The organism is Methanohalophilus profundi (genome assembly GCF_004137855.1).
Taxonomy (GTDB): domain Archaea; phylum Halobacteriota; class Methanosarcinia; order Methanosarcinales; family Methanosarcinaceae; genus Methanohalophilus; species Methanohalophilus profundi.
Genome location: NZ_QBKB01000002.1, coordinates 1,153,316 through 1,201,357, shown reverse-complemented (window position 1 = coordinate 1,201,357; position 48,042 = coordinate 1,153,316). Strand labels below are relative to the sequence as shown.

The 48,042-nt window shown below is 45.5% G+C and carries 45 protein-coding genes, 4 pseudogenes and 3 other annotated features; of the genes and pseudogenes, 24 read left to right on the top strand and 25 right to left on the bottom strand.

What is annotated here, in order from left to right; translation table 11 throughout:
- Positions 1-29: 29 nt before the first annotated feature.
- Positions 30-218 (bottom strand) — a sequence feature (16S ribosomal RNA rRNA prediction is too short).
- A 20-nt stretch (positions 219-238) separates the two neighbouring features.
- Positions 239-728 (bottom strand) — a sequence feature (16S ribosomal RNA rRNA prediction is too short).
- 479 nt (positions 729-1,207) lie between these two features.
- The 5 genes and pseudogenes from C9889_RS06295 (at position 1,208) to C9889_RS06275 (ending at position 7,629) form a co-directional block, all read left to right on the top strand.
- Positions 1,208-2,725, top strand: coding sequence for a 2-isopropylmalate synthase (locus C9889_RS06295; RefSeq protein ID WP_449405484.1), 1,518 nt, complete (start codon positions 1,208-1,210; stop codon positions 2,723-2,725).
- Between the two features lie 5 nt (positions 2,726-2,730).
- Positions 2,731-3,488: pseudogene (locus C9889_RS11480) on the top strand (TatD family hydrolase).
- Positions 3,439-4,134, top strand: a pseudogene (locus tag C9889_RS06285) (MBL fold metallo-hydrolase). Before C9889_RS11480 ends, C9889_RS06285 begins: the two co-directional pseudogenes overlap by 50 nt.
- A gap of 9 nt (positions 4,135-4,143) precedes the next feature.
- Complete coding sequence (locus C9889_RS06280) at positions 4,144-5,982, top strand: YgiQ family radical SAM protein (protein ID WP_129598049.1); 1,839 nt, start codon at positions 4,144-4,146, stop codon at positions 5,980-5,982.
- Positions 5,983-6,057: 75 nt separating this feature from the next.
- Positions 6,058-7,629, top strand: coding sequence for a hybrid sensor histidine kinase/response regulator (locus C9889_RS06275; RefSeq protein WP_129598047.1), 1,572 nt, complete (start codon positions 6,058-6,060; stop codon positions 7,627-7,629).
- On the opposite strand, the gene C9889_RS10460 is transcribed toward C9889_RS06275, so the two are convergent.
- From C9889_RS10460 to C9889_RS06265, 3 genes and pseudogenes are all read right to left on the bottom strand, one after another.
- Positions 7,525-7,845, bottom strand: a complete 321-nt coding sequence (locus tag C9889_RS10460) for a heterodisulfide reductase-related iron-sulfur binding cluster (RefSeq protein WP_318531592.1) — start codon at positions 7,843-7,845, stop codon at positions 7,525-7,527. The genes C9889_RS06275 and C9889_RS10460 overlap by 105 nt on opposite strands.
- Positions 7,846-7,950: 105 nt before the next feature.
- A pseudogene (locus C9889_RS10455) lies at positions 7,951-8,586 on the bottom strand ((Fe-S)-binding protein); the annotation flags it as partial.
- Positions 8,583-9,959 (bottom strand): FAD-binding oxidoreductase, encoded by a 1,377-nt coding sequence (locus C9889_RS06265; protein ID WP_129598045.1) that lies wholly within the window; start codon positions 9,957-9,959, stop codon positions 8,583-8,585. The pseudogene C9889_RS10455 and the gene C9889_RS06265, both read right to left, overlap by 4 nt.
- Before the next feature lie 82 nt (positions 9,960-10,041).
- Here C9889_RS06265 and arcS point away from each other — a divergent pair, with 82 nt between their 5' ends.
- Both arcS and rimI read left to right on the top strand, forming a co-directional pair.
- Complete coding sequence (arcS, locus tag C9889_RS06260) at positions 10,042-11,874, top strand: archaeosine synthase subunit alpha (RefSeq protein ID WP_129598044.1); 1,833 nt, start codon at positions 10,042-10,044, stop codon at positions 11,872-11,874.
- A gap of 19 nt (positions 11,875-11,893) precedes the next feature.
- A complete protein-coding gene (rimI, locus tag C9889_RS06255) occupies positions 11,894-12,379 on the top strand; it encodes a ribosomal protein S18-alanine N-acetyltransferase (RefSeq protein WP_129598042.1) in 486 nt (161 codons plus the stop codon).
- A gap of 7 nt (positions 12,380-12,386) precedes the next feature.
- Here the strand turns inward: rimI and C9889_RS06250 are convergent, their stop codons facing one another.
- Together C9889_RS06250 and C9889_RS06245 are read right to left on the bottom strand one after the other, a co-directional pair.
- On the bottom strand, positions 12,387-12,671 hold the full coding sequence (locus C9889_RS06250; protein ID WP_129598040.1) for a UPF0058 family protein: 285 nt from the start codon (positions 12,669-12,671) through the stop codon (positions 12,387-12,389).
- Positions 12,672-12,890: 219 nt separating this feature from the next.
- On the bottom strand, positions 12,891-13,484 hold the full coding sequence (locus tag C9889_RS06245; protein ID WP_129598038.1) for a diacylglycerol/polyprenol kinase family protein: 594 nt from the start codon (positions 13,482-13,484) through the stop codon (positions 12,891-12,893).
- Between the two features lie 205 nt (positions 13,485-13,689).
- Between C9889_RS06245 and C9889_RS06240 the strand changes: the two genes are divergently transcribed.
- Both C9889_RS06240 and C9889_RS06235 read left to right on the top strand, forming a co-directional pair.
- Complete coding sequence (locus tag C9889_RS06240; protein WP_072561160.1) at positions 13,690-14,172, top strand: 3-isopropylmalate dehydratase small subunit; 483 nt, start codon at positions 13,690-13,692, stop codon at positions 14,170-14,172.
- A gap of 27 nt (positions 14,173-14,199) precedes the next feature.
- Entirely contained in the window at positions 14,200-15,327 is a 1,128-nt protein-coding gene (locus tag C9889_RS06235; RefSeq protein WP_129598036.1) for an isocitrate/isopropylmalate dehydrogenase family protein, read from the top strand.
- Positions 15,328-15,483: 156 nt separating this feature from the next.
- On the opposite strand, the gene C9889_RS11215 is transcribed toward C9889_RS06235, so the two are convergent.
- The 11 genes from C9889_RS11215 to C9889_RS06185 all read right to left on the bottom strand — a co-directional run bounded on the left by C9889_RS11215 (position 15,484) and on the right by C9889_RS06185 (position 25,661).
- Entirely contained in the window at positions 15,484-16,065 is a 582-nt protein-coding gene (locus C9889_RS11215) for a DUF128 domain-containing protein (protein WP_318531540.1), read from the bottom strand.
- Positions 16,065-16,448 (bottom strand): winged-helix domain-containing protein, encoded by a 384-nt coding sequence (locus C9889_RS11210; protein ID WP_318531539.1) that lies wholly within the window; start codon positions 16,446-16,448, stop codon positions 16,065-16,067. Before C9889_RS11210 ends, C9889_RS11215 begins: the two co-directional genes overlap by 1 nt.
- Before the next feature lie 61 nt (positions 16,449-16,509).
- The gene (locus tag C9889_RS06225) at positions 16,510-18,159 is read right to left on the bottom strand and encodes an ABC1 kinase family protein (RefSeq protein WP_225420014.1); all 1,650 of its coding nucleotides are present in this window, start codon (positions 18,157-18,159) and stop codon (positions 16,510-16,512) included.
- Between the two features lie 63 nt (positions 18,160-18,222).
- Positions 18,223-18,570: a phasin family protein gene (locus C9889_RS06220; RefSeq protein ID WP_225420013.1), complete on the bottom strand. Its 348-nt coding sequence runs from the start codon at positions 18,568-18,570 to the stop codon at positions 18,223-18,225.
- 92 nt (positions 18,571-18,662) lie between these two features.
- Positions 18,663-20,381: an ABC transporter ATP-binding protein gene (locus C9889_RS06215; RefSeq protein WP_129598030.1), complete on the bottom strand. Its 1,719-nt coding sequence runs from the start codon at positions 20,379-20,381 to the stop codon at positions 18,663-18,665.
- Between the two features lie 28 nt (positions 20,382-20,409).
- Positions 20,410-21,153: a geranylgeranylglyceryl/heptaprenylglyceryl phosphate synthase gene (locus tag C9889_RS06210; RefSeq protein WP_129598028.1), complete on the bottom strand. Its 744-nt coding sequence runs from the start codon at positions 21,151-21,153 to the stop codon at positions 20,410-20,412.
- A gap of 8 nt (positions 21,154-21,161) precedes the next feature.
- Positions 21,162-21,311, bottom strand: coding sequence for a 50S ribosomal protein L40e (locus C9889_RS06205; RefSeq protein WP_013038400.1), 150 nt, complete (start codon positions 21,309-21,311; stop codon positions 21,162-21,164).
- An 88-nt stretch (positions 21,312-21,399) separates the two neighbouring features.
- The gene (gene gatB, locus C9889_RS06200; protein ID WP_129598026.1) at positions 21,400-22,830 is read right to left on the bottom strand and encodes an Asp-tRNA(Asn)/Glu-tRNA(Gln) amidotransferase subunit GatB; all 1,431 of its coding nucleotides are present in this window, start codon (positions 22,828-22,830) and stop codon (positions 21,400-21,402) included.
- Positions 22,831-24,252, bottom strand: coding sequence for an Asp-tRNA(Asn)/Glu-tRNA(Gln) amidotransferase subunit GatA (gene gatA, locus C9889_RS06195; protein ID WP_129598024.1), 1,422 nt, complete (start codon positions 24,250-24,252; stop codon positions 22,831-22,833).
- A gap of 9 nt (positions 24,253-24,261) precedes the next feature.
- Positions 24,262-24,543, bottom strand: a complete 282-nt coding sequence (gene gatC, locus C9889_RS06190; RefSeq protein WP_129598022.1) for an Asp-tRNA(Asn)/Glu-tRNA(Gln) amidotransferase subunit GatC — start codon at positions 24,541-24,543, stop codon at positions 24,262-24,264.
- Between the two features lie 71 nt (positions 24,544-24,614).
- A complete protein-coding gene (locus tag C9889_RS06185; protein WP_129598020.1) occupies positions 24,615-25,661 on the bottom strand; it encodes a Coenzyme F420 hydrogenase/dehydrogenase, beta subunit C-terminal domain in 1,047 nt (348 codons plus the stop codon).
- 214 nt (positions 25,662-25,875) lie between these two features.
- On the opposite strand from C9889_RS06185, the gene C9889_RS06180 reads away from it, so the two are divergent.
- Together C9889_RS06180 and C9889_RS06175 are read left to right on the top strand one after the other, a co-directional pair.
- The gene (locus C9889_RS06180) at positions 25,876-26,853 is read left to right on the top strand and encodes a radical SAM protein (RefSeq protein ID WP_129598018.1); all 978 of its coding nucleotides are present in this window, start codon (positions 25,876-25,878) and stop codon (positions 26,851-26,853) included.
- Positions 26,854-26,947: 94 nt separating this feature from the next.
- Positions 26,948-27,160 (top strand): hypothetical protein, encoded by a 213-nt coding sequence (locus C9889_RS06175; RefSeq protein ID WP_129598017.1) that lies wholly within the window; start codon positions 26,948-26,950, stop codon positions 27,158-27,160.
- A 3-nt stretch (positions 27,161-27,163) separates the two neighbouring features.
- Here the strand turns inward: C9889_RS06175 and C9889_RS06170 are convergent, their stop codons facing one another.
- A complete protein-coding gene (locus C9889_RS06170) occupies positions 27,164-28,144 on the bottom strand; it encodes a restriction endonuclease (protein WP_225420111.1) in 981 nt (326 codons plus the stop codon).
- Positions 28,145-28,460: 316 nt separating this feature from the next.
- On the opposite strand from C9889_RS06170, the gene trxA reads away from it, so the two are divergent.
- Both trxA and C9889_RS06160 read left to right on the top strand, forming a co-directional pair.
- Positions 28,461-28,853 (top strand): thioredoxin, encoded by a 393-nt coding sequence (gene trxA / locus C9889_RS06165; RefSeq protein WP_129598013.1) that lies wholly within the window; start codon positions 28,461-28,463, stop codon positions 28,851-28,853.
- Between the two features lie 12 nt (positions 28,854-28,865).
- Positions 28,866-30,302 (top strand): methanogenesis marker 14 protein, encoded by a 1,437-nt coding sequence (locus C9889_RS06160; RefSeq protein WP_129598011.1) that lies wholly within the window; start codon positions 28,866-28,868, stop codon positions 30,300-30,302.
- Between the two features lie 2 nt (positions 30,303-30,304).
- On the opposite strand, the gene C9889_RS06155 is transcribed toward C9889_RS06160, so the two are convergent.
- Entirely contained in the window at positions 30,305-30,973 is a 669-nt protein-coding gene (locus tag C9889_RS06155) for a DUF166 domain-containing protein (RefSeq protein WP_129598009.1), read from the bottom strand.
- A 61-nt stretch (positions 30,974-31,034) separates the two neighbouring features.
- Here C9889_RS06155 and C9889_RS10790 point away from each other — a divergent pair, with 61 nt between their 5' ends.
- Together C9889_RS10790 and tmk are read left to right on the top strand one after the other, a co-directional pair.
- Positions 31,035-31,163 (top strand): hypothetical protein, encoded by a 129-nt coding sequence (locus tag C9889_RS10790; RefSeq protein WP_263853985.1) that lies wholly within the window; start codon positions 31,035-31,037, stop codon positions 31,161-31,163.
- 9 nt (positions 31,164-31,172) lie between these two features.
- A complete protein-coding gene (gene tmk, locus C9889_RS06150) occupies positions 31,173-31,772 on the top strand; it encodes a dTMP kinase (protein ID WP_129598008.1) in 600 nt (199 codons plus the stop codon).
- Here the strand turns inward: tmk and C9889_RS06145 are convergent, their stop codons facing one another.
- Both C9889_RS06145 and C9889_RS06140 read right to left on the bottom strand, forming a co-directional pair.
- Positions 31,773-32,003 carry a hypothetical protein gene (locus tag C9889_RS06145; RefSeq protein WP_129598006.1) on the bottom strand — a complete coding sequence of 77 codons (231 nt, stop codon included), beginning with the start codon at positions 32,001-32,003 and terminating at the stop codon, positions 31,773-31,775.
- Between the two features lie 18 nt (positions 32,004-32,021).
- Positions 32,022-32,729, bottom strand: a complete 708-nt coding sequence (locus tag C9889_RS06140; RefSeq protein WP_129598004.1) for a HisA/HisF-related TIM barrel protein — start codon at positions 32,727-32,729, stop codon at positions 32,022-32,024.
- Positions 32,730-32,775: 46 nt separating this feature from the next.
- Between C9889_RS06140 and C9889_RS06135 the strand changes: the two genes are divergently transcribed.
- Both C9889_RS06135 and C9889_RS06130 read left to right on the top strand, forming a co-directional pair.
- Positions 32,776-33,477 (top strand): (5-formylfuran-3-yl)methyl phosphate synthase, encoded by a 702-nt coding sequence (locus C9889_RS06135; protein ID WP_129598002.1) that lies wholly within the window; start codon positions 32,776-32,778, stop codon positions 33,475-33,477.
- A 96-nt stretch (positions 33,478-33,573) separates the two neighbouring features.
- A complete protein-coding gene (locus C9889_RS06130; RefSeq protein ID WP_129598000.1) occupies positions 33,574-34,251 on the top strand; it encodes an RNA ligase partner protein in 678 nt (225 codons plus the stop codon).
- On the opposite strand, the gene C9889_RS06125 is transcribed toward C9889_RS06130, so the two are convergent.
- The 3 genes from C9889_RS06125 to C9889_RS06115 form a co-directional block, all read right to left on the bottom strand.
- Positions 34,248-35,099 carry a geranylgeranylglycerol-phosphate geranylgeranyltransferase gene (locus C9889_RS06125; RefSeq protein WP_394342251.1) on the bottom strand — a complete coding sequence of 284 codons (852 nt, stop codon included), beginning with the start codon at positions 35,097-35,099 and terminating at the stop codon, positions 34,248-34,250. The two genes, C9889_RS06130 and C9889_RS06125, sit on opposite strands and share 4 nt — an antisense overlap.
- 3 nt (positions 35,100-35,102) lie before the next feature.
- Complete coding sequence (gene nadA, locus C9889_RS06120; protein ID WP_129597995.1) at positions 35,103-36,020, bottom strand: quinolinate synthase NadA; 918 nt, start codon at positions 36,018-36,020, stop codon at positions 35,103-35,105.
- Between the two features lie 74 nt (positions 36,021-36,094).
- The gene (locus tag C9889_RS06115; RefSeq protein WP_129597993.1) at positions 36,095-36,910 is read right to left on the bottom strand and encodes an aspartate dehydrogenase; all 816 of its coding nucleotides are present in this window, start codon (positions 36,908-36,910) and stop codon (positions 36,095-36,097) included.
- A gap of 101 nt (positions 36,911-37,011) precedes the next feature.
- Here C9889_RS06115 and nadC point away from each other — a divergent pair, with 101 nt between their 5' ends.
- The 5 genes from nadC to C9889_RS06090 all read left to right on the top strand — a co-directional run bounded on the left by nadC (position 37,012) and on the right by C9889_RS06090 (position 41,469).
- Positions 37,012-37,848 carry a carboxylating nicotinate-nucleotide diphosphorylase gene (nadC, locus tag C9889_RS06110; protein WP_129599462.1) on the top strand — a complete coding sequence of 279 codons (837 nt, stop codon included), beginning with the start codon at positions 37,012-37,014 and terminating at the stop codon, positions 37,846-37,848.
- Between the two features lie 77 nt (positions 37,849-37,925).
- Positions 37,926-39,173: a COG1361 S-layer family protein gene (locus tag C9889_RS06105; protein WP_129597991.1), complete on the top strand. Its 1,248-nt coding sequence runs from the start codon at positions 37,926-37,928 to the stop codon at positions 39,171-39,173.
- Between the two features lie 20 nt (positions 39,174-39,193).
- On the top strand, positions 39,194-40,300 hold the full coding sequence (locus tag C9889_RS06100) for an FtsZ/tubulin family protein (protein WP_129597989.1): 1,107 nt from the start codon (positions 39,194-39,196) through the stop codon (positions 40,298-40,300).
- A gap of 29 nt (positions 40,301-40,329) precedes the next feature.
- Positions 40,330-41,010 carry an ABC transporter ATP-binding protein gene (locus tag C9889_RS06095; protein WP_129599461.1) on the top strand — a complete coding sequence of 227 codons (681 nt, stop codon included), beginning with the start codon at positions 40,330-40,332 and terminating at the stop codon, positions 41,008-41,010.
- A 9-nt stretch (positions 41,011-41,019) separates the two neighbouring features.
- A complete protein-coding gene (locus C9889_RS06090) occupies positions 41,020-41,469 on the top strand; it encodes a PPC domain-containing DNA-binding protein (protein ID WP_129597987.1) in 450 nt (149 codons plus the stop codon).
- Here the strand turns inward: C9889_RS06090 and C9889_RS06085 are convergent.
- Positions 41,466-41,843 (bottom strand): transcriptional regulator, encoded by a 378-nt coding sequence (locus C9889_RS06085; RefSeq protein WP_129597985.1) that lies wholly within the window; start codon positions 41,841-41,843, stop codon positions 41,466-41,468. The two genes, C9889_RS06090 and C9889_RS06085, sit on opposite strands and share 4 nt — an antisense overlap.
- 151 nt (positions 41,844-41,994) lie before the next feature.
- Here C9889_RS06085 and eno point away from each other — a divergent pair, with 151 nt between their 5' ends.
- A complete protein-coding gene (eno, locus tag C9889_RS06080; RefSeq protein ID WP_129597983.1) occupies positions 41,995-43,272 on the top strand; it encodes a phosphopyruvate hydratase in 1,278 nt (425 codons plus the stop codon).
- A 6-nt stretch (positions 43,273-43,278) separates the two neighbouring features.
- Positions 43,279-44,448, top strand: a complete 1,170-nt coding sequence (locus tag C9889_RS06075; protein ID WP_129597981.1) for an ABC transporter permease — start codon at positions 43,279-43,281, stop codon at positions 44,446-44,448.
- A 1-nt stretch (position 44,449) separates the two neighbouring features.
- Here the strand turns inward: C9889_RS06075 and C9889_RS06070 are convergent.
- Positions 44,450-46,866: pseudogene (locus tag C9889_RS06070) on the bottom strand (DNA-directed DNA polymerase).
- A gap of 1,087 nt (positions 46,867-47,953) precedes the next feature.
- Positions 47,954-48,042: a sequence feature (5S ribosomal RNA rRNA prediction is too short), on the bottom strand.

Here is a 48,042-nt window from a genome sequence, read left to right as displayed (position 1 = left end):
ATCTAATCCGGTTCGTGCCCCCAGCTTTCGTCCCTCACCGTCGGACCCGTTCTGGTAAGACGCCTTCGCCACTGGTGGTCCCACAGGGATTACAAGATTTCACTCCTACCCCTGTAGTACCTCTTACCTCTCCCGGTCCCAAGTCTAACAGTATCCCCCGGAAGCCTAACAGTTGAGCTGTCAGATTTCCCGGAAGACTGATTAAACCGGCTACGGACCCTTTAGACCCAATAATAGTGATTACCACTCGGGCCGCCGGTGTTACCGCGGCGGCTGGCACCGGTCTTGCCCGGCCCTTGCTATCACATGCTATTTACACATGTGGACAGCCAGCATTGTATGCTGGCACTCGGTGTCCCCTTATCGCGGTTTCCCGCAGTGTAAAGGTTTCGCGCCTGCTGCGCCCCGTAGGGCCTGGATTAATGTCTCAGAATCCATCTCCGGGCTCTTGCTCTCACAACCCGTACCCGTCGTCGGCTAGTAGGTACTCTAGACCCACTACAACCTGATAGGCCGCAGACCCATCCTTGGGCGACGGATCTTTAAATCACAAAGCATTCCAGCATATGTGATCTATTCAGAATTATCCCCAGTTTCCCGGGGTTATGCTGAACCCAAGGGCAGATTGTCCACGTGTTACTGAGCAGTCCGCTATGTTCACGAAGAACATTTAACTGGCATGGCTTAGTCGAACACCGATAGCAGTAACCTCTGGCAGGATCAACCAGAATTTTAATTATTTCTAGCACACCTTTTGAAGGTTAAAGGAAATTGTTGGCAGGGTACCTGTTAAACAACATGATGCTGATTAAAGGCCCTGCACAGTGAATTCTTAATACTAACGATCAGAATTCACCGAACTGCCATTGCGTGAGTCAGACAGAATTGTTATCTCCTGTCTCCATTGATATGAAGGTGATTATGTTTCCACACACGTATTGTGCGGGAACACATGAATATCGCTTTTGGTATATAAACCTTCTGATCCGGCAAAGCCGGAACAATTCACACGACAAACCAGCAAGGTTCGCGCATGAATCAGGTCATCGAAAGCAGCCCTAAGATACCACCATAATATATATAGATTTCGTGACAAGGCCCTCACATGGATTCCCTGAATCCAAACATAAATAACACGCAAATATAAATAGTAGAAAAGCAAAGTAATTTGCGGGATTTATTATGTATGCGAAGAATCAACTGAGGGATCGCTTTTTACAGCGCTGAATCGATTAGAAATAAAGAAATAACCATTTTTGATACTACTCTTCGCGACGGGGAACAAACCCCTGGTGTATCCCTAACCCCAAAACAGAAGCTCAGTATTGCAACTCAGCTTGATAAGCTTGGGGTAGATACGATTGAAGCAGGTTTTCCAATAGCATCCGAAGGAGACAAGGAGTCGGTTAAATCCATAGCCGATGCAGGCCTAACTTCAGAGGTCTGTGGCCTTGCCCGGGTGCTCACAAAGGATATCGACGCCTGTATAGACGCAGGAGTGGACATGGTGCACACCTTCGTCTCCACATCGGACATCCAGAGGGAACACACCATACGCAAAAGTCGTGAGGAAGTGCAACAAATGGCCACCGAGGCCGTGGGATATGTAAAAGACCATGGACTCAGATGCATGTTTTCTGCCATGGATGCCACCCGGACCGATATCGACTACCTTGTAGCAATCTACAGGGCAGCAGAGGAAGCCGGTTGTGACATCATCAATGTGCCGGACACCGTGGGCGTCATGTCCCCATCGGGCATGTACAATATGATAAGTGATCTTCGCCAGCAGATCAGTATACCAATCGATACACACTGCCACAACGACTTCGGGCTTGCTGTGGCAAACAGTCTGATGGCAATTGAAGCGGGCGCCAACCAGGCACAGGTGACGATAAATGGCCTTGGTGAAAGAGCTGGCAATGCAGACCTGGCGGAAACGGTCATGAGCCTCAAATCCATATACGGCGCCAACCTGAATATCAATACAGAATATATCGTTGAAACCGCACGAATGGTCGAACGTTATACAACCGTTCCTATTACAGCCCATCGTCCGGTTGTTGGCGAGAATGCATTTGCGCATGAATCAGGAATCCATACCCATGGTGTCCTTGAGAATTCTGATACCTTTGAACCGGGCATAATGACCCCAAAGATGGTGGGCCACACGCGCCGTATCGTGCTGGGCAAACATGCCGGCAAACATGCAGTACGCAGATCCCTTGAAGCTGCCAACCTTAACCCCAATGATGAACAACTCAATCACATCATAGAGAAGGTTAAAACAATAGCAGACAAGGGCAAACGCCTGACAGATGCCGACCTGTACGCAATTGCCTGTGCAGTAATGCACAAACCAATGGGCAAGCCTGCAATAGACCTCAAAGAGCTATCTGTAATGACGGGTAATGTCACAACACCTACAGCAGTTGTGAAAGCACTGGTTAACGATGAAGAAAAGATTCTTTCAAACATCGGAATCGGACCCGTTGATGCAGCACTCAAGGCAGTAACCGGTATAATCGGGGAACACGCCACCATAAGCATCCATGACTTCCGCATTGAAGCGGTAACCGGAGGTTCGGATGCCGTTGCAGAAGTGATAGTCGGCGTACAGGATGAAAACGGACGGATAGTATCCGCACGTTCGGCAAGTGCAGATATTGTATATGCATCCGTTGAAGCACTCGTAACCGCTATTAACATGCTCCTCCAGAAGTGAGGAACATGTTACCTTATTTTATTGATTCACACTGTCATCTTGATATTTCCAAGTTCAACCGCGACAGGGAAGAGGTTATCCTCCATGCACAGGAAGCTGGGGTAAAGGAAATGATCAACTCGGGTGTTGACCTGAAAACCAACTTTTCAACCCTTGAACTGGCCAAAACCCATGACTGCATCCACCCAACAATAGGGTTAAGCCCCATGCTCGCCACCAACCCCGATAAAGACAGGGTACTGGAAGTCCTTTCCCAGCTTGATGAGTATGCCCCCACAGTCATAGGAATCGGAGAAGCAGGGATGGACTATTACCACTGCACCGATGAACCTTTACGCAAAAACAGAGAGAAGTATTTAAACAGGTCATCAGGATTGCAGAGAACCATGCAAAACCGCTGGTTATCCATGGCAGGGACGCCGAGGAAGAAGCGCTTGCAATGGCAGGCCATCTGGACAGGGTGATCTTTCACTGTTATGGAGGATCCCTTGAAACAATGAAAAAAATAACTGATGCCGGCCACTATATATCCATACCTACCCTGGTTTGCTTCTCCAGCCATCACAAAGAAATCGCTGCCACAGTATCTGAAGAACTCATGCTGATAGAAACAGACAGCCCTTATCTTTCACCGCGCAAAGGACGTAATGAACCCACATTCCTGGTCGATTCGATAAATACAATCGCAGAAATAAAGGACATGGAACCTGCCGATGTGGCAGAAATCACACGGAAAAATACCTATACCGCATTCAAAATCTAAAGGGATTTACATGAAAGTCATACAATGCAATGCCACCACCAATGATGCAAACTCCTACCTTATAAATGACAGTATCCTCATCGATACCGGGCTGAACGGAGAAAGACTTGCCCGGGAAATTGAAAGTCATATAGACCTCAGTAAACTGGAACTGATAATCCTGACTCACTGCCACTATGATCATACAGCTGCTGTGCCTCTGCTTGTGGAGCTCAGTGGGGCAAAGGTCGGTGTCCACAGGGCAGATGAGCCCATGCTTGCGGATGATATGGGAAGCGTATCAACATTCTTCGGCCAGAAAGCGCCTGCTATTGAGCCGGATATTCTCTATGAAGATGGGGATATGATCAAATTAGACGAAATCGAAGCCCTTTAGATAATCCACACACCCGGCCACACTCCCGGAGGCATATGTCTCTACGAACCTTTTTCCAAAAGCCTGTTCTCGGGCGACACAGTCTTTGCATCCGGCGGATTTGGGCGCACGGATTTTGAAGGAGGCTCAGCCAGACAACTCACAGAATCCATAGAAAAGCTGGCAGAAATAGATGTAGAAACCCTCTATCCCGGCCATGGCCCGGTGGTAAAAAGTGATGCCAACCGCCAGATCCAGCTTTCAATGCGCACATCCCGGACCATATGGTGATCCATAACAATGAAACACGATAAGAAAACATCAAAGCCCCTCCCCATGTCAAAAAAAGAAATGCATCAGAGGGGATGGGACACCCTTGACATAATCATAGTTACAGGCGATGCATACGTTGATCACCCTTCCTTCGGGGCCGCCCTGATAGGCCGCCTCCTTGAAGCCAGAGGGTTTAGAGTAGGAATAATAGCCCAGCCTGCCCACGATAAACCGGAAGAGTTTAAGAAACTTGGAAAACCGGAACTTTTCTTTGCTGCAACCGCCGGCAACATGGACTCAATGGTATCCAACTATACACCATCCCTCAAGCCACGTAAACGTGATATGTATTCTCCGGGAGGCAGCCCTGGTATGCGACCGGACAGGGCTACCATTGTATATTCCAATCGCATACATCAGGCATATCCGGATGCCCCTATTGTGATTGCGGGCGTAGAAGCCTCCCTGCGCAGACTGGCACAATATGATTTCCAGTCAGGAAAAGTAAGGAAATCAATTCTTGCAGATGCCCCGGCAGACCTTCTGATATATGGGATGGGCGAAACCCAGACAGAAGAAATCGCACGCAGATTGCAGGCAGGAGAAGATATCAAACAAATAAAGGACATTCCCGGTACAGTCTGGAAAACCCCGGTGAAGACCTGGAAAGAAGAACTTAAAGGCATGGATTATATCGAACTGGAATCCTACACTACGGTTTCAGAAGAAAAGGAAGCCTTTGCCAGAAATTACAAAACCCTCTGGCAGCAGCAAAATCCGGGAAATGGGAAAATACTGGTCCAGCCCCACCCCAAAACTATCATTGTCCAGAATCCTCCGGCAAAACCTCTTGAAACCCAAAAACTGGATGAAGTTTATGAGTTACCTTACACAAGACAAAAACACCCCGCTTACAAAGAAGACATCCCTGCTATTGAGCCGGTGCGCTTCTCCCTCACTACCCACAGGGGTTGCTTTGGTGCCTGTTCCTTCTGCGCCATCGCCCATCATCAGGGCCGCATGGTTAATTCCAGGAGTATTGAATCACTCTTAAGAGAGGCAAAAAGCCTCACCAAAATGAAAGATTTCAAGGGAAATATCAATGGAGTGGGCGGGCCCACCGCAAATATGTATTCAATGGAATGTTCCCGTTGGAAAGACAAAGGAGTGTGTACCGACAAGTTCTGCCTCTACCCCGAGGTCTGCCCGTCAATGAATACTGACCACAGCAAAAACATGGAACTACTAAACCGCCTGGAACAAATTCCCGGGGTGAAAAAAGTTTTCATAACTTACGGTGTGCGCTACGACCTTGCCCTGACCCAACCTGAGTATCTGGAAATGATATGTAAAAAGCATGTCAGTGGAAGACTTGCTGTGGCACCGGAGCATTATTCAAAAAAAGTCACCGACAGTATGAGGAAACCGGGCAGAGATGTTTTTGAAAAGTTTGTGGAAATGTATTCAGCAATCAACAAGAAACTGGGCAAAGAGCAATACCTCCAGACATATCTCATGTCCGGCCATCCGGGTTGCGGGCTAAAAGAGATGATCGAAACTGCCGAATACATACGCGATAATAAATTGTATAGTGAGCAGGTGCAGGATTTCACACCAACCCCCATGACAGCATCCACCTGCATGTATCATACCGGCATTGACCCCTTCACGGGGGAAAATATAGAAGTTGCCACGTCACGAAGAGACAAGAAGATCCAGCGCACAATCCTCCATTACAGGGATAAACGAAATCGCAAATATATTCTTGAAGCTCTAAAAAAGGCAGACCGGATGGATCTTGTGGGTAACAGCTGGAAATGTCTGATTTCCGGCAAAAGCGGCATGTGGGAACCCAAAAAGAAATGAACTTTTTTAAAGAAATTTTATATAACTATATGTATATATACTCTGCATATATATGTGCTGTGTAGGAGATAGTTCATGCTTCAAAAGAAGCAATTAGAAATACTGATAGCAGATGACAAGCCTGAAGACATAGATATTATCGAGAAGATGCTGCAGGCAGAGTATACCATAACAAAGGCAAAATCAGGAATTGGCAGCCTGGGAATCATAGAAAAAACAAATCCTGATGTGATATTGCTGGATATTAACCTGAATGATATCAGTGGCCATGAAATATGCAGAATCATAAAGCAACGCCAGGATACACGTGCCATACCTCTGATCATCGTAACAGCCATAAACAATAGGAAAGAAAAAATCAGGGCCTTCAATAATGGTGCGGATGATTTTGTCCTGAAACCGGTTGATGAGTTCATACTTAAGAGCCGTATTGAGACCCTGCTAAAAATAAAAGGGTTGCAGGAGCAGATCCGCCAGGAAAGGGACCTGGCCCTCAAGTACATAGACACGGCAGGTTCCATAATGATAATCCTGGACAGGCATATGAATATCAAGCTTGCGAACCAAAAAACTGCAAAGGTGCTGGGATATGAGACCTCCGTACTAAAGGAAAAAAACTGGATAGACAGTTTTGTTCCTGCAGAGGAAAAAATAAAGGTCAAGAAGCAATTCAAAAGACTACTCAATGAAGAAAAGGGCATACCCGAATACCTGGAAAATCATATTATAAACCGCAAAGGGGAAAAAAGATTAATTCGCTGGCGCCAGACTGTTTTGAGGGATGATTTGGGAGAAGTTGGAGAAATAGTAGTTGCCGGCGAAGATGTTACTGCCCAAAAAGAAACTGAAGAGCAACTCAAAAAGGCCCATGAAGAACTAAAAACTATTGATCAGGTCAAAAAAGAATTCATTGCCAATACCAGTCATGAACTTCGCACTCCCATGATATCCCTCAAAGGCTTCAGTGACCTGCTCAACAAAGAAAGGCTCGGAGAACTTGGTCCAGAACAGAAAAAAGCCATGGAATCCATCTCTCGCAATTCAATATTTCTTCACAGACTCGTAGAATCATTGTTTTATGCAAATGATACAGCCAGAAAGAACATACGATATTCCTTTAGCCCCCTGGATATAAACAAATTTTTAAAAGAAATACTACAGGACATTTCCATTCAAATCAGGGAAAAGGGGATTACTGTAGATACCTGCTTTGATGAACACGTCTGTGAAATTTCTGGCAGCTATAATTACCTCAGAAGAGTATTCCTCCACCTGATGGATAATGCCATCAGGTTTTGCCCGGCAGATTCCACGATATCCATCACAACCCTGAAAGGGGGCGAAAATATCGATATCTGTATAGAATATGTGCCTGAATTACCAGACAAAGTCGAACACAACCCATCTCCTCTTGAAGGAAGACATGGACGATGCAGGAATACGTATTTGCAGGGAAATAATCGGCACACACAAAGGAGAACTGGAAATAACAGAAAGCGAAAGCCTCACACAAATTTTCGTGAAACTCCCGTCACTTCAAAATTAACAGATGGCCTTTTCAAGCAGCTCAATAAGGTCTATGAGCTCACGGTCTTCTGCAGCCATCTCAAGATTGGAACGGCACAGGGGACAGGAAGTTACGAGTAATTCGGCCTTTTCTGGAATCTCATCCAGTCTTTTGGAGGCAAGGGAGCGGGAAAGATCTGAGAAACTTCTCCTCACACCACCTCCGCCACCACAGCAGCGCGCATTTTCATGGTGGGTGTCCATCTCCTCAAGATTGCATATACGCCTGATAACATTGCGAGGTGCTTCGTATATACCATGCGCCCTGCCTATATGACAGGGGTCGTGATAGGACACGGAAATATCAAGTTTGTGGATATCAAGTTCATCGAGTTTTTGTTCTAAAAACTCGGATAAATGAAGTACCTCAAACTCATCGGGATAATCCTTTTTCAGGGTAGTGTAGCAACCAGCACATCCTGTGATTATGGTTTTTGCCCCGCTCTTTTTTATCTGCTCCATGTTGTGCTAGATCAATTCGGAGGCATCAGAGCCTGTGCGAAGCAGAGGGGAACCACAGCATACCTCGTCCTGCAAAACACCCACCCCGAATTTCCTGAGGATGTCAAAGGTCTTGCGTGCAACTTCCGGATATCTGTATGCAGTCATACAGCCTGCAAAATAAACATATTCGCATTTATCAGGTAGTTCTTCCCTCTCTGTCGGTTCTAGCCAGTGCAGGCGTTGCCGGGATTCGCGCAGGGTATTGCCCCATTCAACAGTGTCCTTTTTGAGTTTTTCCTGAGCCTTGCTGGCTCCGGCCTTGCGTACAACAGCTGCACGTGCATTTTCAACTATATCCGGAGGTGTTGCCCCTGAAGGGCACATTTGCTCACATATCCCGCAGGTTGTACATGTATCCAGGGAAAAACGGAAACTGTCATCAATATCCGAATCATCATCGATTTGCTGGGCAATGAGCATCCGGCCCCGTGCATTGGTGGATTCCCAGCCATATTCATTGAATACCGGGCAATAAGCCCTGCAGGTTCCACAGTGCACACATTTCAGGATTGACCTGCGATCTTCATCATTCATTTATCCACCCCCAATTTTCCGGGATTGAGGATTCCTTTGGGATCAAGGGCTTTCTTGATAAGGGACATTACCGGCAGGGATGTAGGATGCTCAAGTTCCATATATTCCGAGCGTGCACCACCAATTCCGTGTTCTGCGGAGACCGTACCCCCCAGTTCTATTGCCTTTCGATAGATAAGGTCAGCAGCCCTGTGGAGCTTGTCCCATTCTTCCTCACTGAGCATATCTATACTCATGCCGGTATGCAGATTGCCATCTCCTATATGACCATATATCATGATAGGAATTCCTACTTCATCGGATATCCTGTGTACATTCACGATCATCTCAGGTATCTTTTTTATTGGCACACCGACATCCTCCCCTACATAAACCCGATTGCGCAGGGGATCCAGGCGACTTATTGCCGCCCCCACGATACGCCGACCGGCCCAGATGCGATCACTTTCCTGTTCATCCCTTGCCGCACGTATGTCATCTGCAATCCCTTCACATACCTTTTTCACCATTTCTGAAGCCTCGGAGACCGCACCTTCTGAACCGTCCACCTCAACCATAAGAATCGCACCTGCATCAGGGATATCAAGAGTAGGATCATAGGATTTCAGGGCACGTATAGTGGTACTGTCAAGTATTTCACAGGCGGAGGGGATTGTACCTGAGGAAAGGATACGCACAACTGCGCCTCCCGCTTTTTCCGCACTATCAAAGGAGAGGAGAATTACCAGCCTGGCACGGGGCAGGGGATGAATCTTCAAAACCGCCTCAGTAATTATGCCCAGGGTTCCTTCAGAACCTACCATCAGGGCTGTCAGATCATAACCTGAAGCCGTTTTTAGTGTTCTTGAACCGGTCCTTATAATGCTGCCGTCCGCAAGAACTACTTCAAGGTCCAGCACATAACGTTTCGTAGTCCCATATTTCACGGAACGCATTCCGCTGCCATTGTTCGCTATAAGGCCCGCCAGAGTACACATAGCAGTACTGCCCGGGTCGGGAGGGAAGAAGAAACCATAGGGTTTCAGGGTTTCGTTTAGCCTGGAATGCACGACCCCGGGTCCGATAGTTACCTGCAGATTATCAATGTCTATATCGATAATCTCATCCATACCGCTCATATCCAGCACAATTCCACCACGGACCGGTACTGCGCCACCTGCAAGCCCACTGGCAGCACCCCGAGCCACCACAGGCATTTCATTTTCAGAAGCAAGTTTTACTATCTTGCTTACCTGTTCTGAATTATGCGGGCGTACCACATATTCAGGACGACCCTTTACCTGGGAGGCATCCGAAGAATAGCAACAAATGTCCGAGGCCGAATTACTTACGTTTTTATCGCCGACTATCTCCTTCAGCCTGTTAAGAAGCATATGCGTTCAACCTGTAATGTATTGATCAATATTATGTGATTGAGTAGAAAACGTTTACATCTATATAGTTCTATTCTATGCCATGACCAGATACTTTGAAGTCCACCAGAGAGATGGGGCTGCAAGAACGGGAAGCCTCTATCTTAACAACACAATGCCTACACCAACGGTAATTGACACTTCTTCCCTCAAACCAGAGACAGAAGCAGATATAATATATCCAGGCAACCAATGGCATTTCGGTAGTGGAAAAGCAGCAACACAAGCCACCCTGAGGTTAAGAGAAAATGTGGGAAAAAATAAACTCATAATCATGCCTTCCTGCACATATTCGCCCATGGTAGCAGGAGATGTTACCTGTGAAAAGATTGATGTGCCAGCTGACGAGGGACCCACGGGTATAGCCTATTCTGAAAGAGACCCGGAAACTACCCGGGACCTCTATGTGGCAGACGGCATCGGCTGCCATGAAGGCAATCCTCGCAGGCTGCTGGCCAATCTCATGGAGACCAGGGAGAACATTGCACCTGATTCGGCCCTTTATGCACCGAATATCGCCCTGCCGGAAAATGTTGCCATGCTGATTTATCTGGGAGTGGACATCCTGGATACGACAAGGGCAACGATCGCGGCCTTTGAAGATAAATACATGACAACAGCCGGTATCATCCATCTGGACAGGCTTGCAGAATTACCCTGCTGCTGTGCCCATTGCAGCGGCATGAGTGCAAAAGAATTAAAGGATATGGATAAAAAGCAACGCGCCCGCCTACTTGAAAAACATAACATCGCCACCCTTGAGGCAGAAGTCGCCCTTGTCAGACAACGGATACACAGTGCCTCTCTCAGGGAATACGTGGAAGGAAGATGCCGTCATGACCCAGCCCTTGTGGCAATGCTGCGCCTGAGTGATGCAGAATACGATTTCCTCGAAGAAAGAACAGCCCTATTCAAACCCGCACCCCTGCTTGCAACAACCTCTGAATCCCTGACAAGGCCTGAAGTTGTACGCTTTGCCCGACGAGTACAGCAGAGATACACACCACCAGAAAAAGATGTCCTGCTACTTTTACCCTGTTCGGCCCGCAAACCTTATTCTATTTCTATGACCCATTCCAGATTCCGCAAGGCACTTGGAAAGAATCTTAAACTTGTGCAGGAAGTCATAATTACCTCACCTCTGGGAATAGTACCCCGGGAACTGGAAGTCACATATCCTGCAGCACATTATGACACCACAGTAACGGGCTACTGGGATGCGGAGGAACACAGTTGGGTCGAGAAATGTCTGGAGGACTTCCTGCGCAAACATCCTTACAAACATATTGTAGCACATGTGGAAGATGAATATCGCAGTATATGTGAGAACGTGTCCAAAAAACTCGGATTGGAAATAACTTACACCTCCGACGGAAATGTGACCTCCCCAAACTCCCTGCACAAACTGGAAGATACATTAAAAGAATTATGTAGCGGGCTCAGCTACAGGGGAGATTACAGACGGGACATGCTAAAAGCCATTGCAGATTACCAGTTTGGTGCAGGTTCCGGTGAAAAACTATTACCCCCTGATTCAAAAATAAAAGCCCCTTTCCCCCGCTACCAGGCATTTCTGGATAAGGAACAACTCATAACCCTGATACCCGAAAATGGTACGATAGCCCTGACCATCGAAGGGGCTAAGAGGATTATTGAAACAGGAGATTATGTTGTAAATATCGATGATTTCGTGCCACGCGGTTCAATACTGGCACCGGGAGTCATCAATGCCGATGAACGGATTCGCCCCAATGATGAAGTGTTCATATGCGGAGATAAAGCATTCTGTGTTGGACGTGCTGCAATGAGCGGCCCTGAGATGATATGTTCAAACCGGGGCATTGCCGTGGATGTAAGGCACGTCAAAAAATTATAAAGGCCCGGGAGGGGCTACATTGCTGTTTAGAAAATTCGAAGGAAGGGACTTTGCCGAGGTGCTGCAGATTGAAATGGAGGCGTTCGAGGACCATGACCCCTACACCTACATGGATTTCTATGAAATGAATCCGGAAGGTTTTCTTGTCGCTGAAAGCGGGAAGACCATTACAGGTTTTGTAATGGGATACCGCAGTAGTGAACAGGAGGGGAGGATATTTTCCCTTGCCGTTAAAAAAGAATTCCGGAGAAGGGGAATCGGTCAGGCATTATTGCAGGTAATACAGAGACATTTTCGCAACCGGAATGTAAAATATATGCGCCTGGAAGTACGTGCCAGCAATAAAAAAGCCAGGAGTCTTTATAGTCGCATGGGGTTTGTCGACTGCTGGTATGAACCGGGTTATTATATCGATGGGGGATGTGGAATAATTATGAAGAAATATCTATATCCCGTAGGTTTGCATGAAGACTTAATGGCAGATGATTGGTCTGCCATATCTTAAGTTCCGTTCAATTACGATGTGAAACCCCATGTCCCGATCTCTCGGCAAATTCCTGCATCCTGACAGAGGTCCTGCTCACACTGGATATCTCGTCTTCTGAAATGATGGATGCCAGGTGATTACCGAGGATAAAGATTGCATGCTTGTGTTCTGCTTTGCTTCGATGGATGTGAACCGGACTTATGGAGAGAGAATTATAATCCTCAAAATCATGTTCTACACCCTGATCTTCCAGATACCTTTTGATTTGGGCCATCAAAGTATGCAACTGGATCAGTTCATCTTTGTGCATTGTAACAACCTGTTTTATATCAATTTAAAGCAGCATAGATTCAGAAATAGAATCTAAATGAGTTAGATAAAATCATTCCCTATGGAAACCCCCTTCCGTGTTGTGCTATATATTTTTTCCTATTTAATTTCAACTAATAATAATTAACAATCCTACATACAAGAATGCAGATTCCAATTTAATGAGAGAAAGTGTATAAAATTATTTTACATATTAATTTTAAAAAAGTATATTCCCTAAAAGCATTGCCACAAGTGCAGCAAATGGTATAAAAAGGTTGTCATGGCGGGAAATTGAACATTCCGTGACCATACCGGCCACACTACCAACAACGGCCAGCACTCCAACAAAATAAAATCCTACTATAGAAGACAGGATTACTCCTCCGATGGTGCCCTCCACCGTCTTACATGAACCGGGCAGGCGCAAACTTCCCAGACGACCGATCAGCGGTGCTACTCCATCACCCAGAGCCAGGACTACCATGGAAGCATAACATATACCTGCATTTACAAAATAACTCAGACCCAGAAGGACAAAGAAAGATAGAATGTAAAGCAAAGGGTCCAGTGCGAACACTTCCTTCTCCCTGTTCCTCCATAAAAGACCATACACATACCTTTTCTTTTCAGACGCTTTGATAGCTTCCGTTATGAGAAAAATAAGTGTTGCACCTGCAAGTGCCAGTGCGGCATATTCCCTGCCATAAATATCCGCTATAAAGGGAACCGCCACTCCCGACATATGAACAATTTTGCGTAAAGGAAGCGCCTTTTCGCCACACAATGGATCATTATTATAAGCTGCCATCATCTGGAATCTGGCAGATAAATGGATATATTTTGTTATTGGAAACCCGATATAACCATACATGATGCTACAAATTATTATTTCAGATGAAATGTGGGAAAAATATACCATTCAAGGATGAGATTATTATATGATTATTTTGTATTATTAGCACAATTCTGGATACAAGATGCCATCTCATCCAGTGATTTGATTTGCCGGTGATAGAATGGAAGGAAAAGTTTGGAAATTCGGAGATGACGTGGATACTGACGCGGTTATCCCGGGAAGATTTCTGGTCCTAAACACCCCTGAAGAACTTGCAGCACATGCATTCGAAGGAGTGAGACCAGATTTTGCAGAAAATGTAAAGGAAAATGACATAATCGTTGCTGGAAGCAATTTTGGCTGCGGATCATCCAGAGAACATGCACCCCTGGCATTAAAAGGGACAAAGGTTGGATGCGTTATTGCAAAATCCTTTGCAAGAATTTTTTTCAGAAACGCAATCAACATCGGTGTACCATTACTGGAATGTGCTGATACCGACAGTATAGATGAGAACGATAAACTTAAAGTGGATATTTCCACCGGTGTAATCGAGAACCTGTCCAAAGGAGAAAAGTATCAGGCAACCCCCTTACCTGATTTTGTAAGGGAGATTGTAAACGCCGGTGGACTGATAGAGTACACACGAAAGATAATCGATTAATCTTAATAATAACGGAGATAATTAACAATGACCCAGTATAAAGTGCCTGTAATTCCCGGAGATGGCATCGGCCCGGAAATTGTAGCAGAAGGAATGAAAGTTATAGATGCCGCAGGAGAAAAATTCGGATTCGATGTGGACTGGATTGATTATCCGCACGGTGCTGACCATTACCTTGAAACCGGGGAACTGATGAGCGAGGACACACTCAAAGAACTGTCCGACTATTCAGCCATATACCTGGGTTCTATAGGAGACCCCAGGATTGCCCCGGGTGTACTCGAGAAAGGCATCCTGCTTGCTGCACGTTTTTATTTTGATCAGTACATTAACCTGCGTCCAATAAAACTTCTCGAGGGAGTATGGACTCCTCTAAAGGATAAAACTCCGAAAGATATTGACTTTACAGTGGTAAGGGAAAACACTGAAGATTTCTATATCGGAATCGGTGGAAGGTCCAAGAAGGGTACCAGCAAGGAAATGCTTGAGGTCTCACGTTCCCTGTACTCCGCAAAATTTGACCTTGACATAGAAACCGACAGCGAGGAAATTGCCTATCAGATAGGAATGATCTCCAAAGAGGGTACCAGAAGGGTTATCGAGTATGCCTTTGACCTTGCAGAAAAACGTGATAAGCATGTGGCTTCTGTGGATAAGGCAAATGTGCTCACCGATATCTATGGATTCTGGAGAGAAGAATTTGAAGATGTAGCTGCCACACACCCAGATGTTGAAACAGATTTCAATTATGTTGATGCCATTACCATGTGGTTTGTCAAAAATCCCGACTGGTTTGATGTAGTTGTAACCCCCAACATGTTCGGGGATATAATCACCGATCTGGGCGCAATGATACAGGGAGGACTGGGACTTGCACCCGGCGGAAACATCAATCCCGAAGGAACCAGCATGTTCGAACCAATCCACGGTTCTGCGCCCAAGTACAAGGGGCAGAACAAGGTCAACCCTATCGCCACAATATGGGCCGGTTCCATGCTGATAGACCAACTCGGAGAAACCGAAGCTGGTGCAAGTATTGTTTCTGCAATTGAACAGAACATAATAGAAAACAATGTCAAAACCTATGATATGGGAGGCAGCGCCAAAACTTCCGATGTGGGAGATGACATAGCAAGAATAATACTTGAAGAATAAGTGAAATTTTAGGGAGGTTTGCTGATGGGGTGATGTATACCTCCCTTTTTCAGGCACCTGATCAATAGGTGCAGAACTTAAGTTCACAGGGATGAGCTGGAAGCACAATTCCTGAAACCCTACGATGATCTAAATTCAACATGAAAATAAATGGTCTCACAGGGATTTCATTGTTCCATAATCCATAATAGTTGAAACGGGTCGGGTATTTACATCAATACCGTATTCTTCAACAACCGCCAGGGCATTTACGCCTACAGAAACAACAATCCCCGACATACCAACATCTACAGGTGCTCCCAGCACATTACCCGATTCGTTATCCATCGCAAGCAACCCGCCTATATCAGATTCATGCAGTTGCCGGAAAAGAAGACTGGCATCTCCAACAGCAGATTGTGGAATACTACGCATATTAGCCAGTATGGTGCCAGAACCCGACTGAAGCAATCCTGTTACCGATGTGGACTGGCGCATCAAAAAAATCTTAATCGGGTCTATAGATGTACCCCTGTACGAAATAAGGTCTTTAAAAACCACTGGTTCATTGTTTTCCACGGAAAGAATTCCTCCAAAATTAGGCTTGACCGGAATGCCATGCCGCAGGAGGATCCCATCAAAAGTAATACTGCAAACTGTCGCAATCCCCACTTTCCCCGGTGGAACGAATATATCCTCCGAATCTTCTTCAAAAAATTTCACCCTGGGACTTATTGAGTAATCAACTGCACTTCTCATCAAACTGGCAGTTTTTCAAAATCATCCTTGTCCACATAGGATACGTTTACAATCACATTCCCTTCCCTTTTTACGGGATCATAATCTGTGCGATAGATTAAATCCTCAATCCTTGTGATTACAAAATCAAGCCTGTCACCGATAAGGGCCTCTTCCAGTTCTTCCTTGCCCTTTAGTGTTATGGAGCGACCTGTATAGCCGTGTTTTTCGGTAAAGCCGCGCTCGTCCAGTATCCTGAGGTGATAGCGTACAGCCCTTTCACCAAGATTGTAACCCCTGTTGCGTAATTCGTCGGCAATGATACGGGCTCCTACAGGCCTGTCACTTTCATTGATAATACGCATGATTTCGATAAGTTTTCTTTCGATCTGGGGGTCAGTCATGGGATTTCTCCGTTTTTATGGACATTATATTTAGCATATTTGCAATATGTAAATTGTGATATTATAGACTTCCAGTCCTAATAATATATATAATCAGACCCATACCGAAAATCCCGGCAGCAAGGAAACCGAGCAGACCAAATAACGGAACTCCCCACACCTGGGGTTCCATGCCGGTTTGTATAACCAGGGAAGAACCAACTATAATGGCAGAAATGATAAGACTGAAAGCAAGCCGGTTGGAGGCAACACTTATTTCCGCAAGGAGACGGTCGGTTCCTTCATGTTCAAATCTAAGATTCAGGTAGCCTTTTTCGGCAACTTCGAGAATGTGTGAAAGCTGCAACGGGGCACGACTGAGAAGCCTGCTTACATACCAGAGATTCTTTGAACTGTTTTTGGCCATATTACGCGGAGAAAAGCGTTTTTTCATGAACTTACGTGCATAGGGCTCGGCGATCTCAGTTACATTGAAATCCGGGACCATTTGCATAGCAAACCCACTTACAGTCATTACTCCTTTAAAAAGCAGGGCAATATTAGGAGGTACCTGTATCTGATGCTTACGCAAAAGAGACAGCATTTCAGAGGAGACTTCTGTGGCATCCACCTGATCCAGCGTGCGCCCATAATACTTGAAAAGGAAATGATCATAATCCGCTTTGAAGGAACGCACATCCAGTTTTTCATCAGCTACTCCCAGATCACGCATAACCTCTATGTATTGGGTACTATCCCCGTTTGTTATGGCTATAAGGGCATCTATCAAAAGCCCACGCATATCTTCGGAAAGATGACCCGCCATCCCGAAATCCAGCAGGGCGATTCTCCCGCCTTCCAGGGCAAATATGTTGCCCGAATGGAGATCAGCATGGAAAAAACCATGTTCAAAAACCTGTTTCATAAAAGCTTCAGAAACATCTGTGGCAAGTTTATTCCGATCCAGATTTTCATTTGCCAGATTTCCAAATTTATTACATTTTACCCCTTCAATATATTCCAGGGTCAGGACACGATCGCTGCTGTAATCACTGTATACACGGGGAATTACAATAACAGGATCGTTTTCAAAATTGGAAAGGAAGTGTTCGATATTCCTTGCTTCCTGAGTATAGTCCATTTCCGAGTGAATGGACCTTGACAATTCATCCACAACAGCTACCGGATTATAGAGTTTTATTTCCTCGATGTGCTGCTGGGCAAACCCGGCAAGACTATACATGATATCCAGGTCAGCCTCAATAATGCGGCGAATGCCCGGCCTCTGTATCTTTACAACCACATCTTCCCCGCTATGGAGGCGTGCTTTATGGACCTGACCTATGGATGCAGCTGCTACCGGTTTTTCATCAAAATCAGAAAAGAGTTCAGGTATATCCCTGCCAAGTTCGCTTTTGACTACTGCTTTTACATCTTCAAAAGGAAAAGGGGGGACATCGTTCTGAAGTTTTGTGAATTCCTGTGCGTATTTCAGGGGTATCAGGTCTTCCCGCATGCTGAGTAACTGGCCGAATTTGACATAGGTGGGCCCCAGTTCTTCAAGTACCTTCCGTGCCCTTTCCGGACGGGTATCAGTTTCCCGTTCCCTTCCAAACCGATTCTTGACACGACTGCGAACAGACCCCATTGACCAGAGGTCCATTTTATCCACAAAATAACCAAATCCGTTCGATACGAGTACATCTATGATACGCCCGTATCGCTTAACCATTGAATATCTGTGAGAAATACCCGGTACCATAGTATCAAAAAAAGATATTAGGGATGAATGGTATCAGGACCACTCATCATCTTTTTCATGCTTGCCTTTTTCTTCAGAGGATGTATCCTCACCCATAGATTTTGCAAGCATCTTTTCAAGACGGTCGATTTTTTCTTCCAGGTTCTTTACATGTTCCTGGGTTGCAACATCGGATTTATTGAAAGCTTCCCTGACACGGGAAGACATCTTTTCCTCCATCTCTTCCTGCTGCTTTCTCTTGGATTCAATCAAATCCGCCACGAACTTTTTACCCTCTTCCCTGTTAATTTCCCCACTTTCGACGAGGTCCTTCACATATTCATTAATCTTCTCTTCGGTCAGGGCATACAAGCCCACGGTAAAAAGCCCAAATTTTTTCATATAATATACAGGATCGTACATATTATTAAACCTCCAAGAGTATATTGTTTTTCAATGTATATAAAGAAAATGAAAATAAGCAGGAAAATGGATTACTTTGAAAGCAGCCCTTCAATGCCCTTTCCAATGTAGGTCACACCGGTTGATTCTATGAATTTATCACATACTTGGCGGGCATCCCCTTCTTCAACCATCAAACCTCCGGATAACAAAACTGCCCTATGAGCAACTTCTTTCACAAAATCCATGTGATGGCTGACAAAAACTATGGTCGTGCCAAAACTGCGATTTATTTCCTTGAGAGAATTGGTAACATCTCTCAGGGTGATCGGGTCAAGATCTCCAAAAGGTTCATCCAGCATGAGTATATCCGGAGATGTGGCAAGAGATACTGCAATATAGGACCTCACATGTTCCCCACCACTTATCTGTGCAGGTTTCTTTTCAAGTATGTCAAAAGAAAGATCCAGAGCATCAAATACAGGTTCTGCATATTTAGCCACATCGAGGTCCGGCCAGGCGGGGAATAATTCAAGGTAGACCTGTGGTGTCAGTCCCATTTTTGAAAGGGATTGTTCTTTTTCTGCCTCTGCCATATCTGGCAACTGATAAATCGTATCCAGCATCTTTTCAGAAATACCCAGCTTCTCTGCTTTTTGGCGGGCATGTTCTATCGCACCCTGCCTTTTGAGCCTGAGTTTAAAGGCTATATGCTGTCCTATTGTGGAATGAGGGGATAGGGTAAATTCCTGATGCATGATACTCATTCTGCGGCGCATTTCCATTCTTTGCGGGCTGAAACGGGAAATATCAATCCAGTTATCCTCAAGAGAATAAAGGACCCTTCCGCTTTGAGGTTCGAGGAGGCCGGCAAGCATCCTTAGCAGGGTTGTCTTCCCACTTCCGGAAGGGCCTATCAAACCCAGTATCTCACCCCTGTTAACAGAAAGAGAAATGTTTTTCAGGTCCAAAACTTCCCCTACCCTCCAGAGAGAATATCGCTTGGCAAGATTTTCTGCCCTGACACAAACCTCTTCTGAAAAAGTACCCAGAGGTTTTTTATCAGCCATTCCATGAAGGAACTTATCCAGAACTTCGCCAGAATCACCTGATGCCACAATTTTTCCTTCATCGATGTAGAGCATATCATCGGCAAGGTAACTCAAAATTTCCGGAAGGTGGGATACTACCAGAATAGGAATGTTGAGTTTTTCTTTCAGAAGAAGAATTATGTCCAGTATTTGCTGTTTGGAATCCGGACCTGCCATTGTGACAGGCTCATCCAGCAGCAGCACGGATGGCCGGGATGCAAGCTGGCGGGCAAGAATGAGGCGTTGTTTTTCTCCTCCACTCAATGCTCCGGAAAAATGCAGGGCTTTTTCCTTCAAACCCACAATACCCAGATAGGCCATTGCCTCCTCATACATTTCATCATAAAGAGGATGATCGTTATCCGGAAGGGCTTCGTAACCTTCCCTTGCATAATAAAGCCTGCGGATTATATTTTCAACTGCTTTACCGGACCAGAGGCTGAAGTTGCGCTGGAGATGAAGGGCGCTACTGCTCATCAAAAAACGTTGACCGGATTGGCCCATATCCGGATTTATAGCCGTTTCGTCAATCTCAATCGTCCCACTGTCAAAATTTTCAATTCCACGCAAAATTTTAAGCAAGGTCGATTTGCCACTACCACTTTTACCTGTAATGCCAAATATTTCACCATTCTGTACGGTAAAACTGATGTCCTCAAGTACCTGTTTTTTCCCGCAGGAAGAATCGTAAATTTTTGAAATACCTTTTACTTTAAGCATTTCCCACCTCATTAAGGGAAATCCATTTTTAACTTTTGATCGCAGAAACAAATTCAGCAATCTTTGCGCGGACATCGCCAGCATCTTCCACGGCAGTACCTGTCACAATCATATCCGCCCCTGCCTTTGCACAGGCAGCTGCAGCATTACGGTCACGGATGCCTCCACCTACTATCAAATGTCCTTTATCGATAGCATGTTTCACAGCACCTACCATTTCAACTGGAACCGGTTCATCTGCACCCGAACCTGCCTCGAGATACACATAGCGCATTCCAAAATAGGTTCCTGCAAGAGCATAGGCTGCAGCAAGCTCCGGTTTTGTACGGGGTAGCAACCGTGCATCTCCTACCCATCCAACCGTACCGCCTGGTTCCACTATCAGGTAGGCCATTGGAATGGGTTCAATACCGAATTTACGTACAAGAGGTGCACCCATCGCCTGGTTGGTAACAATATAATTGATATCCCTGGAATTGAGCAGGCTCATGAAAAAAATAGCATCGGCGTATGAACTCACGCCTGCGGAATCGCCAGGGAAAAGAATGGTCGGCACATCAATTTGTTCTTTCATCAGCTGAAGGGTCTGGTCAAGAACCTGACCCATCGCGCCGGTGGAACCCCCAATCATTATAGCATCGGTGCCTCCCTCAACGGCAGCTTTTGCAATCTCTACCGCTCTTTCGGGTTTTTGGGAGGCGGGGTCTATAAGTGTCAGATGGACACAGCCGTCCCTCTTCACGATGTCATTGAGGTACTCTTCCACCTGCATCAGACAGATCAGCCTCTCTTTACTTCCTTGGATTTTACACGGAGATTTTTGTAACCACACTTTCTGCATTTAACAGCCCTTACAGCGTTACGGGCATTGCAATTCATGCAGATCTTCTTGTTAAGTATACGTTCCTCAGCTTCGGGGAATCTTGCCATATTCTCACCTTTGTAATGATTGTAATTAAATTAATAGTATCGGGCTGGCTAAATAGCCCTCAAAACATATAATTGTTTTGGGGAGGAATCATCGATAATTCTTATCGATTTCCTCCAGCATCATCTCACGTACTGAACGGGCATCCGCACGGCCACGTGTTTTCTTCATTACCTGACCCACAAGGAAGTTCAGGGATTTTTCCTTACCTGCAAAGTAATCCTCCAGAGCTTCAGGGTTTTCTTTCAAAACTTCCTCTACAGCCTGGTCGACCACATCGCCTTCTACCTTCAGCAGGCCCTTCTCCTTTACAATGTCCATCGGGGACCCGCCTTCATCAAGGATACTACGTATGATCTCCACAGCTCCCTTTTCGGTAATCTTACCACTGACTACCAGCTCAATGATCTTCACCATATCTTCTACTGTAAAGGAAGCTATGGTGAGATCACGGTAATTGAGTTCTCCCTTGAGGACATCGGAAACCCATACCGCTGCTGCGGCAGGATCTACCTGCGAGGCAACCTCTTCATAGAAATCCGCCACCCTGATAACAGATGTTAGCGCCTTGGCATGGGTATCCACCATTCCGTAGTCCGAAATGAACCTGCTGCGCCTGGCATCCGGCAGTTCGGGAAGGGTTTCAAGGATACCGTCAACCCAGCTTCCAACCCTCATGGGTACCAGATCAGGTTCAGGGAAATAACGGTAATCGTGCTCTTCTTCCTTGGTCCTCATGGAAATCGTGACCCCGCGGGCCTCGTCAAAGTGACGTGTTTCCATAACAACCTCTTCTCCCCGCCGTTTGATATTCTTCTGGCGCATGATCTCATAGAGCAGGGCCCGTTCGGCGCCTTTGTGGGAGGATATATTCTTAACCTCGGTTCGGTCACCGCCGCCTATGGAAATATTAGCATCCACCCGCATCGAGCCTTCCAGGGTACTGTCGAAGACGTCCAGATACTCAAGGATATTACGCAGTTTGTCCAGGAAACGTCGGGCTTCCCGGGGACTGCGCATATCTGGCTCGGAAACTATCTCAATCAGGGCCATGCCCGAACGATTGTAATCAATCAATGTACCCCTGGACCTGTCAATGGAACCCATGTGCATCAGTCTGCCCGGATCTTCCTCCATATGAGCACGCCTGATACGAACGACATGTTCACCGTCCTCACCTTCAATGACCACCCTGCCGTCACTGACAATCGGGTAATCATACTGGGTGGTCTGGAAACCTTTTGGAAGATCAGGATAGTAGTAATTCTTACGATGGAACTGGGTTTGTTCCACAATCTCACAGTTTAGGGCCAGTCCGATCCTGATAGCATATTCCACAGCCCTTTTGTTCAGCACCGGCAGACAACCGGGAAGGCCCATACATACCGGACATACATGAGTATTGGGTTCTGAAGTATGATAGTCCGTGGAACAGCCACAGAATAACTTGGTAGCAAGCTTGTTTAGCTGGACATGTATCTCCAGGCCTATCATGACACCATCGGGATTTTCGTATACCATTTATACCACCGCCCCGGCCAGTTTAGTATGATGATCGGTATTTTTCTCAAAGGTATTGGCTGCTTTGAGAATAGTAGCTTCATCAAAGTAGTTTCCGATTACCTGCAGTCCTACAGGCAGACCTTCGGAAAAGCCACAAGGGACTGATATGGAAGGCACCCCTGCAAGATTAATCGGGACAGTGTTAATATCCGAAAGATACAGAGACAGTGGATCATCCATTTTTTCCCCTATTTTGAAGGCAGGTGTTGGCATTGTGGGTGCCATCAATACATCCACATCCCCAAGGGCTCTTTCAAAATCCTGTTTTACAAGGGTGCGTACCTTGAGGGCCTTTAGGTAATATTTGTCATGATAACCCGCAGAAAGAGCATAAGTTCCAAGCAGGATACGTCTTTTTACCTCTGCACCGAACTTTTCCTGCCGGGTCTTTGAGACCATCATATGCCAGTTCTCGCCTTCTGAACGGGTGCCATAGCGAGTGCCGTCAAAACGGGCAAGGTTTGAGGAGGCTTCACTCATGGCTATAATATAATACGCTGCCAGCGCATAGGGTGTGTTTGGCATGGAAACTTTTGTGTACTCAGCTCCCATATCCTCGAACTTGCCAATAGCATCCCATACCAGTTTCTGTACATTATCATCGATGCCTTCCCCGAAGTATTCAGCAGGAACTCCGATCTTTAACCCTTCCACATCGTCCTGAAGGGCATCAGTATAACCGGTATCATGTTTGACACAGGTTGAATCCCGGTTATCATATGTACCGATAACGTCCATCAGGGCTGCTACATCTTCCACGCGATTTGCCAGAGGGCCGATTTGCTCCAGGGAATTGGCATAGGATACAAGGCCGTATCTGGAAACTGCCCCATAGGTCGGTTTCAGGCCCACAGCCCCACAAAAGGCCGCCGGACAGCGCACCGAGCCACCTGTGTCCGAACCCAGCGAGACAGGAACCTGCCCTGCAGCTACAGCAGCAGCACTGCCCCCCGAGGACCCACCGGCCACTCTTTCTGTATCCCACGGGTTAAGAGTTGGACCGTAGATACTTGTTTCAGTGGAGGTTCCCATACCAAACTCATCCATGTTGGATTTACCGATTATCACTGCACCTGCCTTTCGCAATCTTTCGATCACGTGAGCATCATAGGGTGGCACATAACCCTCAAGGATGGCAGAACTGCAGGTTGTGGATAATCCCTTGGTGGAAATATTATCCTTGATTGCGATGGGCACACCTGCAAGAGGCCCTTCTATGTCCAGAGAGTCGACTTTTTTAGCCTGATCAATAGCATCTTCTGCAATACAGGTGAAAGCATTAATGTCACTTTTTTCTATTCTTTCCAGATAGAAGGCAACAACATCCTCGGCTGATGAGGAACCTATCTTGATTCTTATATCAGATAAACCATCCAGCATTTTTGGCCCTCAGATGATCTTTGGAGTTCTAATGTAGCCATCCTGTATCTCTTCAGCATTTGCAAGAATGGAATCCTGCTCCAGGGAACCTGTTGGCTCATCTTCCCTGAATACATTCATGACATCGGCAACGTGGTATGTAGGCTTGACATCCGAGGTATCCACCCCATCCAGCTGTCCGAAATAATCCAGCACAGTGCTTAGTTCCGATGCAAATTCAAAAGCATCCTCCTCATCGATGTTGACCCGTGCAAGCCAGCCGATGTGTTCTACCTGTTCCTTTGTAATCATAATATGAAGCCTCTGTAAGCGTTATATAGCGTATGTGTTACACAAAAGGTAATGCTATTAATATGTTCTTATCAGGTCTTTTTACTCCTGCGGTTTACACCATACATCTGTACCTTTTTCATCCTGGCAAGATTGAGCACCCTGTCCATCTCATAATCCTCCAGGGGCCGGGCCTCCAGGAAACCATTTTCCACAGCTTCATTGAATATCTCATAACCAATACTGGACCGGGCAAAAACCGTGGTGTAACCATCCGGCGTACCCACACCCCCGAAACTTATATCGGAATTTTCTGCCGCCATGTCGGTACAGAACTTGCATGAGGAAGACCTGTATTCATCAAATTCGGACAGAGAAAACCTGCTTACCTTGTCTGCCTGCTCAAACTCAAACTTACCCTTACGAATCTTCATTGCATCAATATCCGCAAGTCTCATTCCATGGTTTTCAACAAATTCCTTGATACCTTCGTAAGAAAATGTGTCCATACAGAATAGTCCCAGACGCAGCACATTGGCTCTCATGAACAGATGCAAAAATCCATAGGGACTGTGCTGCATCTTGTAAACTGCATCTATATTGCAACTTGGACCCACAAAAGCAATACTTCGCATACCTTGCTGGATGGCCTGCATCAACTGTTCCATTGTCATGCTGTGAGAATACATGCTACCAGAGGACTCAAGCACCTGTGCACGATCCTCAGCAATAATTGCAACCGGTTTCCAGGGTTGATCCTTTGAATGAGTGGTTACTACCGCACAATCAATCAGGCCTTCCTCCAGTCCATACACCAGCAATGCCGTAACAGCACCTCCATCCTGTCCATTGTGTTGGGGAAGCAGGCTTTTGGCACTGTATGCAAACCTGAGTTTACCCACAAGTTCCTCTTCAGTAGTAATCGTGCGAGGGCACTGGTTATAACACACGCCGCAGGACGTACATGGGCCTACTATTTTGGGACGTTTATTCTCTATTGCTATGGATTCACAGGATGCAGCACATGCGCCGCAAAGGGTACAGATACCCGGCTTGATAACATCTTTGTTAAGTTTGCCAAAAGAAACACGTTTTTTTTCGTCAAGACTGCGTTTGAGACGTATTACGCTTTTTTTCATCTCATTAAATGTTTTCAGGCATTCACTGGAGCAAAATAATAGGTCTCACCGTCATACTCCTTCTGGAAAGAAGTGTCTTCTGCGACTTCTCTTTTACAAATAGGATCCTGCTTCATTATATCCACCGCAAAAACTGTCTACAATAGGATGTCCATGCACCATTATAAATTGATGGCAGAAAACTATAATTAATCTTACTACCCAACATGAGCACATGGATGCCCAGACCAAAGCCGAATTACTGGCAACAGGAAGAGTGGCAATCGATGAAAACCTACTCGGAAAAACCATTGTTTCAAGTGCAGGACCTGGTGCCGGTAAAGTAGGTTTCTTTTTTAGTTCCGGAGGACGACGGGTAAAACTTGGAGCAGATGCAAAATCCCCTTTAAAAGCGATTGAGGAGGATGGCAATATCTGTATCTACAAAAATGAGAAACTCCTTGCCTGCGGACAAATTGAAGAAGAATTGCTTCACTGTCCCGAGCAAGCATATATCAATATGACAGAGACCTGTATATTTGACTGTAAATTCTGCCCGGTCCCAAAACTCAACGGCAGGGTCAAATCAGTGGAAGAAGTGCTGGACATGATAGAAAAAGCACATGATACAGGAAAGATGAAAGCCATATCCATCACTGCCGGGGTTGATGAGACAGTTGAAAAGGAAGTTGACAGGGCAGTTGAGGTTGTCAGGAAGTGCAAAAAGTACCATGTACCCATCGGGGTTTCAGTATATCCCACAATCAATTCCAACAAACTGCTAAGAGAGGCCGGCGCAGATGAGATAAAATATAATGTAGAGACCATGGACCGCCAGCTTTACAGCGAGCTCTGTGGCGAACAGGACCTTGATTTTATACTGGATTACCTTTCCGAAGCTGTCCGGATGTTTGGCAAGAACAGGGTTTGTTCCAATTTCATAATTGGTTTGGGAGAAGATGATGAAACGGTAATGCAAGGAATACGGGAACTTGTACGAAGAGGTGTGGTTCCTATCCTGAGACCCGCAACAAGCCATTCCCTCAGAAAGGGGGAGGTTAATATAGAGAGGCCTTCAAAGGAGCGTATCCTCAAACTCACCCGTTTCCTGAGAGAAGAGCTGGATCAAGCCGGGCTTGATACAAGACTGTTCAGGACAATGTGTCTGCCATGCACAGGTTGTGACCTGGGGCCCCATAGAGACCTGGGATGAAAACCAAGTAAAAAAATCCTGCATATTTATAAAAGATGCCAATGTGTGGAAATTAAGGAAAGTATTTATTGCAAAGGGATTCCAAGGGGTGACTATGAGTCTGTTAGAAAAACTCTATAACATCAATGTGGGCTATATCATAATAGCAGGGATTGCCCTGACTGCTCTGCTCTTTTATTTCCTTCTCCAGTATGCCGAAGAAGGGAATCTGGTACTTGTTCTATTGCTTGGTATTGCTATTGCTTTTGTGGCCACATTGATTACACGGGTATTCAAGAACCAGCGCTATTTGCAACAGCTTAAATAACATTCATTCCTTTCCCAGGCCTTTCAGGATTGCCTCCCCCCATTCAGAGGCGTTTTCCACATCATATATGTGCCTGGTAATACTTTCCTTTGATTCAAGGATTGCAAGTTTATCCTTGTGTAAAATACCCTGTTTCTCAATCTCTGCCCCTGCAATGTCTTTCAACCTGATAATTTCGGTGTTACCTTTATCCATCATGAGAAATCTGCGGTTGGTGAGCACCAGACAACCCTTTTTTTCCTTTTCAAATTTCAGGAGGGTTTCGCCCCTCAGAAAAGAAGGACGAAACAGTTCAAGATTCTCTGCAAAATTTTTCGGCTCCCTGACCGAAAGGGCCAATACCTCAGGATTTTTCTCATCGATTACGATATAGAGCAAGTTTGTATCCTGTTTCAAACCTATAATGGAACTTGCATCAATTCTCCTGATAAGTTCTTTTTTCTTTGAGAAAAGAGTGATAGTTATTTTTTCAAAATACATATGTTTCTTTGTGAGTACCAGCCATATCCTGTCTCCTTCAATTGTTGCGCTATGTCTTCCAAAAACCTCCTCCCCGGTTTCAAGCACATCAACCCCCCGTCCTTTCCGGTGGAAACTCTCCCCTTCATCAGGACAATAATGGTTAAGCATCTCGGTAAGCAGTGGGCCTTCTATCAGCTTGATGTTGTGTTTTGCCCCTTCCTTTCTTCCTTCACCGGTAAAACTGGAAGTGGTAACAATAATTACTCCATCCACATTTTCCCTGTAGGACAAACTGCCATATTCACGCACTTCCTTGACTCCGACAGGCCCTGAATAACGTTTGGCCTGGACAAGCCATCGATGGGAAAGACCAAAATTATCAATCGATATTTCGATATCTACACCACCGTCCCTGCTTTGTTGTGTCGATCGGGTATTATAGCCCATTTTATCAAAAAGGTGAGCTACGAGCCTTTCAAAATCATAAGGGACAAGATTGAGCAGTTGATTAATTTCCCACATCAAATCATTCATCCACTGTGTAGGACAGACCACATTCTGGACAGGAATATGTTACTGTTCTGGTAGCATTTTTATTTTTATTCTCTATTCTATCCATCCACGTGCCACAGGTTACACATTTCTGATCGAATATTGTGCGATTGCTTGATTTTTCACTATCTGCTTTTGTAATGGAAACCCCTCCTGGACGGGCAATTGGTGGTTGTGCACTATTTGTGAATAACCATACAAACCTTTAAATGTATGCAGTACAATAGCTAATTTATCAGAATCACAGATATAGCTTATGAAATATCTAAATAATGCGAGGGGAAGCATGGACGAACTCGAAGAAATAAGGAAGAGAAGAATGGAAGAGATAAGGACAGATCTCGAAAAGACCAACTGGCCTGCAGAAGCTATGATAGTATCAGATGCCGATTTTGAAGACTTTGTAAGCCGTTATCCACTTGTTGTAGTGGACTGCTGGGCAGAATGGTGTGGTCCCTGCAAAAGGGTCGGACCGATAATAGACTCTCTTGCCGGGCAGATGCAGGGAGACGTTGTTTTTGGCAAACTCGATACGGACCAGAATCAGGTTACTGCGAGAAAATTCCAGATTACTGCGATTCCGACCCTTCTTGTGTTCAAAAATGGGCAACTTGCAGACCGAATGGTAGGTGCATTGCCACAGGCAAGCATACAGGAAAAAATTAAATCATACCTCTGAGGGACAGATTTTATGTCACACAAACCCAGGATTGCCGAAACTCCTTCCGTAAGACTGATAGACCTGAAATCAAAATCCAATTCCTATTTCATAGTGGCCTCTGTAGAAGTGGGCAATACGACCACCAAATGCATCCTGACGGCCACAGACCTTGAAAAGGGTACAACATACCATGTGGTGAAAACCGTAAGGATGACAAGGGATGTAAGACAACCAAAACCTGGAGAGGAAATATTCGGCAAGACGCTTACAGGGGTGGAATTAAGCAGTGAATCCGTGGCAGAACTTGTCAGGAACACGCTCCTGGAGGCTGTCAAAAAAGCCAACCTCGACATAAAAAAAGATATTCATTTCGTTGTCCGATCCACCGGAGTGGTGGCCGGATTCGATGCACCGGAAGAAGTGGGAGAGTTTATCAAAGCTCTTGCAGACGGCTGCCTTATAGCGGGCGTACCTCCCAGGAACATGACGCCTCCGATGTCCCAGGATAACATAAACCCCAGATTCCAGAAGTTCAGCAAACTCAATAAAGTTATTTTTGATGGTGCAGTTGCCAGCGTTCTTCCTCCCACAGGCGCCACCGGTGTGGAAATTGTGGCCAATGAAATGGAGGGGGAACTTGCAACCGCCGGTATTAAAGAAGGAGCACAATGGGTGGATGTGGATTTCCGTAACCCCTGTTTATCGATGGACTTTGGAACCACACTCGATGGACGGATCATCAGCCCCGAAGAGCCATATGCAAAGACCATTGGCAACTTCTGTGGCTATGCCGGAGCCATTCCCGATGCTATAATCCGTGGAACCCAGCTTGTGGATTTGGAACTGGGAACCGCTCTTGATGTCTTTGACCAAAAGCCTCCGGGCATGATTACCATGTTCCTGAAGGGGAAGAAAATAAAGGAATATGCAAACCGCCTAATGGAAAAGATATCTATCGAAAAGGTACCTGAAAATGTCACCCGTTATGGAAGTGTCCCTGTAAATCCTGCCGCTGCAGCCGAAATTGGGGTCGTGCTCATTGGATGTGATGTCGGTACCAATGGTTCAAGAATGGATGAACTAACAGAGCTGGGTGCGCAGATTTACAAAGAAGAGGGACTCAAGGTCCTGTTCGCAGTAATCGATGAAGTGATGGCAGGTGTAATCTACCGTCTTGTGGAAGTGGCACAGAAAGAAGGAGTTGTATTTCCTGAAACTTCCATTGGAATCACCGGAAGGGCCGCCATATCAGGAGACAAACCCAAACTTGTCCTTGAAAAACTGGAAACACTGGGATTGGGAGATAAAATCGAAGAAAAGATCGTATTTGTCGATGACGGACTTGCCAGAGGTGCAGCGGTCATGGCAAGATGTATGAACTCTCTGGGAACGCCTCATAATCCTCTGGGTGGCCATACAGGTGGAAAATGTATCCTCAAGGACAGGATAAAATTGCAAAGCCAGTAAGTTCATTCCTCGGAGAGGGTTTTTAGAGCCTTCTCCATTGCTTTTTTATGTAATTCCGCCGAATCATGAATTCCTCCCAGCTGCCCTCTGACGGCCCTGCAAGGGTATTGCTGGATTAACAAACCTGCCTTTGCCGGGGCATCCTCCACTCTTATACCTATTAGTTTTTCCGCCATTTTCCATGTGCTGCCGCAGGGTGCGCCTTTCAGGACCCGGACATCCGATATATAGCCGTTTTTAGTGGAGACTTCGAATTCCGGAAGACCGAATACGCTGGAATATGGTGCTGTTTCTTCCTTCTCCGGAAGGGTACAGCATATCTCATCCACCTCGATATGGATACCATATTCAGAAGATATTTTGTCCAGTTCGACAAGCGGGGCCCTGGCCGAGCCCCCGGGTACGATCAATGAGGACACACCGGCTTTCCCGGCCAGGCGGGCAATCACCGGTGTAATATCGGGATGCAGAGAGTAAGTTATTATGGTGTCTGCATTAAATACATCCGGATTGATGTCCAGTTTCTTTACAAATTCTTCCGGCTCATCCAGAAAATCGGGTATCCTGGCAGGCAGGGAGGCAGTTTTTACAGTAAAATCCGAATGTTGATGGAGCGTATCTATCAATCGGTTGCCATACTTACCTCTTGTAATTACTCCTACAATGGCCATACAATGGAAAATGGAGAATATAGTTATATTATTTACCCGTAAATATTATACAGGTGAAAATATGGATGACATAGACCAATCAAAGGTATATTTTGTATGCAATACATGCAGCTTCGTATTCCAGACAGACCCCAACTTCATGCCTATAAAATGTCCCCAATGTGGCAGTGAAGACACCGTCCGTACCTGAGAGATATAAATGAAAGGAAAACTTGTCACCATCGAAGGGATCGACGGGTCGGGCAAGACCACCATAATGGAATACCTGAAACAAAATCCCCTTTATTCGGATATTATTTTTACAAGGGAACCTACAAAAGACTGGATCGGTCAGGCTGTGATGCGGGCAATCCAGTCGGACGTTGATCCCCTTGCCGAGCTCTTATTGTTCACAGCCGATCATGCAGAACACATCCGAAATACGATCAAACCTGCAATTGAAGCTGGCAGAGTGATAATTTCAGACAGGTACTCAGACAGCAGAATTGCCTATCAGTCATCTACCCTTAAGGACAGGTTCGATGAGCCGGTGGAGTGGATCAAGCAGTTGCACAAAGGATGGACCGTTGTGCCGGACCTCACTTTGCTGCTTGATATCGAACCCGAAATTGCCGTATCAAGATGTGACAGTCGTGACGCACAGACCAAGTTTGAAAAGGTGGATTTCCTTTCAGGGGTTCGCAATGTATTCCTGCAACTTGCAGAAGAAAATCCTCAGCGATTTGTAATCATAGACGCATCACAGAGTCTGGAAAAAGTGAAAAAGGAAGTAGATAAAGCCATCCAAGAACTTGAATGATCAAAGCTCATTGGAGTCGGCAAATTCGATAAGGGCCTCTCCCAGCTGTCTTGCATATTTGGGATTGAGATTAAAACGTCCCCGTTTCTGGCCCCCTCTTTCCTTTGCAATCTCCACATATTCTTTTTCATACTTTTCACTGGTTTCAAGTGAGATGGTAAGGTACCATCCTCCACCCATTTTTATTTCATGATACGCTGCTTCAACATCCTCAAATGTATTTTCATCCATAGTTATCACCTGATTTTTTTATCGTAGTTGTTTTACTGGTATAACTTGTTTGTGCACTGCCGTTGCGACAAGTGCACCTGAAATCCCGGCGTTTTCAAGTTCTGCAATATCTGCCATATCCCGCACACCACCCCCCAGCAGAAGGGGATGGCGGGATATTTCAGCAAGATGGGAAAGCATATCGATGTCCATCCCTGAAGAGGTGCCTACACGGTCCAGATCCAGATAAATTATGTCTTTTAAGGGAAACTCATTGAGTATTTCTATTGCCTGATCCGGATTTTCAGGGATATCCGATGATTTAGACAGTAATTGACCATTTTTGCGATCTATGCTCACACTTATGCGGCCCGGATACCTGGCAGCCAGCTTCCTGATCACATCCATTGGAGCCGTTTCAGTGCCCAGCACCAGAGTATCGGCAATTCGCAGCCATTTATCCGCATCCTCCTGCCTGTCTACACCGCCGTCCAACATGACTTTCGATTTGGATGAAAGGGATTTTAATTCATCAATATTCTCTTTGTTTTCCCCTTCCCCCTGCAGTATATTGAGGTCGGCAATATAGACTTCCCGGGGATTGAGAGTTTCAATAATACCAGAGGGACTGGAAGTTTCACATACCTGACTGGACAGATGAACCGCATGGTAGTTTTTCCGGTCACCTCCCCGAGCGTGGACTGCAATACCATTATATATATCCAATACAAAGACAATTCGAAACATATTTAATATGACACTTTATTCCATCCTATAAAAAAGAGGCCATTACATGAAACTGCTGGTTAGTCCTATTAATAAAGAAGAAGCAATCTCCGCCCTGAAAGGCGGTGCAGATATTATCGATGTCAAAAATCCAAAGGAAGGCTCTCTTGGTGCCAATTTCCCGGGAGTGATCAAAGGAGTAAAGGAAACTGTAGGGAACCAAAAACCCATCAGTGCGGCTCTGGGGGATTTTAACTACAAACCCGGCACCGCTGCCCTTGCTGCCTATGGTGCAGCAGCTGCAGGTGCGGATTATGTCAAAATCGGCCTGTATGATATCCAGACCGAGGAACAGGCCTATGAGATGCTTGCAGGAATCACCGAAGCTGTCAGGACAATGGACAATGTTCCGAAAGTCGTCGCATGTGCATATTCCGATTATGCGAGGATCAATTCCATCGATCCGGCTCTCTTACCGGCAATTGGTGCAAAGGCAGGAGTTGACCTGGTCATGGTTGATACGGGGGTGAAGGACGGACGTTCCACCTTCGAGTTCCTCAATGAAGCACAGCTTAAGGATTTCGTTGAAAAAGCACATGCAAGTGGCCTGGAAACGGCTCTGGCAGGCAGTATCAAATTCGATGATATAGAAGCAATAAAGAACATCAAGCCGGATATCCTGGGTGTCAGGGGTATCGTCTGTGGCGGGGATCGTAGTACATCCATCAGGCAGGAACTTGTAGAACAGCTTCGCGCCCGTCTTAGCTAATATCTTATTATATTCGTGAGTCCCTGCTTGACATACAGACAAACTTTTTCAAACAGCAGGGATATTTTTATATTATATTTATAGAGGGGAGGTAACATGTTGAGACAGAGATTTATAATGGATACCACCGGGCTTACCGATATTCAGGCCCGCCAGTCACTGGGACAGAATACCATCTGCGCAGGTATGAAAGAAATTCTGGACCTGATAGCTGATGCCCGGCTGCATCTGCAGATCAGCTGCTATGTCCCCTTCCCTTCTGTTTATAATGAACTTCAGGAATTTGCAAATAACAATAACTGTGACCCGGAAGTAGTGGCAAAGATTGATACATGGCTTGTCAAGAAAACCCCTGACAGGTATGAGGTACAGATTCCCTCCCGCATCTTCCACGAATACGTATCCTACATGAGGGAGAGGATCAACAAAGGCATGAATGTGGCAGAGGAAGCAATACGTGAGGCTTCCCGCGAATGTCTTATCCAGAATTCACAGGCAGAAACCAAACAAATGGTGGAAAGGGATATCGATCGCGAAGTAGTGGGTTCCGTTGTGAACAAATTCCGCAACAAATACCGCTCAGCCCTGCGTTACGGAATACTGGACAGTGCGCCTGATATCGATGTGCTACTGCTGGCAAAAGAACTTGATGCAGCCGTAGTTGCCAAGGATTACGGGATTCAGAAATGGGCCGAACAATTGGGAGTGAGATTTGTTCCCGCCGAAACCTTTCCCCGGATGTTGCAGGAATATCTCAGACATACATCCCGTTAAGCACCTGCCACAAAGGCAAACAATGCCATGAACATAGCCAGTTTGAAGCGTTTGGAGGAAAGGGCCGGGTCATTTTTCAGCACTGCATAGACAGCCGCTATAAAAAGAAGGTCAGCAATACCCACCAGAGGAAGGTAATATTCACCCAGTATGGAATTCAGGTAAGGGTAAGGACTGGCAGCAATACCTATCAGGGCAAGAACCGAAGCTACAAGCCCTGCCTGTTTTTTCCCGATGAGAAGGGGGAGAGTGGTTGCTCCTGCTTTTAGATCTCCCTCCATATCCTCGATATCCTTCACAATTTCCCGTGCAATTGTAGCCAGGGTTGCAAGCAGGAATAATACCGAAAGGGCATACAATCCTTCTATCCCAAATACAGCGGCACCGAAAAGAAAAGTGGAACCTGTCAGGTAACCCACCGCAGCATTGCCAAAAAAGGGAGTCGTCTTAAGACTGCGGGCATACAGGACAAGCAGGAGAGAATTGAAAAGCGCTATTAAAGCACAGACCAGATTAGTGAACCAAGCAATGGCAATTCCGACTATGAAAAGGAATGCAGCAAAGAAAAGAGCCTGTTTCTTGCTTACCCTTCCAGAGGGAATCGGCCTGTCAGGCCTGTTTATCGTATCAATAGCCACATCAAAATAATCGTTAATGGTATTGCCGGCCCCCGTTACAAGTATTACTACAATTCCCACGGACCCTGCTTCAAAGAATGGAAATGCCTGAAGGGGTTGTTCAAAAATGATTCTAAAAGCGATTAACACGCCAATCACTGCTGCAAAGGCTGCCATTGCACAATTGGCAATACGCATTAGTTGGAGATAAGCGTGCATTGAATTGGCCAGCCTTTATTTTCTTCCTGCTTCAAGCATACGATCGAGAGCTCTTTTGGCCAGTGTTCTGACCTTTTCCTCTACTCTGACCTCATATTCTTCATTTTCCAGACAAGCCAGAACAGATGCAGGGTCGATGGTTTTCATATCCGGACAGATCGCATATTCGGAACAGGGGTAAAAGTGCTTATCCGGATTTTCCTTGCACAGGCGATGCAGAAGCCCGTTTTCCGTAGCGATAATGAATTCTTTTGAACCCGAGGAGGAGCAATGTCTTGTCATTCCTGTGGTACTGAATATATGATCTGCTTTTTCAAGCACCTCCCGCCTGCATTCCGGATGAGCCAGGATCTCGGCGCCAGCATGGGCTTCTTTAGATGAGGCCACATCCGACTCACGTAACTGGTTGTGGGTCGGGCAGTAGCCATCCCACAGAATTATTTCCTTATCAGTATTTTTGGCCACATGATCTCCCAGGTTTTTGTCAGGAATGAAAAGTACTTTCGAGCAATCCAGTGAGTTGACAACTTCCACCGCATTGGCGGAGGTACAGCATACATCACTCTCTGCTTTCACCTCTGCACTGCTGTTTACATAGGACACAACCATCGCATCAGGATGTTGTTTTTTGGCTTTCCTTACCTCATCTGCAGTAGCCATTGCCGCCATCGGGCAGCGGGCAAACCTGTCGGGAATGAGTACTTTCCTGTGGGGACTCAGGATAGCAGCGCTTTGCGCCATGAAATCCACACCACAAAAAACAATGATATCAGCGGGCTGCTCAACTGCCTGACGGCTCAGGCCGAGTGAATCACCTACAAAATCAGCTATATCCTGTACATCGCCACGGCAGTAATTGTGGGCAAGGATCACCGCATTTTTTTCTTTTTTCAAGACATTAATCCTGTCTATTATAGCCTGCTTATCCTGCATATTACCACTGCAATCCCGGGATAATGAATTCCGGGCGAATACATAGATCATATAACATATAAGTTTATGCGATTTCAGGTTCCCACATTGAAGGATTGGGTCAGCTTCTTCAAGGTAGAAATTACGGAAAGAGGAGCCAGATAACTTGTTTTTGGATTTGTGGGAGAAGGCACATTTTCCACTCTGGAGGTAAACCTTCCAAACTCACCTTCTACTGCGATTTCATGGACATTTCTTGTCAGGGCAGGATTGAGCACTATCCTTACCCTAGTATTATCAAATCCAATCCCTGCAAGACTTAAAGTAGCAGCCACATTCACATTTGCAGGGAATGACTGTACCGCCTCGGCCGCAGAACCTTCAAAAAGAACAGTTCTGCCAGTTATGGAATCAATATCGATATTATTTTCAAGGACATAAGGAGCACCCCTTAATCCCCCGGTGGGTTTTTCGGTTGTCAGGGTGACTGAATGCAGAGCAGCTGCAGAAGCGGATATCAAACCATCTATCCCACAGATGGCACCTGAAGGGACGTAAATCCGGCAATTTTTTTCACGGGCTATTTTTTCGGCCATGCCAAGAAGTTGTGTGTCAGCAAAAGCCCCGACACTTACTACCATGACATCACATTTTGCATGCAACGCCGCGGGAACCACTTCATAAACCGCCTGCTGGGAAGCACATTCTACCACCAGGTCTACCTCCCTGACCATGTCAACAATTTCCATGATCTGCGGGTCAAAATTTTCCAGTGAACTTTTCACCCTGTCCAGGGATTCATTATGGCGGTCATATATAGCATAGAGTTCTGCTTCAATCTGGCCATTATCAATAGCCTTACAGATCTCGCCACCAATGGCACCACAACCGAAAACTCCTATTTTAAGCATTAATGAGACTCCTTTATGTTCTAGAGGGGCAGCACATAAAAGTATTATCATTACAAAGCCTATTAAAACTCCTCGAACATAAAGTAAATCCGGTGAAAAGGATGCTGAGAGGACAGATAGAGAACTTCATCCGCGAAGATCTGGGTTATCATGATATCTCATGCCAGATGGTGCCGGATACAATTGCAGAAGCCGTGGTTTTTGCAAAGCAGGATTGTGTCATTGCCGGTGTGGAGATTGCAGAGGCCATTTTTGATTATTTTGATATCGAATATACAAGAAAGGTTGCAGACGGGGAAAAAGTCCGGAATAACGATGTGATCTTTGAACTTAAGGCAGACACAGTATCCTTATTACGTGCTGAAAGGTTGAGTTTGAATTTCCTGGGACACCTGAGCGGTATTGCGACCCTTACAAGAGATTGCGTGGAAGCTGTAAATGAGTGTTCTGAAGCAGTTGTGGCTGCAACCCGTAAAACAACTCCGGGAATCCGGGAATTCGAAAAACTGGCTGTAATCGCGGGTGGAGGGGATCCCCACAGGTTCAATCTTTCCGATTCCATCATGATAAAGGACAATCACAGGAATATAATGGGCCTGGAAAATGCAATTCTTAAAGCAAAGGAAATGGCAAGTTTTACGCAAAAAATAGAAGCTGAAGTTGAATCCACAACCGATGCCATTCTGGCTGCAAAGATGGGAGTGGACATCATTATGCTGGACAATATGTCCCCTTCAGAAATAATATCAACCGTGGAAAAGTTACGTCACGCAGGATTAAGGAATAAGGTAATCGTAGAGGTGTCGGGAGGGATAAACACCGAAAACCTTGCCGAATACGCAAAAACCGGAATTGACGTAATCTCTATGGGATCTTTGATCCATAAAGCACAATGGGCCGATCTGAGTATGGAGATGAAAGAGTCTTTTATGTCATAAACTTTATATTGGTTTCCAGTAGTGTATTTAGGCAGTATTCAGATAACAAATTATAAAAAAATCGTGGCGAGGGGAACATGAAATTCAAAAAAATGATAGTATGCCTGCTCTTGATAGCAGCCTTGTCCTCAGTGGTATTTGCGGGCTCTGCCTCTGCAAAAAGTGTTCTTTATGAAGGAGATATACAAGCCGGTGACGGGTACCAGATAAACAATCATGTAATAGATGTAGCCGATGTGTTCCCTTCAGAAGACTATGCATCGTTTTATGTGTATGAGAAGGACACTGAATTGATGGACAAAGGGCTGGATATTAACGACACTTTTACCTTTGAAATCGATAATGAAGAAGTTGAAGTGAAACTTCTTGATACAAAGACAGGTACTTTACCCCGTGCCGAAATAGCCATCACAATTACCGATGAGGACATAATCAATACAAAGGGAGTTGTCGATGGAGGCCATGAAAAGGCGGAATTTTCCGGTACACCCATTATTGAAATTACCAAGAGTGTAAGTTCTAATACCATACAAGCAGGTGATTCAGTAACAGTTACTGTCAGGGCAGAAAACAAAGGGGATGACGAGGCAACTGACCTCAGGTTTTCCAACAACCTCCCCGAGAAATTCATCCTGGAGGAAACTTTCGTAAGCCAATCCGGGGAGATGTCCCTGGACGTTGGGGAATCACAGCAAATCTTTGTCTATCGCATCACGTCAACAGAACCCGGCACATTTACACTCAAACCTACTACTGCAACCTTTTCCAACAATGCGGGAGTTGATTTCCCGCAGACAAGTTCCAACACTCCTACAATCACAGTGGAAGGCGAACCTGCAGCCATGGCAGATGTGGAAGTTTCGGCAGACCTTCAGGAACCTGTTATACCGAGAGGGGAGAGTACTGAAGTAACATTACTCATAAGAAATAACGGCGAAGGAGATGCTGAAGCAGTTTCCGTGGACATCCAGCTTCCTGATGGGCTTGAATATGAAAGCGGGGACAGTGAGATTGAGATTATCAGTGGTACTCCCACAATATACCTGCAAACCCTGGGAGTGCAACAGGAAAAGGAATTCACATTCAACGTCAATGCAGAAGAAATGGGAAGTTATCCGGTAACAGCCTCCTATTCCTACATCAGTGCTGAAGACCCTGAAGCAGAAGAAATAAACAGTGAAACAACAACAAATGCACTGGAAGTCACAAAAGGCAAATACGATGTGATCTTCGAGCAGCCGCTATATGTATATATCGTGCCTGTAGTCATCATCCTTGGGGCAGCAGCATGGATATATTACCGCCGCCAACAATACCGCTTTTAAATATCATCCGGAGGAATTAATTGCTCAACATACTTATGGTCGGAAACGGACAGTGTGGCAACCGTATTCTGGACTCTATAAACAGGCAGGCATTCGGCTCCAAAAGTCGGTTTGCCAAATTCTATTCAAAACAACAGTATAAAAGTAATGTACAAACCCTTGCCATAAATACTGCCGTAAACGACCTCAAGGAAATGAAATATACCAAGGCAAAGGATCGAATCCATATACCTCACCTGCACGGGGTTGGTGCAAACAGAAACGTGGGAAGGAAAGTTTTTGACGAAAATAAATCCCAGATAATGCGCAACCTCGATGAGAGAGGTAGTTTCGATCTTGCTTTTGTTATAACTTCTGCCTCCGGGGGCACAGGATCATCTTTTACTCCATCCCTTATTCGGGAATTGAAAGAACAAAATGATTATCCGGTATATGCAGTCGTTGTCCTGCCTTTCAGGGAAGAAGGGACACTTTACCTGCAAAATGCCGCATTTGCCCTCAAGGATATAAGGGAAAGTGGGGTTGACGGGATAATCCTTGCAGATAACCAGTACCTCAAACAGATGGGGGGGGACGTGGAATCTGCCTATGATTCCATAAATGAGATGATCGCAAAGAGGCTAATATTCCTGCTGGATTCCCTGGACAGTGAGATGATGATGGTCACAGACCTGGGTGATTTCAAGACGGTCATGAGCGGAGGAGCCGGGATTGCAACCATTGGTTACTACGAAGCAGACGGGGAAGTACCTATCAGAACAGCCATCCAGAAGGCTGTATCCCCAAGCGGATTACTGTTTAATACCAATGTTTACGAGGAAGCAAGCAGGTCCATGATGATCATCAGGGGTGACAAGAGTTACCTGAGTATCGATGAAATCTCTACGGAAGTTGAGAAACTTTCTGATTCAGTAGGCCATGTTTTCAAAGGAATAATCGTCCGCAAAGGTGAATACCCCCGCGTACTGTCTGTCCTTACCCTTGAATCCGCTTCCGAGCTGGAAGAACTTTATCATCTTGCAGTCGATGCTATCAATATCGAAAAAGAGAAAAAAGAACGGGTCCAGAAAGACAAGGAAGTCGATAAGGCATTCTCCCAGATAGAAGGTCTGGAACCGCATTACTGACATGAGGTGCAATGTTTCCAGGAAGAGACATGCCACAAGCAGACAATATAATCGAAATCCGTGGGTTGGAAAAAGTCTATGGAGATGGTGTCGAGGTAAAGGCGCTTGACGGACTGGACCTTGATGTGAAAAAGGGAGAATTCCTTTCCATAGTTGGCCCTTCCGGATCCGGCAAAAGTACCCTGCTCCACATGATAGGTATTCTGGACACGCCCACAAAAGGCACTATCCTGATTGACGGCCAGGATGTCACCAGCATGGATGACCGGCAGCGATCCAGTGCACGAAACAAATTGCTTGGCTTTATTTTCCAGTATCATCACCTTTTACCCGACTTCACCGCACTGGAAAATGTAATGATGCCTCTTTTGATAGCCGGCAAGAAAAAGGATGAAGCTACCAGAGAAGCTGAAAAATTGCTCAATGAAGTTGGATTGGAAGACCGGCTTCATCATTTTCCGGGCCAGCTTTCAGGGGGACAAAACCAGCGTGTCGCCGTTGCAAGGGCACTTGTCAACAACCCAAAAATCGTTATCGGAGACGAACCTACCGGGAATCTGGACAGTAATTCCAGTGACAAGGTCTACGAACTATTAAGGAAACTGAACCGGGAATTTAACCAGACATTCATCCTGGTGACCCATGAGGAAAACATGGCCCGCAAAACCGACAGGATCGTCAGAATCGTAGATGGCAAAATTACTGAATAAGGGAATAACATGGAATACAGAGAAGGAAAGATAGGAAGGGTATTTGTCCTCAGGGTAGATGACGGTGAAGACATAATAGAAAGTATAACGGCCCTGGCAGAAGAAAAAACTATAGAAAAAGCATTCCTTTTCATGCTGGGAGCATGCAGGACTTCAAATCTGGTTACCGGCCCACTCAAAAATATGATACCTCCAGAGCCCATATGGAATTCATTTGTGGATCCGCACGAAATAATCGGTATTGGCAACATAATGCTTGAGAATACAAAACCCGTAGTTCATCTCCATACCGGTCTGGGCAGGGATGGAAAAGCCAGTATCGGATGCATGCGAAAGCACAATGAAGCCTTCATGGTAACGGAAATTCTTCTTCTTGAAATTGACGGAATGAATGCTTTGCGCAAATTTGACAGTACAAGAGGATTTGCTCCTATCAATTTCGGGGAAAAAGAGAATTAAGTACAGATCTGTTTTAGCCTATTGAACGCGTGGGATTTACACTCTATTTCGGACGATATGTCATTTTCCATATTTTTTATGAATGTATCAAAAGTTAATTTTAATTTATAGTAACGCCGAGGCCTACCCCTATCCTTTGATAACTTCTGATCCCAGGACTCCACTATACCTTTTTTGCAGAGAGGCTTCATGGCAACACTTACCTCTGGTTGTCTCAGGCCGGTGAGATTTTCAATCTGGCTTGAGGTAAGCGAATCACCATCAATAAGGCAGGCCATAGCTAGAGCTTCTATCCGGGACAGGGAGAGGTTTTGGAGTAAATCTGCAATCTCCCTCTTGCCGGAATCTAGCTGTATGAAAGCAACGTCATTCATAAAGGAAGAAAAATGGCTCCATTAATATATATTTTATGAATGCATTATACGTAAATACGTACAAAACATTAACAACGAAGATTTCAGGGACAAGAATATTATATATACAGTAATTTCCTATTCAGTAAACAAAGTCCAAGGCGGAATTATCATGAGTTACAGGGCAGAAGAAGCAGGATACCGGATAGAAAAGATTCATGCAAGAGAGATATTGGACTCCAGGGGAAACCCCACAGTGGAGGTTGATGTGTTCACGCCAAAGGGTTTTGGCAGGGCCAGTGTCCCTTCAGGAGCTTCCACAGGAACAAATGAAGCCATTGAAATGCGGGATAAGGAGGATGAACGCTACAATGGTAAAGGTGTCCTCGATGCCGTGGACAATGTCAATACAACAATAGCCGGGGAATTGACGGGTTATGATGTGCGCAGCCAGAGGGAGATTGATGGGTTAATGATAGCCCTAGACGGAACCGACAACAAGATAACTTTCGGTGCAAATGCCATCCTGGGTGTTTCAATGGCTGTTGCCAATGCAGCTGCAGATTCGCTCAATATGCCCCTGTACAGGTATCTTGGAGGATCTAATTCCTTTACACTACCCGTTCCTACAATGAATGTCCTCAACGGTGGCAAACATGCAGGCAATGGTCTGGCGATCCAGGAATTCATGATCCAGCCCAAAGGAACTGATACTTATTCAAATGCCCTGCAGATGGGAAGCGAGACCTATAGTGCCCTGGGAAAGGTCCTGGAAGACAAATATGGTGCTTCTGCAACCAATGTGGGATATGAGGGAGGATATGCTCCACCCATTGACCAGACAGTGGATGCCCTGGATGCTCTGGTAAGTGGCATCGAAGAAGCGGGATATACCGAGTCCGAGGTGACCATCGGGATGGACGCCGCTGCCTCTGAGTTTTTCGATGGGGAAAACTACAATATCGACGGGACCACCATGACCGGAGCAGAACTTACCGATTTCTACGTCGACCTGATTGACACATACCCTATAGTAATGATTGAAGATCCCTTCCATGAGGAAGCCTTTGAGGATTTTGCAAACCTCACCAATGAAGCCTGGGAGACAATTATTGTGGGAGATGACCTGTTTGTCACAAATGTTGCAAGGCTTGCTAAAGGCATCGAGATGGAAGCTGCAAATGCTCTTCTGCTCAAGGTAAACCAGATCGGTACTCTTTCTGAGTCATTTGATGCTGCAAGCATGGCATTCCGCAGCGGCTATAATGTAGTGGTAAGTCACAGGTCTGCAGAAACCGAAGACGCAATGATTGCAGATATTTCAGTGGCAATCGGAGCGGATCTTATCAAGACCGGAGCTCCGGCCAGAGGGGAAAGAACTGCCAAGTACAACCAACTTCTGCGTATTGAAGAAAACCTGGGAGATGCTGCACGTTATGTGCAGCTCTGAAACTTTATGTTCGAATTCAGGATTGCCCGCAGGCATATCATTTCAAAACAGCGCAATACATTCTTTTCCATCCTTGCTGTAGCCCTTGCTGTAGTGGTAATTGTAGTCCTGATGTCCCTTATGACCGGATTTACCGATGAACTGATAGAAAAGACAGTGGAAAACTCTCCTCATATAGTGGTGTATCCTGCAGAGGACAAAGATGCAGGTATACATCTCTATGATTATTATAAGTCTGTAATCGAAAGTACACCTAACGTTATTGCTTCTTCTGCATACCTTGAAAAACAGGCCGTGATTACATACCGGGATAATTCCGCAGGGATCAACATATTTGGAGTGGATCCTCCGGATGAAGACAGTGTGATGCACATTAAATCCGATATTGTGGAAGGAAATTATGAAGAACTTTCCAGAAATGGCAAAGGCATCCTTATCGGGGATGACCTGGCTGATGATCTGGAAACAAGACCTGGTGAGTGGCTACAGATAACCTCCCCTCAAGCAGGCGAGGTTTCCCTGAAAGTTATCGGGATTTTTGACAGTGGCACCGGCCGGGACAAAAGTGTTGCCTATGCAAGACTGGAGACGCTGCAGGATTTTTATGATGAGAAGGGAACAATCACTGCAATATCCATGCGCCTCACAGATCCCTATAAGGCAGAGACAACCGCTTCTGAAATTGAAAAAGAAACAGGTCTGAGGGCTGATAGTTGGATTGAGATCAACAGTCAACTCCTGGAGTTACTCAATACCCAGAAGGTGCTTGTGTGGCTTTACTATATCCTGATCTATATTACTGCAGGGTTTGGTATCGCCAATACACTGATCAATATTGTCATGGACAAGAAAAGCGAGATCGGAATGCTCATGGCAATGGGCACTTCCAGGAAAAGCATCACTAAAATATTCCTGATAGAATCTACAATACTGGGAGCTTTTGGCCTGCTACTGGGTCTTGTACTGGGATATTTTACAGCTGTGGCAATTGGATCCTACGAAATAGAATTGCCTGCCGAAATGTATCTGGGCCTTACACGCATGCCCATGAAAATTGAGGCAATGAATTTCTTTTATGCCTCCATTTTTGCTTTTATAATAAATATGATCGCCGGGGTCTATCCGGCAAGAAAGGCATCAAAGCTGGATCCCGTGGAAGCCATAGAAAGTATATGATTCAGAAATCAAGAAGGGAACTCTGGTTGCCGTTTTCAGGAAGTTTCTCCTTTTCAGGTTCCCTTATTTCAGCATTCATCTGACAACCGTTGTCGGCAGGTTTGCTTTTTGAAAAATCAAAAAGCCCCTTTTGCCTGGAGTCATGATCCAGGGTCGCTATATTCACACCGAATACCGAAAGGATGCGTTCCACCGGTGGAAGGAGCTGTTTCTGGATATAGTAATCAACATCCAGGGCTATGTTGTGCTGCCTGACATACTCAGGGTCTTCCGCGCGATTTACAAAAAGGTCCTTGCCCGCAACTATCACAAAGGGAATTCTCTCCCCGATGGAAGGACGCATGCCGGTACGCTGTTCTATCTTTTCCACAACTGTGAGATGAGGTTGTTTGTTCTTGTAGCTTGAAGGACTCTTGGAAAAGGTCTTTGTCAGTACCAGATCATCAATAATATCAGAATCCCGGGTGACATCCAGGTTGCGCACCCTGTCCACTGTGGATTTCACATGTTCCACTGCCTTTTCTACATTACCTTCTTTCAGGACATATTCCAGTACCCGGTTTAACATATTGGATGTCAGCTCACACCAGTCACGCCTGACAGTTTCCAGACCCTTGACCTTGATCTTATCTTTCCAGCCATCACCCTCAGGTTCAAACAGCCATTGTGCATAGCGTTTTTTGCTACAAGCAAAACACGCCTGGCGGTGGCTTCGAACTCAAGTTCCATGGGGTCCGGCAGGGATGCGGTTACCAGCGAAGCAACTTTGCTGCCCACACGGGCAGATTCCTCCAAAGTCAGGTCATCAGGAGATATTTCCGTGTTATCCCTATCCATACAGTGCACAAAAACACTGTCCGTATCCCCGTACACAATGGAGAGGTTCACTTCTTTGTCATCAGGTCCAATCTCGCCTGCTTCATCCCTGAAATAGACCTCGTCATTCCTGAGCACCACACTGCCTATCTGGCTGCAGACAATCTCTTCTGTGCGGGAGATATTTTCCCTGCCAATACTTGTTACTGAGCCGGCCATTCCCAGACTGTACAGACGGGCCCGGGCATAACCTGAATAGCCATAAAAACTGTTGAGCAGGATTTTCAGGGCAAGCTGGGTGGCATCAAGGACACGGTGTTGATTTTCATCCCGGGTCTTTTTCATTATTTGCTTGGTCTCACTGCGCCTTCTCAAAAGGTCCTCGAGTACCGAGGGTACTATGCCTTTGTATAGATGGGGTTTGACAAATTTATCCCCGGTAGGAGAGACTATAAGGTCATCTGCTTGTAAATTGGTGTTTTCCACAACGGTAGTATAGCAGAGATTGTGGGCCATTATAATGGTGGGATAAAGTGACTTATAATCCAGCACAAGAACGTTTTCATGTAACCCCTTATGAGGCTCAAGGACTGCCCCTCCTTTAAGATTCTCATTCAGCTTCCTTCTTTGCTGGGATGTATGTTCATCGGGTTTGGATGACATGACCCTGTTCTGCTTGCCATATTCACTCAGGAGTAACTGTTCGACCATATTGGTCTGGCCACCGCTTATAACGTCCTGAAGCAGAGTTCCGCTGACCTGGGACACAGCTATATGTTTATCAAGTAATTTTAGGTGCAGGAGCAGTTCAAGGGCAAGCTCTGAGTCACGTCTGGCATAATTAATAAATTCATAGAGTTTGGCACCATTGTCTTCCCAATATTCTTCCATGTCCTGAGGGGAAACATCCAGTTTTTCCTTGCCGAGCAATTCATGAGAGACATTCCTGAGTGTATAGCGTTTCAGGCTGAATTCCTGTCTGATAAGGGGCAAAACATCGACTACGGCCCTGCCGGTGATATCAACCATTGTGCGAGTGCCTATTCTCCTGTAACCCAGGCTCCTGCCATCCCTGCCGACATCGGATATTATCCTGTGGCCATTTTTGTTGAGAATGGATACACGATCTGTTACATAGGGAATATCAAAATCATTGCTGTTGTAGCCGGTCACTACATCGGGATCGTATTCCCTGAAGATCTCAAAAAACCGGGACAACATGGAAGCTTCATCCTGACAGGCTTCCACATCAGTATCCACGCCATCAGCAGGTTTGGCTATCAGGACTATGGTTTCTTTACCCTGATAGGCCGGTGCACAGGATATACTGATCATTATAACGGGAGAGGTTTCAGGAGTGGGCATATTGCCGTCCACTGGTAAACACTCGATATCAAAGGCCAGGTGTCTCAGGGGTGCAGGTTCCTTTCTTTCAAATTCTTCCACATCCTCACTGCTGCAGGTTATATTGCAGAGGGGGAGGTCCTGCAGGCCACCCTGGGGGGTCAACCGCATCCAGCCCATCCCATGCAGGTCCCTGTCGATTAGAAAGCGGTTCCTGAATAGGATGTCTGCCTCGTAGATCTCTTTTACAGCAGGCATGGCGGCTATATCATCCCTGATCTCCGGCACGTTACCCGGATCATGGGTAATTATCTTTAACATGCGGGTGAATGTGGTCTGGTAGCCTACCGGTTCAAACCTCTCAACCTGTTCAATGGCTTTTACCTGCTCGAATTGTTGTTTGATATCAGATGCAACCTGTTCCAGATCTGCATTACAGTTGACATAAAAGTAAGGTTCAAAGCCGGGTACCTGACAGCATATACTTTTACCTTCTGAAGAACGCCCAAACAGGCGGATTACAGGAGAGTTGTCCTGTCTGAAGTAGTCGGCATCTATGAGCTGGAACTCTAACTGATCAGGTAGGTTTGTGGTCATGGTTTTCACTGTGAATGGGTAATTGATTATGGATATGCTATATGAGATTTCTTATTTATAACTTGAACCCAATGACATACCTATAAAAGACAAAGTGTCTGGAATTCCTACCAAACAATCACTGGATTAAAAGAGCAAAGAAAATATTTTAAGATTTCACAGCGAAGTCACTTTTTGACTCTGCGATGAAACCTGCAACCATAGTCGAATATGATTTGCTTTGCAGTTGCCTTTGCAAACTCTTCTTTTGTCATGGATGCAAGTTTTTCAACTTCCTTTCCACCCAATCATTCATTCACTCGTGTTCCATAATCAGGATCTGCCTTGCAGAGCTTAGAGGACAGTCTGAGTTGGATGCACTTTTGTGCATCGATAAACTGTAAGAGCCTAAAAAAAGGGCAGCGTTTCAAATTTCTAGTTAACATTAGAAGACTTCTCGAAAAAACTAATTAAATAATAGACAAACTAGATATTTGATTATACCCTCACACCAACTAAGAGTTCTAGTTTTTATCTATTAATAGATTTTGGAGTCCTGTAAGAAGTCCTCTAAAAAGACAGTTTGAGAAAGAAAATCTCTATGTTTAAAAAAAAATATAATGATAGGAGAGTAGAGATACCAAATAACATCTGGAAAACAGATTAATCAAGAAAGAGAATTTCTGGAAATTTAACATTGATTCAAAAAGGCTGCTAGAAATAAAGCATTATTAATAATAATTAAGTGTCAATAAGTTGAGTCAGCAGCGATGCATAGTTCCCAAAGGCTCTCGCACTTTAGTACAGTATACAACGCTGGCAGGCTTATCTTCTGTGTTCGGGATGGGTACAGGAGTT

Bases quoted from the DNA above. Each gene is read 5' to 3' on its own strand.
- C9889_RS06280 (WP_129598049.1), top strand. From the start codon at position 4,144: ATGAAACACGATAAGAAAACATCAAAGCCCCTCCCCATGTCAAAAAAA.
- C9889_RS06275 (WP_129598047.1), top strand. From the start codon at position 6,058: ATGCTTCAAAAGAAGCAATTAGAAATACTGATAGCAGATGACAAGCCT.
- C9889_RS06265 (WP_129598045.1), bottom strand. From the start codon at position 9,959: ATGCTTCTTAACAGGCTGAAGGAGATAGTCGGCGATAAAAACGTAAGT.
- arcS (WP_129598044.1), top strand. From the start codon at position 10,042: ATGACCAGATACTTTGAAGTCCACCAGAGAGATGGGGCTGCAAGAACG.
- C9889_RS06250 (WP_129598040.1), bottom strand. From the start codon at position 12,671: ATGCACAAAGATGAACTGATCCAGTTGCATACTTTGATGGCCCAAATC.
- C9889_RS06245 (WP_129598038.1), bottom strand. From the start codon at position 13,484: ATGATGGCAGCTTATAATAATGATCCATTGTGTGGCGAAAAGGCGCTT.
- C9889_RS06240 (WP_072561160.1), top strand. From the start codon at position 13,690: ATGGAAGGAAAAGTTTGGAAATTCGGAGATGACGTGGATACTGACGCG.
- C9889_RS06235 (WP_129598036.1), top strand. From the start codon at position 14,200: ATGACCCAGTATAAAGTGCCTGTAATTCCCGGAGATGGCATCGGCCCG.
- C9889_RS11215 (WP_318531540.1), bottom strand. From the start codon at position 16,065: ATGAGAAGTGCAGTTGATTACTCAATAAGTCCCAGGGTGAAATTTTTT.
- C9889_RS11210 (WP_318531539.1), bottom strand. From the start codon at position 16,448: ATGACTGACCCCCAGATCGAAAGAAAACTTATCGAAATCATGCGTATT.
- C9889_RS06225 (WP_225420014.1), bottom strand. From the start codon at position 18,159: ATGGTTAAGCGATACGGGCGTATCATAGATGTACTCGTATCGAACGGA.
- C9889_RS06220 (WP_225420013.1), bottom strand. From the start codon at position 18,570: ATGAAAAAATTTGGGCTTTTTACCGTGGGCTTGTATGCCCTGACCGAA.
- C9889_RS06215 (WP_129598030.1), bottom strand. From the start codon at position 20,381: ATGCTTAAAGTAAAAGGTATTTCAAAAATTTACGATTCTTCCTGCGGG.
- C9889_RS06210 (WP_129598028.1), bottom strand. From the start codon at position 21,153: ATGCAGGTGGAAGAGTACCTCAATGACATCGTGAAGAGGGACGGCTGT.
- C9889_RS06205 (WP_013038400.1), bottom strand. From the start codon at position 21,311: ATGGCAAGATTCCCCGAAGCTGAGGAACGTATACTTAACAAGAAGATC.
- gatB (WP_129598026.1), bottom strand. From the start codon at position 22,830: ATGGTATACGAAAATCCCGATGGTGTCATGATAGGCCTGGAGATACAT.
- gatA (WP_129598024.1), bottom strand. From the start codon at position 24,252: ATGCTGGATGGTTTATCTGATATAAGAATCAAGATAGGTTCCTCATCA.
- gatC (WP_129598022.1), bottom strand. From the start codon at position 24,543: ATGATTACAAAGGAACAGGTAGAACACATCGGCTGGCTTGCACGGGTC.
- C9889_RS06185 (WP_129598020.1), bottom strand. From the start codon at position 25,661: ATGAAAAAAAGCGTAATACGTCTCAAACGCAGTCTTGACGAAAAAAAA.
- C9889_RS06180 (WP_129598018.1), top strand. From the start codon at position 25,876: ATGGATGCCCAGACCAAAGCCGAATTACTGGCAACAGGAAGAGTGGCA.
- C9889_RS06175 (WP_129598017.1), top strand. From the start codon at position 26,948: ATGAGTCTGTTAGAAAAACTCTATAACATCAATGTGGGCTATATCATA.
- C9889_RS06170 (WP_225420111.1), bottom strand. From the start codon at position 28,144: ATGTGGGAAATTAATCAACTGCTCAATCTTGTCCCTTATGATTTTGAA.
- trxA (WP_129598013.1), top strand. From the start codon at position 28,461: ATGGACGAACTCGAAGAAATAAGGAAGAGAAGAATGGAAGAGATAAGG.
- C9889_RS06160 (WP_129598011.1), top strand. From the start codon at position 28,866: ATGTCACACAAACCCAGGATTGCCGAAACTCCTTCCGTAAGACTGATA.
- C9889_RS06155 (WP_129598009.1), bottom strand. From the start codon at position 30,973: ATGGCCATTGTAGGAGTAATTACAAGAGGTAAGTATGGCAACCGATTG.
- C9889_RS10790 (WP_263853985.1), top strand. From the start codon at position 31,035: ATGGATGACATAGACCAATCAAAGGTATATTTTGTATGCAATACATGC.
- tmk (WP_129598008.1), top strand. From the start codon at position 31,173: ATGAAAGGAAAACTTGTCACCATCGAAGGGATCGACGGGTCGGGCAAG.
- C9889_RS06145 (WP_129598006.1), bottom strand. From the start codon at position 32,003: ATGGATGAAAATACATTTGAGGATGTTGAAGCAGCGTATCATGAAATA.
- C9889_RS06140 (WP_129598004.1), bottom strand. From the start codon at position 32,729: ATGTTTCGAATTGTCTTTGTATTGGATATATATAATGGTATTGCAGTC.
- C9889_RS06135 (WP_129598002.1), top strand. From the start codon at position 32,776: ATGAAACTGCTGGTTAGTCCTATTAATAAAGAAGAAGCAATCTCCGCC.
- C9889_RS06130 (WP_129598000.1), top strand. From the start codon at position 33,574: ATGTTGAGACAGAGATTTATAATGGATACCACCGGGCTTACCGATATT.
- nadA (WP_129597995.1), bottom strand. From the start codon at position 36,020: ATGCAGGATAAGCAGGCTATAATAGACAGGATTAATGTCTTGAAAAAA.
- C9889_RS06115 (WP_129597993.1), bottom strand. From the start codon at position 36,910: ATGCTTAAAATAGGAGTTTTCGGTTGTGGTGCCATTGGTGGCGAGATC.
- nadC (WP_129599462.1), top strand. From the start codon at position 37,012: ATGCTGAGAGGACAGATAGAGAACTTCATCCGCGAAGATCTGGGTTAT.
- C9889_RS06105 (WP_129597991.1), top strand. From the start codon at position 37,926: ATGAAATTCAAAAAAATGATAGTATGCCTGCTCTTGATAGCAGCCTTG.
- C9889_RS06095 (WP_129599461.1), top strand. From the start codon at position 40,330: ATGCCACAAGCAGACAATATAATCGAAATCCGTGGGTTGGAAAAAGTC.
- C9889_RS06090 (WP_129597987.1), top strand. From the start codon at position 41,020: ATGGAATACAGAGAAGGAAAGATAGGAAGGGTATTTGTCCTCAGGGTA.
- C9889_RS06085 (WP_129597985.1), bottom strand. From the start codon at position 41,843: ATGAATGACGTTGCTTTCATACAGCTAGATTCCGGCAAGAGGGAGATT.
- eno (WP_129597983.1), top strand. From the start codon at position 41,995: ATGAGTTACAGGGCAGAAGAAGCAGGATACCGGATAGAAAAGATTCAT.
- C9889_RS06075 (WP_129597981.1), top strand. From the start codon at position 43,279: ATGTTCGAATTCAGGATTGCCCGCAGGCATATCATTTCAAAACAGCGC.